Here is a 57671-nt window from a genome sequence, read left to right on the forward strand (position 1 = left end):
CTTTTTGTTTATCTGTCAAAGTCAATAACAAGGCTTTTAAAATTACTTTCACTGCCGCAATTTCATACGCTATATTGACAACTTTTTTTTCCATAAGATCCTCAAAAGAACGACAGTTTATTGCCTTGTGATAAATTGTTTTTTATATTAATTAATTACTTAATAAAATCCAAGAAAAAATTAACTTGATAAAGAATATACGATTTTATCATGTTGTATATTAGAACAGTAAATATGAGGATATTTGAGATTTGAAAAACAGATATTCAGTAAATTTAACTTAGCATTGTATTAATGGGTAGAAAATCACAGAATACCCTATAAAACTAAGGGGTAAATTTTATAGCAATAGTAAATATCATTTTCATTAAGGTTGAGTAAGCTTCTTCACATATTGTTCAGTTAAGTTAATAATTTCATTGAGTTGAGGGTATTTGTTCGATGTATCCTCAAGTACTACAGATATATTGGCCAACATATCTCTTCGTTGTTTATTGCTTAGCGTGGAAAGTAAGGATTTGATAACAATTTTTAGAGCGGCAATTTCGCATTCAATTTCTTTTAAATTTTTATCCATGGTTTACCTGCCAGTATTTAATAGGTGAGTAATATAGGTAATTTTTTTGTTTATCACAATTATAGAAGCATATTATTTAGAGAAGTATCGCACATTATGCCTAGTGTTTTAACCTAATATAAAACATTAAAAATAATTATCAATTAGTAAATTTTATATGTGGCTGTAGATTAAGGCTTTATTGATATCCTCTGACATTATAATGAATAAGATAAATGATTAAAATTGATGTTAAATTTAGTTCTCTTTTAATGGCTTTATTGCTGGTTGTATAGTAAACAATTCTTAGTTGTAATAATAAGAATGTATCTTTTAAAGATAATCTATTTTTGTCTCATATTGCTTAATATTGAAATCAGCAAGGGATATCGTTATTTTTTGTCTATGAAAGATTAAATTTTTTATTTGTCAGCGGGGATATTATAACCCAATAAATTACATTAGCTCTGGTAATAAAAAAAGAGCTTATATTTTTTATATAAAGCTCTTTGGAGTTTGATTAATGATTATTTTGCTTCACAAAAGCAATGTAGGCATCAACCCAGCTTTGTATAAAAGTTGCTGTTTTCTCTGAAAACTTCCCATTCTCAACCATTCCGTCATACCATTTTAGATAACATTCTGGTTGATTTAGTGTTGGCATATTCAAGAAGGCTAACGAATTACGTAAATGCTGTTGAGCTATTGCGGTACTAATATTGCCGGTTGAAACGCCAATAATACCGGCTGGAATTTCATTCCAAGCATTTGTTCCATAAGGGCGAGAGGCTTGGTCAATCGCATTTTTAAGCACACCGGGTATTGAGCGGTTGTATTCCGGTGTGATGAATATGATGCCTTGGCACGCTTTTATTTGCTGTTTAAAATCGATAACAGAGGCGGGGGTATTGCTGTCATCATCTTGGTTATAGAGAGGAAGAGCACTAATATCAATAAACTGACAGGTAAATTCTTGAGGAAATAACTTAATTAAGGCATGTGCTGTTTGTTTATTAAACGAATCTTTTCTTAAACTACCGACAACGATACCAATTTTAAAATGACTCATCTTAGTTCTCCTATTGGAAGGATAAAATAAATATCAACTCTTATAATAGATATTCATTTTTTGATTTTATCTTTGTATTCAAAAACAGCAACAGAATACAAGGATATTTTTACACGTAAGTTGCGTAACTAAATGATAAAAATCGTATTATTATTTTTATTATTATCTGGTATTATCTTATAAATATAAAAACGATTAGTTTATATGACAACGTCTTTACTAAATAAATCCAATATTCAAAAATTGATGTGTTTAGTGTGATGTAAGTAGTGTTTTAAGTAAAAAAATGAAATGCTATGAGAACTCATCGAAACCAAGGGCGCTCGCTTATTTATTTAGTATGCAGCAGGTAATAGAAAATTATAATAAAATGGCTTAAAATGCGACAACTCATATGCTCTTATTTAAGTCTGATCGGAATTAAGGAAAAATGATGTCCTTATTACAAAATAAAAAGAATGTCCTTGCTGTATTTATGGCAACCAGCGTTCTCACATTATCTGGATGTACGTGGACTGATTATTCTCGTCCAGTTGAAACGCCTGCGCCAGCACAAACTACACAGCCAGTAGTACAAACTCAACCAGTGGCAGTGGCACAACCGCTTTCTATGGCACCTTCATCAGAGTCTGTAGATAGTGGTGTAGATGCAGGAAAATTGGGGCTAGCACCTCAAAGTGCTTGTATCAAACAACTTGATTCTTTGAAAACTTTTTCTCCATCTGACTATAAATCTATGATGAGCGCATTTAAAGAAATTAGCGAAATCAATGCGATGTACCGTAGTGTTCAAAGTACAGCAAGTAAAGATAGCTTAGATTTATTAAAAATGAGCATTGAATCAAAAACAGAAGTTTTATGTGCAAAAGTTCGCTATTTGTCGATTATGTCAGTTAATTCGACATTAAAAAAATTAGGTGAATAATTACTATGAAATTAAAGCAGAGTGTTTGTCTCGCTTTTATGCTGTTTCCAACACTATCGTTTGCCAATAATGAGTTTAATTCTGTTATTGAAGATTTTGACCGTTATATTGAAACGCAAGAGCCAATTAAAATTGAGCCTAAAACATCTGCTACAATTCCATCGTCAACGAGAACCGGTCAGGCTAATCGTAGCGTAAACCACAGCACAACAGCGACTCAACAAACAAAACCAGAGCGACAAATTAAACCTTCTACGCCAGCTAAAACAGATAATCAAGCAGTCGAACCTATTAAGACGCCTGATATCAAATTGGCAGAAAATTGCCCTGTGTTACCCGCTAATTATTCAAAATTAGAGAGTGATTACACTCGTTATTTAACTCCGTTGCTTTCATTTGTTCCTATAAAACCACAATTTATACCAGAGGATCTTAATCGTTATAGCTACAGAAATAATGCAACGGTTTATAACCCGTTAGCTCTTTATTCAAAAGAGAGTTATACAAAGCCTCAACGTAATGACAATTTCTTGTTAGATATTATTCCAGGAACATTTTATTCTGTTACGGCTATCCCTTTTCACTTTGCATATCAGTTCAATCGTTCTGTACTCGATCATAAACAACCTCTTTTTAATAAAGAGCTATTAAATCGTTTAGCAGATACGAGAAATAAATACCAATCGTTGTATCAAAAATACACTGAACAGGCAGCTATAACAAAAGAGCATTTAGAAGAACTTCAAAATGCAAATAACCAAATTAAACAACTTGAATTGACGCTGGCTGAAACAGAAGAAAAGTTAGCTACAGCGAACAACCTACTTACTGATGACACGTTAAAACAGGCGATTGCTAAGCTACAAAGTGATTTAGAAACAATACAAAAAGAGCGTGATTTATTAGTTAAACAATTATCTGAAAAAGAGAGCGTATTACAGGCAACAACAGTAAAAAATACAGAGTTAGCAAAACAGCAACAAAATTTTGAAAACCAAGCGGGAATACTTAAAACCTTAGAGGCAAAATATACTCAGCTTGAGCAAGAAAAAGAACAATTACAATCTCAGTATCAGCAGGCTCAAACTCTGTTAAAAGATGATAGCGCGAAAAAAGAGATTGATAAATTACAACGTTCACTTGAGAGTATAAAACTAGAGCAAGAAAAATTAATTAGCCAATTAAATGAAAAGCAGATATTACTCGCTAAAATTGAACAAGAAAAAGAAACGATACAAGCTCAGTATGTTGAATCTCAGCAATTGCTAGTTGGTAATAATAAGCAAAAAGAACAAGAGTTAGCTAATTTAGAAGCAGTAAAAAATAAAGAGATAGCAACATTAGAAAATTCGTTATCAACAATAACAACGGAGCAAGAAAAATTAACTAAACAACTCACAGATGTACAAAATCAATTAGCAATAATAAAGAAAGAGAAAGAAGATGTGCAGACTCAATTTACACAGGCTCAACTATTGCTAAAAGATGACTCTGCGAAAAAAGAAATAGATAAATTGCAAAGTACATTATTGAAGATCACATCAGAACGTGAAGATTTATCTAAAGAACTTGCATTAAAAGTAGCAGAAGCAGAAAAGCAACAAGATGCTAATAGCAAACTTGTTGAGGAACAACGCAAAGAAATAGCACAACTAAAAATACAAGCTGAAAAAAGTAATCAGGAACAAACTCAACTTAATAAATCGCTTTTAGCTGTTCAACAGCAAAAAGAGCAAGTGGATGAGAAATTAAAAGCGATCCCAGAATTAAAATCACAGTTAGATAATAAAGTCACTGAATTAGCTGATTTGAAGAAGAGTTTATCTGCCGGTGAAAAAGCCGTTGATAATTTAATTGCTGATAAAAATAATCTAATAGCCAAGTTAGAGAAAGCGCAAACTGAGCTATCTGAGAAATATCAAACATTAGATACACAATTTAAAGAGAATAATATCGTCTTAGCTCAAGTTACCACGAGCAAAACAGAGAGTGAGAAAGCTTTAGCATTGCTAGAAAAACAACTCACTGAAAAGCAAAATACGACAGATAAATTGAGTGCTCAATTAGCTGAAGCAAAAGTACAATTAGAAAAACAGAATACAGAAAACACACAAAAAATCAGCACATTAAAGCAACAGCAAACAGAATCTATTGCTAAATTAAATGAGCAAATTAAAGCAAAAGATGCTGAATTAGCGAAAGTTAATACAGACACTAATAATATTTTAAAAGAGAATAAAACGCTAAAAGAGCAGCTTGAGAAAATGGCGGGTGAAGGGCAAATGATTGCTGGGCAACTTGCTTATGCTTATTCGATCATTGGAAAAGATAATGCCCAGCGTAATAAATCCATTTTATCTGAGATCCAAAAACAAAATTACGTACAATATGACGATAATACCTATTTTAAAATCTTAAAACAGGGTAAACCAGTGGCTTCAATTACAGGTAAAACAGTTGTATTTACAATGCATGAATCATTGACTGACGGTACTGTAACTCTTAATTATGATAAATCTAAGCCACTTATCTTACCTTACCGTCAACTGCCATTACCACTGAATACCTTTATTGCAAAAGCGGGTATCAATGGTAAAGCCAAAATTTATATAAAACCAAGTGGCGGTTATGGGAAAAATGGTGTGCCTGGGCAAGTACCTCCAGAATCCATGTCTATTGTAACAATTGAGATTTTAGATATTAAATAGAATAATTAAAAGTTAGCATCAGCTCTTTTCTTTTTATTTAGAGAAGAGCTGAAATTTTATTATCGCCATAAATACTCATCGTTCTTTAAGCAAAGTTCTCTTTCTAGCAACCAATCTTTTAAATTTTGACAATTTTCAGGATGTTCTGGAATACTGTTTAAAATCTTCCATAATGGTTTTATTAATTCAGAATTCGGTGTTATTTTTTGGATGTAATCTAAAGTATTATTAATTTCAACATTAAAGACAGGTTCATTTTTCCAATTATCGAGGAGAAGTTGGATATTACTCTGTAATAAGTCATCAATAACAATTAGTCTGGCTTTATCCGCATTAAGTTTAATATTTATATCATTTAAAGATAAAAAAGAATCACTTTTATTTGATAGTTGTTTTTCTTCAAATAACTTAATATTTTCACACTGCTTAATTTGAAGCTCAAGCTCTCTTTTTGTATCATAAAGCGTGAAAAGCTGAGGTGTAATGTGTTGAACCCACCACATAAAAAGTGGTTTTATTACAGCTTGAATTAAGCGCATATGCTCATTGATATTGACCGTTGCTCTTAACGATTTATCCCAATCCACCGGTGTTATTGTTGAATGTGGTTGCTCTGCATGAAAATGATTTGCGAAATCAATAACATCACGTATATCTTCTTTAGATATAACAACAAAGCAGTATTTCTTTCGTAAAAACCAAGTGGACTGTAATAAACTGTCTAAGCTTTCACGGCATAAAACCCGAGCTAGTATTTTTATTTGTTGTTTATTAATATCACATGTAGTAATAGTGTTTTTATTCGAGCGGAAAGAAAACTGTAGATCAAACAAGTTATCTACAGTTTCTTCATTACTTGATGCCATTATCTTTTTTAATAGGGCTAAATAGCCATAATAATGGGCTTTGGTACTATATATATTTTCTTTTATCACGATATACAATTCACGTATAAGAATAGATTTCAAGTATTCTAACTATAAATTGCTTTTAGATATTATGATATTCGGTCGGATTTTTTATAATTTTGATCTGATATTTCTCGCTTTACTTGGCGTCATATTAAAACGACGATGATAGCTTTGTGTAAAGTATGATTGGCTTGAAAAACCTGATTCCATTGAGATATCAACAATACTCATTTCTGTGGTCAGCAGCAGTTGGTGTGCGTAAATAATTCGTCTTTCACAGATCCATGTTCTTGGTGAAGTACCATAAACATGACTAAAAAGCTCTTTAAACGTTGTTAATCCCATTCCAAACTCTCGAGCAAATTGTTTGAGCTTCCAATTTTTTAAATGATTTTTTTCCATAAAAATCTTTAAGCGATCAACTTGACGATGGCTAAGTTGACGAAATAACGCCATTAAGTCAGAACCTTGTTCAGTTGAAAGCAATAGAACTAAAAGCTCTTCAATGCGTAATTGAGTGAAAGTTTCAGGACAAGATTGAGCAGTAAGATATTCAAAGCCATTACTACAAAACTGAATGAGAGGTGAGTTTTGAAAACAAATAAAGGCTCGAGAAAACTCTTCATCTCTTTCTATTTGGCACAAGATATCGTTATGCTTAGACATGAAGTTTCTTAAGAAGTCATCAGAAATAGGGATATAAATAATATCGCTAGGCTCTGCGCCTTGAGTTTTTATTGTATAACTACCTTGTTGTAGAAAAAGAACTTGGTTTTCATTAATTGTCACTGTGTCAGTACAATTTTGTAATATAAGTGCATTCTTTCTTATAAGAAAGATCGCTTTTTGTTCATTTTCTAATATTTGGTATTGTGGATAAAAATAAGATTTTTTTTGAATAGTACAATCATATTGCTCGGTTTTGTCACACTGTATTGTATTCATTTTTCGCCCAAAAAATATTATATAAGTATCACTGCATTTTTATAAAGATAAATATCAGAATATTTATAAAAACACTTCTTTATTATTGAATGTTATTAAAAATAAAAAAGAGACTATTTTCTTTAATTTGATGTGGTTTTTTTTTAGATATTAGGCATTGCATTTTGTTTTTCTAATTTAAGATAAGTCATTTTGTTAATTTAATGACATTCCTTATAAATTGCAAAAAGAAATTAAATACGGATAAATTTTTTCTTTGAGACGCTCAGTAATAGTATGAGTATTAATGTAATTAATAATTTACGCTTTTTATAAATTTAAATAAAACCCATATATAACAATTAGTTGATTTTAATTATTTCTTTACAGTGTAAAAAAATAATAAATGCATTTAAAATGCAAAATTTATTATAAATGCTAATTCGTAGTAATTATGAAAAATAGTTGTTAAATAAATTTTAAAAAAACGAGCAAGAAACATAACTATAAAGAAGAACAAAATTGAAAAAATAAATAATAACATTAAGTTATATTAACTACTGTTACTATGACGTTGTTTCTATATAATATAAAACAAGTCATAAATCATAAAATAGTACACAAAAAATTTATTATTTGTTTATTTTCCTTGTTTTTATCGTTTGTTTTTATTGTTTATGTGATCAATGTCTCGTATTTTTTTGATAAATTTTAGATAGAGTTAATTTGAGATGTTGAATTTTTTTGAATGAATTTTTGTGAAAATATGGATTTAGGTGTTAAATGTTAATTTTTAATGAAAAATATTTATCCAAATAAGCTGATAATTATTACGATTTATTTACATTACACGTAGATTATTAAAATAGTGTGTTTTATCTCTTAATTTAATTAAGCTAAATTTTATTTCGTTCAAAGAACAAATCAAAAAACTAAAAGGTAATAATAGGCTTATTGCCGGCATTATGCTTGCCGTTTGTTTATTAGAATGGTGAATGCATAAGTGTATTTATTGTCAGGGAGGTAAAAGGATATAGCTAATTATGGATAATAAGCGAACACTGCGAAATATTATATTCAGTGGGATATGGATAATTTGGACTCTTGCCTTAATTGCCTTTTGGCGTTATCAGATGGCGGGTGAATTTTTGATTATTTTAATCCTAATTTTTAGCATTATTATTTATTCTATAACGTTGAGGTTAAAAAAGGCCGCTATGTTTAGTCGTAAAACTGAAACACCAAAAGCAGCAGAGCCTGTTGCACCAGTAGTAACAGAAGAGAAAAAACCGATGCCAGAGCAAAAACTATACACGATTATTGCGAAAGGAACAGTATTCCAAGGCGATATTAATGTTGACGGCGATATTCAAATTTGGGGTAAAGTTGCCGGTAATATTAATGTTAAAGATGGCGTTATTCGTGTTATGCATGCGGGGCAAGTTGAAGGTGAATTAACTGCACCTGATATTATTATTGATGGTTTTGTAAAAGGTATCTGCGCTGCAAATAATTTAGATATCTTAGAACATGGCGAGTTACGTGGTACTAGTCGTTGTGGCAGTATGTCTATTAAGCGTGGTGGTATTTTTACTGGGCAATCAGAGCAAGTTGAACATCAAGCAAAATCAGTAGCTCAACAACGCGTTGTTTCAATAAAAGAAAGCTCTAATGCAAATAAAGATAAAATTGTTGCTCCAGTAGAAAATCAACTAAAAGAAAACAAAAAATAAAGTACCATTTTTCTTTTCATTGTTCGTTACTTATCCTATTTTATCGCTATTGTCTTAATTTTATATAAACAGAGAATAACGATGAAGTTAGATACTCCCAGGCTACACCTAAGAGAATGGCGTGAAAGCGATAAAGCGCCATTTTTTTCTGAAATCAACTCTTCACCTGAAGTGATGCGCTATTTTCCTTGCACTTTATCTCGATTAGAAAGTGATAATATGGTTGAGATTATCCGTGAAAAATTTATTCAACAAAATGGATGGGGAATGTGGGCTGTTGAATTAAAAGAGACTCAAGAATTTATTGGTTTTGTTGGGTTAAATATTCCGGTAGCGCCTTTACCATTTAATCCCTGCGTAGAAATTGGTTGGCGAATTGCGAAAAAGTTTTGGCGAAAAGGTTATACCTATGAAGCGGCTTTAGCTGTATTTAAATTTGCTTTTGAGACATTGGGGTTAGAAGAGGTTGTTGCTTTTACTGCAGCTTCAAACCTTCCATCTCAAGGTGTAATGCAGAAACTTGGTATGCATCAATCTGATCATTTCTTTCATCCATCATTAGATAAAACACATCCTCTAGCTGAGCATGTTTTATACCGTTTGAAGAAATCTGATTTTACTTTTCAGTTGAACGAATAGTACGCTTTTTTTCAGGAAGTGGTGGAACAGGTTTTTTATCATCAATAAGGTGACGTATTGCTAAAATTGGATGATAAATTAACATTCGTGGACCAGCCCAACGCATGATTTGTTTCATTGTTTCTCGCTTAGCGGGTTGATAACAATGAATAGGGCATTGTTTACAGGCCGGTTTATCTTCACCATAACGACATTTATCTAACCGATTGTAGGCGTAATCGATTAATTGTTGATAATAATCTGAGTCAGTTTCAGGGTGAGAATGAGCATAAAGGTGAACCATTTTTTGAATAGTTTTTTTCTCACGATTTATTCTTTTTCCTGACATGCCTTTCTCTCTTAGTAATATGTTGTATTTATTATGCATGTTATCATTGAGTCGATAGAGACGCTAAAATATTATGTAATGCATAATGATAAAAATTTTTATCAAAAAGACTTTTCTTTTTTCTTAGAATATACTACTGTATTTATATACAGTTTATTTGCCTTTAAATGGTGAAACCAATGCGTGTGGAAATTTTATTTAATAAACAATCTAAGATAACTGACTCCTTATTTCCGCTCTTAGAACACGAACTGAGAAAAAAGATCATTCCAGAATATCCAGATATGCAGTTTCGTATCGCTTTTAGTAGCATGAACTCGATTCAAGTTACGGGCATAAAAGATGAAACTAAGCATGAACACATAATGGAACTTATTCAAAGTGTTTGGGAAGATGATGGTTGGTTACAAATAGACGATGAATAAAATGTAGTAAATAAAGCAATAACGATTGCCAGAACGAATTGGCTTTTTACTTGTTTATATAAAAAGCCAATGACACAAAAAAGGAAATCACACAAAAAAGGAAATCACTGGCAATCTAACTTTTACACTGTATGTCTATCAATGATGACAAATCTTATTTTCACTTGTTGTAAATCCCCCCTCTGCAGGAATAAATTTACCTTTCCTTTCTAAGAAATCAACTAATTCAGTCGCTGTCATATTTTCAGCTGAGCAAGTATGAAAACGTGAGTCATCGCCGAATTGTTTATGGATAGCATCAATTAGTGATAATTTAGTGAATGTCATTTCTGAAGAAAGGATCATTTGCAAAACTTCATGACCATGTATTGATGACATAGTGAGTGAGCCCTTAAAAAACAAAAGATACATTAATTATGCATCTTTATGATGTGGTATCTTTGTTTTTAATCATAAAAAGCGATGATAATAAATCATCGCTTAAAAAGAGCCTTATTTTTCACTTCGTTGAAGTATTTTTTGCATTTCATCTTTGAGATGAAGTTTTTCTTTTTTTAGTTTGGCAACTTCATCATTATAGCCAGCTCCGTTAGGGCCTTCTAATTTAGCAATTTCTTGGTCGAGTCGATGATGTTTATCGTAGAGAGCTTCAAAGCGGGGATCACTATTTCTTAATTGAGAAACAAGGGATTGTTGATCTGAGAACATATAACCTCCTATGAAAAGAAATTGGGTCTCTATTTCAGTATAATCATAGATAGCTTATCTGCACGGCGATGTATCACAAATTTACATTTCATGAAAAAACGTGATTTTTCTTTTTAAAACATTCAGAATTATCCACTCATAGTACTATTTACTAAGATGTTAGCATTCAAGCACTAAAAATATTAGTATTCAGATAACGAGCAATAAAAACATCTGACTAATTTTATTAACGGCGAAGTGTTCGCTGTAAAAATGGAGAGAGTGATGAACAAAGTAATATTATCTTTAGTAGCAGCAATGTCTTTATCTGCGTGTGCACAAGCTACTGACAGTTTAGATAAAGTTGCGCCTTATCCTAAGGCTCAAGAAAATCAAGTTCGTCATGTTATTGAGTTAGAGAAAAAAGATAATGAAAGCAATTATCAGGTTGAATTAATTATCGGTAAAGAACTTAAAGTAGATTGCAATCATCAGTGGTTTGGTGCGGATTTAGATGAAAAGAATTTAGAAGGCTGGGGTTATAGCTATTATGTTGTTGGTGATTTAAATGGCCCAATGTCTACAATGATGGGATGCGCTGACAATACGAAAAAAGATGCCTTTGTACAGGCTAATATAGGATCAGATGCTTTCATCCGTTATAACAGCAAATTACCTATTGTTGTTTATGCGCCAAAAGATGTTGATGTGAAATATCGTATTTGGTCAGCGGCTGAGACTACTCAAGATTCTGTGAAAAAATAACAGCCAGCCCTATTTAGGATAGATCTTCATTTACTAAAAAGCCCTTTGTTGTTGAGACAAAGGGCTTTGTTGCGATTTAAAAGCTAAATATTAACGTATAACTAAAACTGACATTTTGGCATGGCGTACAATTGATGATGCTGTTGAACCTAATAAATAAGAGGAAACATTAGGTCTATGTGAGGCAATCGCAATTAAATCAGCATCAATGTGGCGGGCATATTCTAAAATTTCATCTTTTGCATTACCAACACCCACATTACATATAATTTGCTCATCAGGAATTTTTGCATCTTTGATCATTTCTTGTAGTGCAACAAAAGCAAGACGAGTACGCTCTGACGAATCTTTGAATTTTTCAGGAATAGCGGCAAATTCGATACCAAAGAAAAGTTCAGCATTAGGTATAACGGTGAGGAAGTGGATCTCAGGTTTACCCACCTTTGCTATTTGTTCAATGTGAGTGATTAGTTCCTGAGAAAGTTCATCTTCTAAAATATCAATGGGAACTAGGATTTTCTTATACATTACAAACCTCACTTAGCGTTAGTTTAAAATAATTACTATTATCTCCTAATAGTAAAAAATAGCTGTGATCTGTGTTTTAAATAAGAGTGAGAATGATTATTTACTACTTTATAGTATTAAGCATTAAAAATTAAAAACAGTCTGAAATAATATTAGAAATATAATCAAAATAAGTTATACACCTTAACTTGTTGACAGGGAAGCAATTAATAATGTCGTATTAAAAACTAAATTTTCTTTTTCTCATTAAAAATAGAAAATGCATAAAAGAATGATTATCAATTATATTATTGTTTTGTATCTATAAGATTTTATTAGTAAAAATAAGAGACAGAAAGATTTAAATATGGCATATTAATAGGTAATGACATCTCAATATGATGTTTGGACAGCAATCTTAGTCCCTAAACTGGATTGTTATTCAGAGTCGTCCTTTATTCTCACCAATGAGTTATGGAACCTGAAATAACCTGTGGAACTCTATTTATCTATGGCAATAGAGTAGGCTATTTAAAACCAAATAAGATTATTATTATGACACATAATCACATTGATGATATTGAGTTGGCTCGGGCTGATAATAAGCAGTCTGAAAAATTTAAGGCAGCTAAAAAAAGTACGTTAGTGAGTGTTTTTGTCAATATCATTTTATCCATTTGGCAAATTACAGTGGGCTTTTTCTCACATTCTCAAGGTTTAATTGCTGATGGTATTCACTCACTTTCTGATCTTATTGCTGACTTTGTTGTTTTAATTGCCAATAAAGGTAGTCAGAAAAAACCTGATGCAGACCACCCTTATGGGCATTTTCGTTATGAAAACGTGGCATCACTTATTCTTGGGGTTATTTTATTAATTGTGGGTTTAGGGATGGTGTTTTCAGCCATTCATAAAATTTTAGATCCATCTACTATTCCAGAAGTTCATAGTGTTGCTTTATATGTGGCTTTACTTGCATTAGCGGCTAAAGAAGGATTATTTCGCTATATGCTTGCTGTTGCAAAGAAAGTCGACTCAAATATGTTAGTCGCAAATGCTTGGCATGCACGTTCTGATGCTGCTTCTTCGTTAGTTGTTGCGATTGGTATTATCGGAAGTTTGGCTGGATTTAAATTTTTTGACCCATTAGCTGCATTAATTGTCGGATTATTTGTTGGTCGTATGGGATGGCGTTTTACTTATCAAGCTCTACAAGATTTAATGGACAGAGGCGCTGATGAAGAAACGCTGGAAGAGATCAAACAGGTACTGGTTTCAACACCGGGTGTACAAGGTGTTCATGATTTAAAGACACGTCGTTCCGGTGATTATTTACTTGTAGATGTACATCTTGAAATCAAAGGTGATCTCACAGTCAATGAAAGTCACGAAATTGTTGTTAATGCACGTAATAATGTTTTGCAAAATAAACAGATCTTAAGTGTAATGGCTCATGTTGATCCAGCTTAAATTAAATTGAACAACTAATAAAAAAGGTAATGAAAATCTATCATTACCTTTTTTATACTTTAAATTACTACTTTAAAAATTGACGCAGTTTTCTTTTACTTGATTACTTAGCGCTGCAATCAGATTATCTACGGCACATTCCGCCATCGCATAGCGAGTCTCTTTTGTTGCAGAGCCGATATGTGGAACAGCCACCACATTCTTCATTGTTAATAAAGGTGAAGATGAAGATAGAGGCTCTTTTTCAAAAACATCCAGTCCAGCACCTGCGATCTCTTTTTGTTCTAATGCACTGATTAGTGCCAATTCGTCCACTACAGCTCCGCGCCCTGCATTAATTAAATAAGCATCAGATTTCATCATCAAAAATTGTTTTTTCCCCATTAAATGATGCGTTTCTGGTGTTAATGGCAACGTGATACAAACGAAATCAGATTGTTGTAATAAGGCCTCTAAAGAGCAATGCTTTGCTGCAAATTTATTGTTTGCTTCTGTATGTTCTGTTCGTGAGTAATAAAGAATATTCATATTAAAACCAAAGTGCGCACGCTGTGCTAAGGCTTTGCCTATTCGCCCCATGCCAATAATACCCATGGTTTTATGATGAACATCAGTGCCGTACCAATCAGGTGTGATACTTTTAACCCATAAACCTTGTTTAACATTATCAGCAAGTTCAGGAATACGTCTTGCTACAGCAAGGACTAACCCCATCATGGTATCTGCAACAGTGTCTGTTAATACAGTTGGAGTATGCATTAGTTTAATATTACGTTTGGTGAGTGCATTAACGTCAACATTATCATAGCCTACAGAAACCGTTGAAACGGCTTTTAAATGAGGTGCTTGGTTAATAAAATTTTCATCGATATTGCCACCTGCACCGAGTAATCCAGAGGCATTAGCAAGTGCTAAACGGAAGTCGTTAGAGTCTAAAGAGAGTGTTTTAAATTGTCTGATATCAGCAAAATCAGATAGTTTGTTGTACAGTTTTTCGGGCAGATCTTGGTAGAGCAAGACAGTCGGTTTCATTATGTTCTCCATACTCGATACTCGTCATACTTCAGCGTTCATTCGCACTAGTCTCACATACTACTGTATGCTCCTAGCGACTCATTTACTTGTCGCCTAGCTACACCTTGAATTATTTAGAGTATATATTCAATGTGTTTATTAACGGTGCTTATTAATGGTGACTATTGCATGTAGTCGTTGACCCGTTTTTCTCCGAATTATTTAAAGGGGAGTGTTCTTACTCCGCTTAAACATATTAGCGGAGAAGTTAATAAGGTATGATAAAACCCATTGAATGTCAGTCTTATCATGTAATTTACTGATTAATTGAAATGTAACCGTTTACTTTAAGTAGGTGTTTATTTTAGAGATAAATAGGTGGGATGTATTATGTATTTTATTAACTTACTGTAATGCAATCCTAAATTAAGATGTTGTATTAAAATTTAAAGCGTATCAAAAGGGTGTAAACGTTTACACTAAATGTCGGTTTGATCACGAAATAATTTTGTTGATCTTGCTAAACTCTGTGTCAGTGAACAGAAACCGTCTTGCGCTTTTCCTTTGAATTGAATCAAAAGAGGTGAATGTGGAAATATTAGTAACGGGTGGTATGGGATATATCGGTAGTCATACTTGCGTACAAATGATCGAAGCGGGAATGACACCGATTGTTTTAGATAACCTTAGCAATGCGAATGAAGAAGTACTTAATCGTGTTGAAGCCTTAACAGGTAAACGCCCTCTGTTTTATAACGGTGATATTCGTGATGGCCAGCTACTAGCATCAATTTTTGCGAAGCATTCTATTCAGTCTGTTATTCATTTCGCGGGATTGAAAGCGGTCGGTGAATCTGTTCAGAAGCCAATTGAGTATTACGATAACAATGTGAATGGCACATTGGTGCTAGTGCGTTGTATGCGTGATGCGGGCGTAAAAAGCATTATTTTTAGCTCATCTGCAACCGTTTATGGTGATCCTCAAACGGTTCCTATTACTGAAGATTCGCCAGTAGGAGGGACGACTAACCCTTATGGCACCAGTAAATATATGGTTGAGCGTATTTTATCTGACTTATTTGTTGCTGATGAAAGTTGGTCTATTAGTTTACTGCGTTATTTTAACCCAGTAGGGGCGCATCCATCAGGTACGATGGGCGAAGATCCTAAAGGTATTCCAAATAACTTAACCCCTTATATTTCTCAAGTGGCAATTGGTCGTCGTGAACAAGTCGCTGTTTTTGGTAATGATTACCCAACAAAAGACGGTACAGGCGTTCGCGATTATATCCACGTTATGGATCTGGCTGATGGTCATATCGCAGCATTAAATGAATTAGGTAAAAAAGCGGGCTTACATATTTATAATTTGGGAACAGGTAATGGTACTAGTGTGATTGAAATGATTGAAGCATTTCGTAAAGCTAGCGGTAAACCTATTCCTTATCAATTACAAGCTCGTCGTCCTGGTGATATTGCAGAATGTTGGTCAAGCCCAGCCAAAGCAGAGAAAGATTTACATTGGAAAGCTATTCGTTCAATTGATGATATGGCTGCGGATGCTTGGCGTTGGCAGTTACAAAACCCAAATGGTTATCTGAAATAAGATTTAAAGTAAGTATTCAGATAATCTTGAATAAATAAGAGAGAAGGTTATGTCGAAACTGATTTTTGATCCTGTTGAACATCCTCATCGTCGTTATAATCCGCTAACGGGTCAGTGGATTTTAGTTTCACCACATAGAGCGAAACGACCTTGGAATGGTAAAGATGAAAAGCCTCAGATTGCGACACTTCCCTCTTATGATCCGCATTGTTATTTGTGTCCAAATAACATCCGTGTTTCCGGTGATAAGAATCCCGATTACACAGGAACGTATGTCTTTAATAATGACCATTCTGCGTTGTTGCAAGATGAATATGATGTTGAGCCTTCATCAAACCCTTTATTTCAAACTCAAGCAGTAAGAGGAATTAGTCGAGTTGTCTGTTTTTCGCCTGATCATGGAAAAACGATCCCTGAATTGCCCGTCAGTAGCTTACGTAAAATTGTTGATACTTGGGATAACCAAATAAAAGAGCTCAGTAAAGAATACCTTTGGGTTCAAGTCTTCGAGAATAAAGGCGAAACGATGGGATGCTCTCAACCTCATCCTCATGGACAGATTTGGGCGAGTGATTTCTTACCTAATGAATTAGCGCGAAAAGATACGCAATTAAAATCTTATTTTGAAAAATATGGACGCAATCTATTAATCGATTATGTTGATGCTGAATGTAAAGATGCAAGTCGTACCGTAGTTGAAACAGAACATTGGCTGGCAGTAGTGCCTTATTGGGCTTCTTGGCCTTATGAAACGATGTTGTTACCTAAAGTGCATATTCGAAGAATGAGTGAATTAAATAGTGCTCAACGAGATGATCTTGCTATTGCAATGAAAAAATTAACCAGCCGTTATGATAATTTATTCCATTGTTCTTTTCCTTATTCAATGGGATGGCATTTTGCGCCTTCTTTTAAAGATGAGAGAAATATCGATCACTGGCAATTACATGCGCTTTACTATCCGCCACTATTACGTTCAGCCACTGTACGTAAATTTATGGTGGGATATGAAATGCTGGCAGAATCACAAAGAGATCTAACGCCAGAACAAGCCGCGAATAATTTACGTCAAGTAAGTGATATTCATTATAAAGAGCAACATTAATGATCTGCGATATGGTAAGGTATTTTAATTAATCTGCTTTTTATTGAGCACGAAATAAATTAAATCAAACATCTCATTATTTACATAATGATGTGATGGGGTTTCTATTACTTAATTTTAAGCTAAGGATTTATTATGCAGGCACTTATTAATAATGTGACTCGTTCATTTTCAACTATTTTTGGTTACGCGCCTACACATTTTATTCAAGCGCCAGGTAGGGTAAATCTTATTGGCGAACATACTGATTATAATGATGGTTTTGTTTTACCTTGTGCAATTAATTATCAAATGGTCGTTGCAGCGGCAAAACGAGAAGATAATACTATCCGTGTCATAGCGGTTGATTACCAAAATGATGTTGATGAATTTAGCCTCGATAATACCATTGAGTTTTTACCTAATAAAATGTGGGCTAATTACGTTCGTGGTGTTATTCATTTTCTACAAAAAGATAACTACTCTTTTCATGGTATGGATATTGCGATATCCGGAAATGTCCCTCAAGGTGCTGGGTTAAGTTCTTCTGCTGCATTAGAAGTTGCCATTGGCCAAACGCTTAAAACACTTTATCAATTACCTATTAGCCAAAAAGAGATTGCATTAAATGGCCAAAAAGCAGAAAACCAATTTGTTGGTTGTAATTGTGGCATTATGGATCAGCTTATTTCGGCTTGTGGTGAAGAAAATCATGCACTATTAATCGATTGTCGCTCATTAGAAACGTCAGCGGTAACAATGCCCGAAAATATGGTTGTGATGATTATCAATACCAATAAAAAGCGTGGTTTAGTGGATAGTGAGTACAATACCCGTCGTCAACAGTGTGAAGAAGCTGCTCGTATTCTAAATGTGGCTGCATTAAGAGATGCCACATTAGATGATTTAGTTGCAAAAAAATCATTAATGAGCGAAGTGGTTTATCGTCGGGCACGTCATGTTATCACTGAAAATGATCGTACATTAGATGCTGCAGAAGCCTTACGCCATGGTGATTTAAGTACATTGAGTAAGTTAATGATGCAATCACATCTCTCAATGCGCGATGATTTTGAAATCACAGTTAAAGAGGTTGATTCATTGGTTGAAATCGTGAAATCGGTGATTGGTGATTGTGGTGGCGTAAGAATGACGGGTGGTGGATTTGGTGGTTGTGTCGTAGCATTAGTGACACCAGATTTAGTTGATAAAGTCGTTGACTCTGTTAAGGCGCAATACGAAGCTAAAACGGGATTAAAAGAAACTATCTATGTCTGCTCTGCAAGCCAAGGAGCGGGCTATTCGGAGGCAAAATAATGGCGACTAATGAGCTTCGCTTTCTTGAACCTGAACAAATGACAGCACAACCTGCATCAGATGGAAAACCTGCACAAGTGGTCGTGCTTAAAAATCGTTTTGGTATGTCTATCTCTTTAATGGATATTGGAGCAACTTGGTTAACCTGTATTGTAGCGGTTAATGGATATCGTCGGGATGTGTTATTAGGCTCTGCGGATATGAATGCCCATAAACAACAAACCGCGTATTTTGGCGCAACGGTTGGACGTTTTGCTAATCGTATTGCAGGGGCCAAGTTTGTATTAGAGGGGCAAGAATATAAAATTAGTGCTAATGAGGGCAAAAATACCTTACATGGCGGTAAGCAAAACTTTAGCCATCTTCGCTGGGGGATCACGGCGCAATCTTCGCAATCTGTCACTTTTTCACTAATTTCTAGTGATGGTGACCAAGGTTTTCCCGGTACGGTAAAAGTAAGTGTGACCTATACACTGACAGATAATAATGAAGTATGTATTGATTATCAGGCGATGAGTGATAAAACTACGCCATTAAGTTTAACTAATCATGCATATTTCAACCTTGCGGGCGAACATACTGAGCGCACCGCGCTTGAGCATGATTTAAAAATTTGTGCGACTCATTATTTAAAAAATGGTAAAGGCAATATTCCTACGGGTGAGTTTGCAAGCGTAGCTGGAACTGGGTTTGATTTTTGTAAATTAAAACGTGTTGGCCTTGATTTTATGGCAGATGAATGTCAAAAAGCCGCAAATGGTTACGATCATGCATTTATTTTAGATAAAAAAGCGATTGAGGATAAAAAGCCCGTTGCGACCGTTATTGCCCCTGAAGGCGAACTTAAAATGGATGTTTTTACAACCATGCCTTCTGTCCAATTCTATACAGGTAACTTTCTGGCAGGAACAAGAGGAAAGAGTCGCCATTACGGTAATTACTCAGGATTGGCATTAGAAACACAATATTTTCCAGATGGCCCTAATCATCCTGAATGGCATGAAAACCAAGGTGTTTTACCTGCCAATACAGCATGGAATAGCCAAACAATCTATAAGTTTTACTCGTAATAACAAAAGGAAAGTGTAAACGCTTTCCTTTTCACTATTTATTTGATCTTTTTACTTTTTAAATTTCACTTCTTCGCTGATAATCAAGCCTCTTAAATTCTATTATTCTCTTTTTTCTTTGTTTGTAGATTAACGGCTCGTTATTTCTTAACCATGAATAAAGGTGATCCATAAGGAGTGGATATGGCGACTATCAAAGATGTAGCGAAAGAAGCGGGTGTTTCTGTCGCGACGGTATCTAGAGTCATAAATAACTCGCCGAAAGCTAGTCAAACATCTATCGAAACCGTTAATGCAGCGATGCAAAAACTGGGCTATCGACCTAATGCGGCAGCAAGGGCGTTGGTTAGTCAAAGTACGCAAACTTTGGGGGTTTTAGTGCATGACGTTTCTGATCCCTTTTTTGGTACACTCGTTAAAGCGGTTGATAACGTTGCAAGACAATCAGGGAAACATATCTTAGTCTGTAATGGTTATCATGATGCTCAAGATGAGCGACAAGCTATTGAGTTATTGATTAATAGCCGCTGCGATGGCCTTGTTATTCATTCAAAAGCCCTCTCTGATAAAGAGTTACTGGCTTATGCGCATGAAGTTAAAAGCATGGTATTGATTAACCGTTTTATTCCTGAAATTGCCGAACGTTGTGTCGCTTTAGATAATTATAAAGGGGCATGGATGGCAACAGAGCATCTTATTCGTCAAGGGCATACTAAAATCGCGTATATTTCATCTACTCATCATATTGAAGATACAACTCAGCGCCTTGCTGGTTATAAAGCTGCATTAGAAGCTAATAATATCTCATTGCCTGAAAGCTATATTGAGTATGGCGAGCCGGAAGGTGAAGGGGGGGAAAAAGCCATGATGCATTTGCTAACAAAATCAATTGATTTTACAGCAGTAGTGACTTACAACGATTTTATGGCCGCTGGGGCTTTATCTGTTCTTGATGAAAATGAAATCCCTGTACCTGAAAAAATCTCAGTTATTGGCTTTGATGATGTCTTAATTGCACGCTATATTCACCCTCGTTTAACCACGGTGCGTTATCCTGTACAAATGATGGCAGAGCAAGCCGCAACACTTGCTATCAGGCTTTCTAAAGGTGAAATCCTCGAACAAAAACAACGTATTTTTTCACCCACATTAGTTCAACGTAATTCTGTTTTTAATCTTAGTCACCTCTCTAAATAACCTTATTTACTTTTTAATCTAGTCTATCCTCTTAATGGTTTTCACATTAAGAGGTCAAACTTAATTAACCTGTGTAATCGTTATCATTTTAAGGCCTTTTTCAACGATTATTTGAGAGTCTGAAATTTATTAAATAAAGCTATCATTGTATTTTAAGCTTAAATTTTGCTTTACTCGCCATGGTAATCGTTTGTTTTCTTATTTTGTGATCCATTTACGTAACATAAGCGATAAATTTGTGAACGGAGTAACGGAAAAAGATTGTGAAAACGTTTACATTTAAAATCTACTCTCTCTATGGGTCTGAAAGGAAAATATTATGCATACAGAAGGTGTTGGATTAAGCACAATAGACTATGCAATTTTTGCCCTCTATGTCGTCATCATTATTAGTCTAGGATTGTGGGTTTCTCGTTCAAAGGATGGTGAGAAAAAAGGAACAAAGGATTATTTCTTAGCAGGTAAAACCCTTCCTTGGTGGGCAATTGGTTCTTCGCTTATTGCCGCGAATATTTCAGCAGAACAATTTATTGGTATGTCAGGTTCTGGTTTCTCCATTGGTCTTGCTATCGCCTCTTATGAATGGATGGCAGCGCTGACATTAATTATTGTTGCTAAATACTTTTTACCTGTCTTTATCGAAAAAGGTATTTATACCATTCCAGAATTTGTCGAGAATCGCTTTAAAAGCCGTAATTTAAAAACCATTCTTGCCGTGTTCTGGTTGGCATTGTTTATCTTTGTTAACTTAACATCGGTACTTTATTTAGGTTCATTGGCATTAGAAACCATCTTAGGTGTACCAATGATGTATGCCATTATTGGTTTAGCATTATTTGCGGTTATCTATTCACTTTATGGTGGACTTTCTGCTGTTGCATGGACAGACGTAGTACAAGTGTTCTTCCTTATCCTTGGTGGTTTATTTACCTCGGTATTAGCGGTCAGCTATATCGGTGGTGATGGTGGGATCATGGAAGGCTTAAGCAAAATGACACAAGCCGCGCCAGATCACTTTAAAATGATCTTAGAAAAAGATAACCCGCAGTTTATGAACTTACCGGGTATCGCTGTGCTAATTGGTGGTTTATGGGTTGCTAACCTTTATTATTGGGGCTTTAACCAATATATTATTCAGCGTGCCTTAGCTGCTAAATCTATCAATGAAGCACAAAAAGGACTCGTGTTTGCTGCATTCTTAAAATTAATTGTTCCTGTTCTTGTGGTTGTTCCGGGAATTGCTGCATTTGTTATTACAACTAACCCTGAATTAATGGCGGGCTTAGGGACAATGGCACAAGCGCATATTCCAACGTTGTCGCAAGCAGATAAAGCCTATCCTTGGTTAACTCAGTTCTTACCAGTAGGTGCAAAAGGTGTTGTTTTTGCTGCACTTGCTGCTGCAATAGTTTCATCTTTGGCCTCTATGCTTAACTCTATCGCGACTATCTTCACGATGGATATTTATAAAGAATATGTCGGGCCTAAAGCTTCTGAAACGCGCTTAGTGAATGTGGGGCGTATCAGTGCGGTTATTGCTCTGATTATTGCTTGTTTTATCGCACCATTATTGGGTGGTATCGATCAGGCATTCCAATATATTCAAGAATATACTGGCTTAGTAAGTCCAGGTATTTTAGCTGTATTCCTATTAGGCTTATTCTGGAAAAAAACAAACGCAAAAGGTGCGATTATTGGTGTGGTCTTATCTATACCGTTTGCTCTATTCCTAAAATTAATGCCTTTAGGTATGCCATTCCTTGATCAAATGATGTACACCTTTATGTTTACAACCGTCGTGATTGGTTTAGTGAGCTTAACCTCAACGAAAACAGATGACAGCGTAGGGGCGATTACATTAACAGATAAAACCTTTAAAACACAAAGCGGATTTAACATCGCTTCCTATGCCATCATGGTCATATTATGTGTGCTTTATGCTGTGTTCTGGTAATAACAGTGTGATGATTTGTTGATCCGTTAAATCTATAAATATCCTACAAAAGAAGAAAGCAGAGGGTTAATACCTTCTGCTTTTTTTATGTTTGAATTGTTTACAAAGAGGTCTAGCGAAAATGGTGATGATTTACTTTGATACAGATTAAAAAAAAACACCAAATATGAAAAGAAAATCATTCTCATGAATATTTGATTAAGTTAATATTAATCATTCTCATTACTATAACTGTTATTAATTCAGGGAACCACTATGAACTTTAAAATGGGTGTTTTAACCGCCTGTATTTTATCTGCCTCTTACCCGCTGTATGCACAAGAAAATAAAGAAGAGAAACTTGTTGTATCAGCATCAGGGTTTGCTCAACAAATTACAGATGCACCAGCAAGTATCACCGTGATTAGCAAAGAACAACTCGCAAAAAAACCGGTTCATGATTTAGCCGATGCCGTAAAAGGTGTTGAAGGTGTTAGCATTAACGGTAATGCCAACAAACAAGAAATCACGATGCGTGGTTTACCGGGTGAATACACACTTATTCTTGTTGATGGTCGCCGTCAAAATAGCCGCGAGTCGCGCCCAAATGGGAGTGGTGGTTATGAAGGTGGCTTTATTCCACCCGCAGATGCGATTGAACGAATAGAAGTGATTCGTGGGCCCATGTCATCTCTGTATGGTTCAGATGCAATGGGTGGTGTTATCAATATCATCACTAAACCAGTAACAAAAGAGTGGCATGGCTCTGTTGCACTTGGCGGTACATTACAACATAACCGTGATGCAGGTGATTCTATTAATGGTGATTTTTATCTTTCGGGGCCTTTAATTGAAGATAAATTAGGCTTACAGCTTTATGGCAGTAGCTACTTACGTGCAGAAGATAAAATCACTTATGGGCAAGGTCGTAATGACAATAAAAATATTACGGCAAAATTGGCATTTACACCGACTGATAATCAAACCATTTTATTAGAAGCAGGTCGTAATACGTTACAACGCACAACGACACCGGGTAAATCCATGAGTGAATTTACCAATCGCGGTGGGCGTCTTGATAAAAACAAGATGTTAGAAACCAATAATGATCGTAACCATTGGGCATTAACTTATAAAAATCAGTTTGATATTCTTCACTCTGAATTAAGTGTTTATCAAGAACAAACTAAACGTATTCAAAAAACCGAAGCCGTTGATAAGGCGACGGGAAATAGCTATAAATATTACGAAGATCGTCGCCCTGAGATCACTAATACCGTTTTTGATGCAAAATTTACCGCGTTTTTACCTTCAAATGTGATGACCTTTGGTGGTCAATATCAATATTCACGTTTAAAAGATGAATCGTCTCTTGGTGGCAAAGATATAAAACAATCGACCATTACGGCTGATCAAAAAGCGTTATTTATTGAAGATGAATATAGCGTTACGGATGATTTAGCATTGACGGGAGGTGTGCGTCTTGATGATCACGAGTATTACGGTAATCACTGGAGCCCAAGAGCCTATGCCGTTTATCATTTAACAGATGAATTGACTTTAAAAGGTGGTGTAGCGAAAGCCTTTAAAGCGCCAAGCCTGCGTGAAATCAGCCCAGAATATGGCACCTCAACCGATAAAGGCCATGCAATTATGTATGGTAATCGTGATTTAAAACCTGAAACTTCAGTTAGCCAAGAAATTGGTATTGGTTATGATAACGGGGATGGCGTTACTGCAAGTGTGACTTTCTTTAATACGGATTTTAAAGATAAGTTAACGAATTACAAAACTGCTGAGAAAGATCCAATCACTGGATTAGATTTATATCAGTATGACAATGTAGGAAAGGCGAATATTAAAGGAATTGAAACCGCGATTGGTTTCCCTATTGCTGAAAGCTGGCATATTAATGCGAACTACACCTATATTGATTCAGAACGTAAAAGTGATGACGAAAAGCTAGCTTCTGGTGAGTCATTAAAAGGATATCCACTAGATATGACGCCTAAACACAGTGCCAACGCACGCGTGGATTGGCAGTTTGATGAAGCGACTAGTTTTTATGCCAATACCGCTTATACGGGCAAACAAATTTGGGCAGCACAACGAAATAGCCATTCAGGTGCACGTTATCGTAGTGGGTACACAACCTTTGATTTAGGGATGACCTACAACTTTAATAAAAATACCATGTTTAACTTCGCAGTATTAAATATTACAGATGAAACAGGGCCTGCTGTAAATGATAAAGGCGGTAACTGGGTAGTTGATGAAGGACGTCGTTATTGGGCGAATATTAAATATAGTTTCTAATTGAGCCTAAATTGAAATAAACCCCGTATTTTATATGGGGTTTATTTTTTATCACTTTCTATTATTTTCAGTTTAACTGTTCACCTTTTTATATTACTGACAGAGTATCTGATTTATGCGAATACTAATGTTATGTGGAATGATTATGTTATCTGCGGTTGCTCAAGCTAGACCTAACCAAGAAGTGCCTAAAATTGAAGAACAAGCACAATCTTATTATCAAATCACACAAAAAGAAGTGGCATATGAAGGAAAGCAATATCGTCTCTTTCTTGCTATTCCTAAAAATACCACTAAGGCAGCGCTCATTTATAGTGTTGATGGAAATGCGCAGTTTCCATTGATGATAAACGAAGCTATAAAGCAGAAAAATAAACCGCTACCTGCAATTATTAGTGTGGGGTATGTGGGTGATAAAGCTTATTTTATTACAGAGAGAACGCATGACTATACGCCGAGTGTAAAAGGAGAGGCATTTAATCAAGGCGGAAATGCAGAGAGTTTTTATCATTTTATCCTAATGCAAGTCAGGCCTTATGCGTTTGAACAACTCGCGAAAGAGAATATTTCAGTTACCCAGCAATCTCTTTTTGGTCACTCTTTTGGCGGTGTATTTACGCTATATGTTTTATTTAATCATCCAGAAACGTTTCAACGTTATATAGCAGCAAGCCCTTCTTTATGGTGGGGAAACGGTGAGTGGGTAAAAAAAGAACAATGGCAAGCTATTCCTGATGATATTTCTATTACAATAACGCTAGGTGAAAAAGAAGAAAAACCAGATTTAAGTAAATTAAGTGAAGAACAACAAAAGAATTATCAAGAGCGCAGTAGTTGGTTAACGCAACGCCAGTTATGCCAATATTTATTGGATGAAGGAAAACAGTGTAAATTTTATCTATTTGAAGGTAAAGGCCATGGTGGTTCAATCCCTGATGCCATAAATATTGCTTTAGAAAAAAGCGCAGAATAAACAAAAGTATCTCTTTATTTTTAGCTATCCTATAGGGCAATAATAGGATAGCTATAAGTATTTCTTATTTTACTGAATACGTATTTATCCGTAATGATTTTAATAAAAAAGGTTTATCTTTTTATTAAAATAAATATTTTAATCAAGCTATTTATTTTTTGTAGGAAAAGACGATAATTGTGAGTGATATAAATAAAATTGTTTGTTGGCATTAGATTTTATAATTTTATTTATGGCAGTTTAAGCGTTATATTCGCGTCTCCTAAATTTAGGGACGCCATCCACTGTTTTCACCTTTGTTTCTTTTATCTTTCCTAGATAAAAGAACCGCCTCTATCTGGCATCGAGAAAACAGCGCATCATCAACCGTTTTGATTGTGGAGACGAGGGTAGTGAAACAGCACACTACTTTGGTACGCAAAGGCGACAGTACATTAGTACCTGTGGCTGGGTTAACGGTATTTGCTATCGCGTCAGGCTATTTAATGAGTTTAATTCCGCTGTCTATGAGCAGTTTTGGAATGGATACACTCTATGCCAGTTGGTTAGCAAGTATTTATTTTATCGGATTATTAATAGGTTCAGTCATGATAGAACCTATTATTGCAAGAATAGGGCATCGTCTTTCTTTCGTTGTATTTTTATTATTACTGGCAGTGACTGTCGGTGTGTTGCCTTTCATGCCTTATTTATCAGCATGGATAATTTTCCGTTTTATTGGTGGTATGGCGGTCGCAGGGATATTTGTTGTTGTCGAGTCATGGCTATTAATTGGCGATAATCCTAAAGAGCGAGCTAAACGCTTAGGTTTTTATATGACCTCGCTTTATGGTGGCACAACATTAGGACAATTGGCAATTGGTGCAATTGGTACGCAAGGTGCTATCCCGTTTATGGCGATATTAGTTTTGTTATTAATCGCCGTATTACCGCCTCTGCTTTTTAAACAAGGGCAACCACAAGGACATGATCATAAAAGTTTGTCACTCAAGCAGATGAGCCGATTAAATAAAGCGGCTTTAGTGGGCTGTATGGTCTCTGGGGTGGTGATGGGCAGTATTTATGGCATGATGCCATTGGCTTTAAATCAAGGGCAATTTACAACAGACCAAATAGGTGTGCTGATGGCAGCGATTATTCTAGGTGGAATGGTGGTTCAGCCTATTATTAGCAAATTGTCTGTGATGATAAGTAAGACACTGTTATTAGCGATGATGTGTTTAGTGGGCGTTTTTGCCATGGGACTGACTTATCTTTCTAGCGATTATATGGTGCTTATTATTGCACTAGCGTTATTGGGAATGTCTTCTTTTGCACTTTATCCTATCGCTATTACATTGGCGTGTGATCATGTTAATGCAAGTTATATTGTCGCAATCACACAAGTAATGTTATTAAGTTATAGCATTGGTTCTGCCATTGGGCCTTTAGGCGCAGGAATGTTTATGGCTCAAGCTGCCAATAATGGCATTATGAACTTCTTCTTTGTGGTGTTATTAGTGACGGCGATTTATATGCTTTTTGCCAGTTTACGACGCAAAAGCCATATTGTGTTGAACTAATTATTTCTCTTAATTAGATCTCTTTCTCTTTCATTTTATTATCAGCCGAGCTAACTGTAAAAAGTCGCTCGGTTTTTTTATGTTATATTTAAAAATTAATTAAGATTCCACTTATATTTTTATACTGTGTTTTATCAGTATAAACAGATCATCCAATCCCTTCTTTAAAGATAATGGATTTAACTTTTCATGGAGATTATATAATGAGAATAATGGTACTCAGCTTTTTGCTTTTATTGATTATTCCTTTTTCAAGTGCCAAAGCAATAACGGCAGAGCAAAATAAAAAGCTGGTGGAATATGCCACTGATTTACCAAGAGCCGTAATTTATGACTCAGATTATCGCAAAATAGATTACCCAAATGGTGATGTTCCTGCTTATAAAGGAGTTTGTAGCGACGTTATTATTCGTAGTTATCGTGGAATTGATATCGATCTACAAAAATTACTGCATGAAGACATTAAAGCACATTTTTCTGCTTACCCAAGTAAAAGAATGTGGGGATTGAATAAGCCTGATACGAACATTGATCACCGTAGAGTTCCCAATTTAGAAGTCTTTTTTACACGAAAAGGAAAAGTAAAGCCGATTACAAAAAATGCAAAAGATTATGTTCCAGGCGATATTGTGAGCTGGCGTTTAGATAATGGACGGCCTCATATTGGCATTGTAGTAAATAAAAAAAGTTGGGATAACCAACGCTATCTCGTTATGCATAATATTGGATTTGGGCAAGTTGCTGAGGATGTCTTATTTTCATGGAAAATAACCGGGCATTTTACTTACTAAATAGGTAAGTGAGGAAAAATTGATATGTTTAGTTTTTTATAAAAAATAGAATAAAAATAACAACAGCAAAAATAAATATAAAAAATAATGCCCATACTGATTTTATGTAAAGTATGGGCATTATTTCTGGGAAAGAATATTTTCATCAGAAATATTCATAATTATTCCTCTAAGCCACCGAGTAACATACTAACGACAGCAGTAGAACAGATAAAAGAAAGGAAAAGGATAAAAAAAGAGCTACTGATCATAATGCCCCCCAAGTTTGTTGCTTTTTTTAAATAAAAAACCTCACTAAATAAGAGTTATTAATTAATTCCTTTATATACTAGGTTATTTAAAAATAAAGTCAAACTAACGTGTTATTTAATAATGCTTTTTTGTTCTATTATTTTATTTTTTATAAAAAATGCATATTGGGTAGTATTAAATGATCAGGAGGGGATTAACCCCTCTGATGTCTTACGCGCTGTGAGGCAATGTGATGTGAGTTAATGGCGGTAAACCATAAGCCGCTCTCGCACGATCGCAAGCTTCATTATGGATGCCATTTACCCAAGATTGTTGGAACTCACGGCAAGGAGAAGGGCGTTGCTCGTAGATAGAGCAGCTTACACACTCTCCCACCTCACCAATCAGTTTGTCACAGCGTGGTTTTTTAGAATTTGTTCCTTTCATGCAAGAGAGAAAAGGCGTTAATGGCTCTGTTAGTTCATCAGGAACCACGCCTCCACCACTTACCATTTCAGCCCAATAGAACGAAACTCTAAAATAGGCGCAACAAGCACCACAATGCATACAGGGGTTATCCTGCATATAAATAAAATCGTTAGAATGTTTGCTCATACCAGATACCATTTTATCTGACGTTAAAGTGACAAAACGCACGTTCTAAGTGTGCGGTAGTTTAAGAGAAGCAAAAAAGACAGAGAAACGATGCTTCTCTTAGAGCAATCATTATGCGCTGAATGAAAAATATTTTTCAAGAGAAATATTTCTATATGTAGAGCTTATTTATTAAAAAACAGACTATTATTTTGGAAAAATTATCTAAATAGACTATATAACTTAATGGTAAGTGATGGTGTTATTTAACCCTCCGTAAAAACCACACTATAAATAGTATTAAAAGTAATCAAAAAGTTAAGTTTTGAATAAAAAAGCCTTATCAGTTTTGATAAGGCGATAATAAAATAAGCGTAGATAATATGCTGAAAAGATGAGCTAACAATATCTATTAATTGGTTTTTCTAAAAAGGACCTTTAAAGATAAATAAAGCACCTGCACCAATTAAAAGAAAACCAATAAAGTGATTTAATGTAAAATTTTCTCCTAAATAAGTGACAGAAAAAATAGCGAAAATAGTTAATGTGATCACTTCTTGTATGGTTTTTAATTCTGCCGCACTGTAATAATTATGACCAATGCGATTTGCGGGTACAGCAAAACAGTATTCAACAAAGGCAATCAACCAGCTTAAAATAATGACAACAATAAGGGGTTTATTGCCATATTTTAGGTGTCCATACCAAGCAAATGTCATAAAAACGTTGGAAATGATGAGAAGAATAATGGGAGTGAATTTGTAGAGCATATTGGTGATACCACTGGTCGTTTTTAGTTAAAAATTGCCAATAAGAATAGTATGAGATTACTGCAAAAAAAGTGGATTTTCTATTGCTATACTAAGAAAAAAAACAGGTTTTAATTTAAAAGGTATTAATAATGTTTTTTTATAATTACTTGATTGAAATTTAAAGTTATCGAGTAATATGCGATATATCATTAAAATGATACTGTTCGCACTAATAGATGTAATATTGGCTATTTTATACATTATGTTGAGCATAAATTTTATTATAAATATCTATAAGGAGTTCGTGTGAAGATAAGTTTATTTATGATCTTCTGTAGCTTACTGACAGTTAGTTTTTTTTCTTTGGCACAAAACAAATACGATCCTTTAGCAAAATGTTATGAAGTGACTGCAAACGAGCCAAGAACAGCAGTGCAAGCTTGTTTATTGGATGAGTTAAAACTGGCAGAACAGCAAATGAATGTCATTTATGACAAAAGTAAGAGTGATCTTGAAGATACTGATTCTGTTGCAGCGAAAAGTGCCATTGATGCATTAACCAGTTCTCAACAGCATTTTATTCAATTTAGAAGCGCTGAATGCCAACGACAATCTGCATTACTAATGGGGGGAACGGGGGCAGGAGATGTTTTACTCGCATGTGAAATAAAATTGAATCAATGGAGAGCAAAAGTTTTATTAAATAATTAATTGGTAAACAATAGAGAAAACCCAAAAGCCATTAACTTATCTTTTGGGTTTGATTTGGGAGTCGATGATTGACTCAGACTGTTAGTTATTTTGTTATCGTTTTAACGTTATTTTATCTTGAATTAGCAATCTTCAATAATTAAATAAGCCGCATGAACAGGGCCATGAACCCCCCACACTTTAATCAACTCAATATCAGCAGTAGAACTTGCACCACCAATTAAATTGATACAAGACGGCATTCTCACACCTTCTTGAGCCATCTTATGTAAACGCTCAGCAATTTGAGCCACACGAGGCAAAATATCACTTTTACGTAGAATAACAATAGATGTTTCAGGTAGTAAGCTAACGGCACGTCCTTTTTCTGGTGAAGAAAATAAGACAATCCCTCCTGATTCAGTTAGGCCCGCTTCAGCAAAGACAATTCCAATTTGAGAGCGTTCAGCATGAATAATATTTTCATGACCAAGTTCTGGGTTCCAAATATAGGTTTCGTATTTTTCACTAATCGCTTTTGTCACACCTAGTGCATCTAGGCGATCATCACCACTTATTACCACTGAGCCTTTACAATCATAACTTTCACAGAGATCAATTAAGCTATTGATAAGCTCTTCTGGTTTACTAACAACACATTTCACCATTTGAGTTTGTGCAAAATCGGTAAATTCTTTGCACAATTCATCTTGAGTTAAATTAGTTAACCGTGTTTTTGCTAAATTATTTACCGGTGTAGGTTGTGGCTGTGGTTTATGAGCGATAGGACGCCCTAATTTTTCAGCAATAGTTTGCAGAAATTCATTACGGTTTTGTTCGTTTAACATATTATTTTTTTCCTTCTGCTTTATGGCGTTTAAACCAACTACGGAAGCTATAACCATCCGGTTCAGGGAGATCGCGTGATTCCATCCAATCGTTAAGAACACTGATTTTGATTGGTGTAGAACCATTTTTGATCATTAATCCCGCCATTTTCGCACCAACATTCATACCCACTTTCCAAAGAGCAGGGTGTGAATTGAGGTAGTTAAACATACCGGTGACTCGACGTTCAGCTTTGGGTGTAAGACCTGTTTCTGCCATCACTCGGCGATGTTTTAAAATGAGTTGTGCTAAAGGAATTTTGACTGGGCAAACCACATTACATGCATTACATAATGAACAAGCGTAAGGGAGATCATGGAAATCTTTATAGCCCCCTAGCAGTGGTGAAATGACCGCACCAATTGGACCTGGATAAATTGAACCATAAGCATGTCCACCAATATTACGATAAGCAGGGCATGTATTAAGACAAGCACCACAACGGATACAGCGTAAAATATCTTTAAATTGTGAGCCTAAAATTTCAGAACGACCATTGTCGACAATCACTAAATGGAATTCTTCAGGACCATCAACATTGCCAGCTTCACGTGGGCCAGTTACCCAAGTGTTATAACTGGTTAAACGAGAACCAACCGCGCTACGGCATAACATAGTAATTAATGGATCAACTTCTTCAAATGTCGGTGCCACACGTTCCATGCCCATGACTGCAATATGGGTTTTAGGTAATGTGGTGGTCATTCTGGCATTACCTTCGTTAGTGACTAAACAGACGGTGCCTGTTTCAGCTACTGCAAAGTTACAACCAGTAACGCCAATATCTGCAGAAAGGAAATCTTGTCTTATACGTTGTCTAATGAAAAGCGTCATATCTTCAGGCGTTTCACTGCCTTCATAATTGAGTTTTTCATTTAAGACTTTGCGAATTTGATAACGATCTTTGTGGATCGCAGGAACCACGATATGAGACGGTGGATCGTTATCTAATTGAAGAATATATTCACCAAGGTCAGTTTCGATGATCTCAATGCCTTCATTCTGTAAGGCTTTATTCATCCCAATTTCTTCGGTGACCATTGATTTAGATTTTACGATCTTCTTCGCGTTTTTCTTTTTGGCAACGTCACAAATGTAACGAGAGGCATCTTCTGCTGTTTTAGCAAAATAAACATGACCTCCGTTTTCTGTTACTTTTTCAGATAATTGATAGAGATAAGCATCTAAGTTTTCAAGAACATGGTTACGGATTTGTTCAGCGCGATCACGCCACTCTTCCCAATCTCCCAGCTCTTTGACCATGATTTGACGGTTAGCCCCAATACGTTCTTGCGCCATAACAACCGCATTACGCATGATTGTGTCTTTCATTTCATGTTCTAGACGAGGTCTGAAATCTATATCACTGGTTTTGATAGACATAAGCAAGCTCCCTTTATTGGCTCATTAAAACTTGTGCAATATGCAACACTTTTACAGGACGCTTTTCACGACTTAAGCGACCTTGAATGTTGATTAAGCAACTTGTATCGGCACCAATGACATAATCAGGGCTCACATCCATGATATGTTTTACTTTTTCGGTCACCATCTCACCTGAAATTTCAGACATCTTCACGGAGAATGTCCCCCCAAAGCCACAGCAGGTTTCTGAGTTTGCAAATGGCAACATTTCAAGACCTTCAACATGTTTTAATAATGTTAAAGGCTCACTTACGACACCTAATTTTCTGGTTAAACTGCAAGATGGGTGATAAACCGCTTTACCAGGAAGGCGAGCGCCAACATCAACAACACCAAGTTTGTTAACAATAAAGCTGGTTAAATCAATCAGGCGATCGGCAACACCTTGTGCCCGTAATGCCCATTGAGGTTCATCAGCAAGGTAAGTTGGATAGCCTTTAATGGCATAAGTACAGGAGCCTGCGGGTGAAATAATGGGATAGTCGTTTACTTCCAATGTTTCAATTAACGATTTCATGGCTGGTTTTGCGTTATTTACATAACCGCTATTAAGCGCTGGCTGACCACAGCAACCTTGGCGTTCTTGAAACAAGACTTCGCAGCCTAATTTTTCAAGTAACAGGACGGTGTCTCGAGCTGAATCTGCTTTCAGCACATCACCAAGACAGGTCGCATAAAAATTAACTTTCATTAATCGAACTCCAAAACATCGCTCAGATGTTGTCATTTTTACTAAAGATAAAATTCTTTTATTGATTTGTTATAAAAGGAGAAGAGGGGGAGTGAACACACTCCCTTCTCCTTATTAATTAGTTCATTAGATGATAAATAATACCGATCTTCGCCCCGAGAATAATGATATAGGCGATACAGTATTTTAAGGTTTCACGCATGATGGCGCTGCTTTGACCATCCATTTTGGTCGCTGAAACAGCAATGGCGATACTTTGTGGTGAAATCATTTTACCGCCCGTAGCACCAGAGGTATTGGCAGCAGCCAGAATAAATGGATCGATATTGAGTTTAGCGGCCGCACTGGTTTGTAACTTACCAAACAGTACGTTAGAGTTGGTGTCACTACCGGTTACGAAGGTTCCCAACGCACCGATTACTGGCGCAATAAAGATAAATCCTGCACCTGTGAAATCAACTAAGGTTTCGGCGATACTGCCAATCATGCCACTGAAATCCATGACAGTTGCCATCGCTACAATTGCTGTGATGGCAATAATAGAGTTTTTCAGTTGGATCGTCGTTTTAACCAGAACAGAGATAAGTGTTGAAACGCTTGCACCTTGAATGGTGCCGCCTACAAAGCTGGCGAGAATAATTAATACACCTGGTGTACTTAACCAAGCAATGGTTTGATATTCCGTTTGTGTCTCACTTAATACAAATGGGATCTTTGTGGATATTGAACCCGCCATGCTTTGAAGTGTAGGGAATAAAGGTGAGCACGCTAAAATAAAAATAAAGGTAAACAAGTAAATAGAACTTGCTACTAACAACTCTTTGCCCGTGTGCTTTTTGATATTTTGTTGTTTATCACCACTGTTTTTCATGCGTTTAGCAAGGAAAATAACCACAATTAAGCTGACTAAGCTACCAGCAAACGCCGGTAATTCAGCACCTAAATTAGCAGCAACGATATATTGAGGGATCAGTGTACTGATACCACACATTAAAGTAATAAATCCGACACCTTTAATTGCTTTAATTCCACCACCAGCAATGGCAACGATGACAAAAGGCAAGACGATATTAAATAATCCCAACTGAATGATAATCGTTTTACTTAGCACTAATACATCAAGCCCAGTGTTTTGTGCCAAAATTGAAACAGGAATGCCGACCGCACCAAAAGCAGTAGGAACCGTATTGGCAACTAAAGAGGCAACAGCTGCTTTAAAAGGATCAAATCCAAGTGCGATTAAAATGCCGATAGGAATAGCAACTGCAGTACCATAACCCGCAACTGCTTCAAGGAAGCCACCAAAACACCATGAGATAAGCAGAACTTGCACGCGCTTATCATCACTTATACCCGCGAGTACATCTTTCAGTACATCCATGCCACCTGTCTTTAGCATTAAGTTATAACTATAAATAGCGGCAAGAATGACGATGATGATTGGCCACAATCCTTTAACTGCACCATAAAGGACCGAGACTGAAGCAAATTGAATGGTGTTGTTCCAATGGAAAATGGCCAGCGCAACCGTTATCACTAAAGACACAAGCACGGCATGGTGAACGGCTGATTTCATTTTTAAGATCATAAAAATCAAAACCGCTAAAGGCACAATACCTAATAAGAATGATAGATAGTCGGACATGATTATTTTTATCCTTAAGTTTGCAATTTTTATCGTTTATAACTGCGTTGGCAAACCTATAAATTGGTCATCATATAATTGTGTAGGGTACTAGGTTTTATTAATGCTCTACTTTGCTGAAACGATAAATCATAAATAAAAAAAGATAGTTACCAGCCTAAACAATGAAAAACATTATCACTCATGAAATTGTTAGGCTAGATTGGTTGGCTATTGTAGGGAATATTTATTGAGATGTAATAGAATAAAATCAATTGTGTGACAAATATAAAAAAATTCCTTTTTTCTCATTATTTGCTTGTTAATTGTCGTGTTTTTTGATGTTCATCAATGTAATTGGATTGCTAATGTTGTTATCAAATTGGTTTTTGATGAAAAAAAGAACGATATTGATGGTTTTAGCTATGTAATAAAAAGATGAATTTAAGTCTAAAATGCTATTTTTTAGGATAGAAATGATTATCTATGCCTTGATTAATCATAAATTAAATTAATGTATTTGTGGGAGGGGTATTTTATTAACAAATAGGCTGAAAATTATTTATTTCAATTTTTAATTATTATAATTTTTTATTTTTTATTATTTAAATTATCGTTGGTTTTATTTTCCTAATAATATGTTTTATTGTTAAATTTATTTTTCTTTTGATTTTTTATGTTTATTTTTATTTTTTGTTTTTATATTAATTTTTTCTTTATGTTGTTTTTTTATTGTTTTTTTATTTATAATGAACGGTATTTTTTTATTATGATTATAGATGTTTTTATTTTAGTCTAAGAATATAATTTATTATTATTGATTTCTTTTTATTTTTTTTAATATAACAATGTTAATTATACAAAATTAATATTTTTATATTAATTTTTTAAGTGGATGTTAATATAATTTTCTCATCAATGATTGACTTCTTTTTGTCTCTTAATGGGCACAATGACTCGCTTTGGCACTAGATTTAATTGTAATACAAATCAGGGAGATAATGGATGTGTAATATGTAAAATAAATATAAAATGAGAATGGTTATTCTTAATGATTTTCAGTTAAAGACATAATTTAAGTGATCTTGATCGTATTTTTAAAAGTAAAAAAATTTATTTTTTCTTATTTTCATAAATGAAAAAGCATAGAATAAACCCTATGTAATAAGAGGAAAATATTTATTTAATGGTTTTTATATACCTTATTTAAAGTGTTTAAGTTAACTGTTATAGAGCAAAAATAAGATATGAAATGTTCTTGAAGTAATAGTTTCATTTTTAGATAAGATATTTGTTTTACCTAAAAATTGTCATACAAATATTGAAAGTAAAAAAATGATTGAAAAATGAGTTTGTAGATAATTATTTTTGTTTTAACTATGTAATAATTTCTCGCGAACTATTTTCTTTAGCGCGAGAGAGGGGGAAGGATATTTTTTAGCGCGATAAGCTTCAGTTACAATAAGTGATATTACGTTGAGATTATTATGGAAGTATTAATAGTGAAAAGATTATTTTCATCATTAAATAGCCCTGTTTTGATAACAGAAATCAGCGATTATGTTAGCGATGTTTTAGGATTTAACATTTGACACTATCCATTACCGTTGAAATTATTTTGCAAATACAAACAGTTTGTCTGATATTGGTAAATTTGTTTACATTTCATTGGCGATGTTGTTACACATAAAAAAAGAACAAAAGTGTGAACTAGGTTGCTTTTTTTCATTGGGATAAATGCGCGTTAATGTATAAATAGAATGCCATTGTAAAAGCTATTGTAATGACACTCGTGACAAAGTAGGGATTATTTGTTCACTACTTTGATTGAGAAGTTTTACTTAGAGACAAGGGTTAATCACCATTTCTTTGAGGTAGATCCAGTTGCTTAAATGGAAAATACTTTTGCTTAAATGGAAATAATTGGAATGAAGAATGAGATAAGAATTGTGTTAGAGTAATTTGAGTTTATTAATCAATGTACTTAACAATCTCATAGCCGAGCGATAGGATTTTATATGAACAATATCAGATTAATAGCCACTATTGTGGCAAAAGAAAATTATGAGAGTGATGTTTTGTCTGCTTGTCTGGCGATGATAAAGCCAAGTCATCAAGACGAAGGTTGTATCCAGTATGAACTTCATAAGGATACCACTCAACCAAGAACTTTTATTTTCTTTGAAATATGGGAGAACCAAAGTGCCATTGATAAACATAATGAAACGGCACATATGAAAGCATTTATTGAAAATTTAAAAGATAAAACTGATTCACTAGAGATTAAATTTATTGAGAAATTAGCTTAATGTTATTTTTTCCACAGTGAGTTAAGCAGGTATCTCATTAAGGATTACCTGCTTATTTTTTTTATATATACATTACTTATAGTGGATTATGACTAGTAACTCACTATATCTCTCTATTATTAACTTAATTGCAATAATGAAAAGATACTCGTATTCTTAAATTTCAGTGCGTTACTTAATGCTACCGAGGTTTATGATATGAAAGCAACATCAGAAGAAGCGAGAGTATTTGTTGAAGTCGTTGAACATAAAAGTTTTACAAAAGCTGCAGATAAACTGAATCTCGCTAATTCAGCGGTAAGTCGTACTGTAAAAAAATTAGAAGATAAATTAGGTGTTAATTTACTGAATAGAACAACCCGCCAAATAGCTCTTACTTCAGAAGGTGAACTTTATTTTCAGCGGATGAAAGTGATATTGCAAGAGATGCAAGCCGCTGAAAATGAGTTACATGGTACACAACGTTCCCCTAAAGGCTTATTGCGTATTGACGCTGCTACACCTGTGGTATTGCATCTTTTGATCCCTTTTATTTCTGTTTTTCGTCAACAATATCCTGATATTATTTTGTCATTAGTCTCTTCTGAAACCTTTGTTAATTTAATTGAACGTAAAGTGGATGTGGCTATACGAGTTGGTCATTTAACCGATTCAAGTTTACGTGCTCGTCCTTTATTTAATAGCCATCGCAAAATTATTGCTTCGCCAAAATATATTGAGCGAAAAGGATTTCCGACAACAGCGCAAATGTTGAGCGAACATACTTGTTTAACATTTACTGAGCCTGTTTCATTAAATACATGGCCTTTAGAAATCGAAAAAAATGTATTCATTACGGTAACGGAAGGGATATCTGCAAACAATGGCGAAACATTAAGGCAACTATGTATGAGTGGTGAAGGAATAGCTTGTTTATCTGATTTTGTGGTGAATAAAGATATTCAAGAAGGCAAACTAGTTGAACTATTTAGCGATAAAATACAATCTATGCCATTACCTTTTCATGCTGTTTATTATAGTGATCGTGTGGTGAGCCAGCGCATTCGCGTTTTTATTGATAGTTTAACTCAATATCTATCAGATACATTAAAGCTGTAACTTTTAGCACATTGATGTGCTTTATTTCTTACAATTTATCTCAATGTGATAGTAATACAATCCTATCTGGCTAGAAGGTGCTCCTATTAATGTTATAACAGCCAGTCATTAAAAAAATAGTCTAAGAAACAATAGACTTTTACCTAAAAAGCAATAATCGCTATTATTAATATACGTAATCGTAAAAGTGATTATTTCTGGTTTTTTGTTTTTAAAACTGATTTTTTTAGTCAAAATAAAGATTATAATTCTGTTTTTTGTTTGTTTTGTGATTTTATTGTCGTGTGCGAACTTATTTATTTCCTGTTAAATTAACTCCATTAGACACATCGCAAGAAAAAATTTAGGAGTTAGCATGAATATTTTACTGATTAATGGTGGTCAAAAATTTGGTCATTCTGCTGGTCGATTAAACCGCACATTGCATGATGTTGCGACTGAACATTTAGTCACATTAGGTCATGGTGTTAAAGAGACTCAAATAGAAGAAGGCTATGATATTGATGATGAAATAGAAAAATTTCTATGGGCAGACACCATTATTTATCAAATGCCTGGCTGGTGGATGATGATGCCATGGAAAGTAAAAAAATATATGGATGATGTGTATACATTTGGTCATGGAAAGTTATATGAGAATGATGGACGTACTCGTCGTGATCCTAAAAAGCAATACGGTACAGGGGGACTATTACAAGGTAAAAAATACATGCTCTCTGTAACGTGGAATGCTCCCGTTGAAGCCTTTAATGAATTTGGCAATTTTTTTGATGGCAGAGGTGTTGATGGTGTTTATTTTGCTTTTCACAAATCACAACAATTTTTAGGATTATCTCAATTACCAACTTTTATGGTCAATGACGTTATTAAAGAGCCAAAAATTGATAATGATATTGCTGAATATAAAGCACATTTAACTCACGTTTTTGGTTGATATAAAAGGTTATTCTTTCATCTAAATATGATTTCAAGGTCACGACAGTTTCCACTGAGTGACCTTGAACAACACTATCTAATACAATAACGAATTAGATGCACTTAATCTGAAAGTAATTAACGAGTTTGGTTAGATTTAAGGCTTGGTCGTTGAGAGAATTTGCGGCTGCGACAGATTCTTCAACTAATCCTGCATTTTGTTGAGTTGTCGAATCAAGCTGACTTATAGCATTGTTTATTTGTGATATACCAGCGCTTTGCTCATTACTTGCTTGCCCAATTTCTCGTAATAATGCGCTGATCTCTTCAACATCGGTGATCATTTTTTTGATTTGAGAGCCTGCTTGCTCAACTAATTCCATCCCTTCCTGTGTTTGAGTTGATGAGTTATCGATAAGAGTGCGTATATTATTAGCGGAATCTGCACTTTTTTGTGCCAGTAGTCTGACTTCACCAGCAACAACTGCAAAACCTTTACCATGTTCACCTGCTCTAGCGGCTTCAACAGCAGCATTTAGTGCAAGAATATTAGTTTGGAATGCAATGGCATCAATTAAGTTAATAATATCTGTCATTTGAGATGATGAGCTATTAATTGCTCTCATTTTTTCAGTTAGCTGAAGCATCATTTTGCCATTGTGATGTACGGCGACTTCAGTTTTTTCAGCAACATTAATTGCATTATGAGTATGATCCGTTGTGTTTTTAACGGTTGACGTCATTTGCTCCATTGAGCTTGCCGTTTCTTCTACTGATGTTGCTTGTTCTTCTGTTCTTGCTGCTAAATTTTGGCTACCAGCAGTAATTTGCTCTGCTGCCGATGAAATATTTTCAGCGCCATTTTGTACATTTTGCACAACCTCTAATAGGCGCTTTTTCATTTCAGCGAGGGCCCGTAATAATATCCCTACTTCATCATGATAATCAGTATTCACTTCTTGTGTTAAATCACCATTTGCAATGGCTTTTGCAAAGTTTATTGCCTTCTCTAATGGGAGAGTAATGCCTTTAGTTATAAACCATCCTAAAATACTGCCCACAATAATACTGACAAGAGTTAATAAAATTAAAAATGTTCTTTTCTCAATGAAATTACGTTCAACAGCGTCACCTACCTCCTCCATTTTTTGATTTTGTAATTCGATAAACTCTAATATTTTATCGCGATATTTTAATTGGATAGCGGAGGTTTTTGTGATCAGTTCATTGACTGCGGCGTGTCTGTTATTTTCATTAAATGCCTTTATTACAAAGTTTTGAGAGGTTATATATTGCTGACGAATGTCATAAACTTCTGCTAAGATTTTTTTTGACTCAGCATCGTGTGTAGTTTCATCTAACTCTTTCAGCAATTGTGCAACTTTAGCTGTGATCTCTGCTTTTTTGTTCTCTTGTTCAATTGCTAAACTTTCTTGCTCATCAAGCATCGTGATTTGCTGAAATATAATAAACTCATTGAAATTATTAATCAGTAAATTGGCTTTGACCGTGGTTGGATAGATATCATCAACGACATCATGAATATCTTGATTCGCACTATTTAAACCCATTAATGCGAAACTAGAACCCAACATAATTAACATCACAAAAGTTGTAAATGCGATGGTTAACTTTGTACGAATTTTAAAGTTTTTAAAGAACATGCTTAACCCTGGATAAATAAAAATTAATAAGTATTGGTAACTTATTTAAGAACAAACAGTATCGGTAAGTAGTGGCAGAACTTTAGTCATTAAACTAAGTAAAGGGAGATAAAAAGGCTTGCATTGATTTTTAACACATTGTTTTTATTTTAAAAAAGAGATTTCCTCCCTTTTTTATCTAAGAGTGCTGAGTATTTAAGTTTAATCCAATTTTATAAACTTGGACGTAAAGTAATAAAAAATTAAAGATATTCTTTATTTTTCATTAACAATTGTTTGTTCGATTTTAATATTTGTTAATTAATTTTGGGGTGTTTAGAAGATAGAATAAAGGTCAATAAATTATAAGAGTGGCTAAATGTACGTTATCTAAGACTCGCTCACCGCTAAAATACTTTGGTCTATGATAGACTGAATGACATCAAATAGGTGAGTTTATGGTTAATATTAGGTATGTTTTAATTTTCTATATTTCTTATACTTAATTGACTTAAAGGCAACGCTGTATGCGCAGTGTATTTATATTTTTGAGCATATTTATTTTAGGATTTAGTCATATGGCGTACTCCGATCAAACACTTGTCTTTATAAGGCATGGTGAAAAACCTGATAATGATAGTGGGCAATTGACCTGTAAGGGATTAAATAGAGCATTAGCCCTACCTGATGTACTTATAAATCAATTTGGCAAACCTGATGCATTATTTGCCGCTGCACCTAAACAGAGTAAATTAGGCAATTCATTGCGTTCACTCCAAACAATTTCTCCTATTGCTATTAAAACCTCGTTGCCTATTCATCTTCAATTTCATGCTAAAGAAGTAAAAGAATTGCGTGAAGCCCTGTTAAGTAAGAAATATGAAAATGCAGTTATTTTTATTGCATGGGAGCATGACAATTTAGTTAAAGTGGCACGAGATATTATGAAGCGAGTGGGGGGCGATCCTAAATTAATCCCTAAATGGAAAAGTAATGATTTTGATAGTATTTATATCTTAAAAATTATCCGAGAAGGTGATAATAAAAGTGTCACATTTGAACAAAGACAGCAAGGCTTAGATAACGTGTCAGAAGTTTGTCCTAATTAGTGAGAATTTTATCTACTACTTAAAAAAATATATTTAAAGTGGAGTAATACAAGATAGATCTAGACAATTCTATTTTTTTACACACAAGTTTAATGCGATTTGAAGTAATACGGAAAATATATGCAGAATGAAGCTATACGCTCAGTAGAGCACGAGATCAAAGTATACCTTGTAAACTCATTTACTCGGAATAATACAGGGGGGAATCCTGCTGGCGTAGTACTAAATCCCCCTCAATTAAGTGATGAACAGAAAATAGCTATCGCTAAAGAAGTCGGCTTTTCTGAAACAGCTTTTGTCTATCGAGGTGACGAGACTGATTTTGAAGTTAATTTTTTCACTCCTGAAGGAGAAGTCGATTTTTGTGGTCATGCTACATTAGCGGTATTTTTCACTTTATCTTCACTCAATTTATTGGCTTCTGGCCATTACACACAAAAAACGAAGGCAGGTATTTTAAGCGTAGTAATTGATACTGAAAATGTTGTTATGGAGCAAACACTGCCTGTTTCACGACAAGCTCCAAAGATCGATGCAGTGGCTGCTGCATTGGGAGTAAATTGCGAAGTTATTTCAGAAACAGGCTTACCTATTGAGATATTTTCAACAGGATTATCTGATATTTTGATCCCCGTACAATTTGGGCAATTAGATACGCTAAAACCGAATTTTGATGCGATTGCAGACTTAAGTCGTGAATTTAATACTATTGGCTTTCATGTTTTTGAGCTTAGCCAAGATAAAGAAATTACAGCTCATTGCCGTAACTTTGCACCTTTATATGGCATCAATGAAGAGTCTGCTACAGGGAGTTCTAGTGGCGCTTTAGGCTGCTATCTTGTTAAGCATGTTTTCCCTCATAAAACGCATTTTCTATTAGAGCAGGGGCGTGCAATGCAATGTTCTTCTCTTATTCACGTTATTATTGATTCAACAGAAAATACAATTAGTCGAGTGAGAGTGGGAGGAAAAGCAACAATGATAGGCTCGAAGATTATTACTTTTTAAATAACTGCAGTATTTTATATAAAGTTATTCTTAATAGGCTCCAGCATGAAAGCTAGAGGCTTTTTAGTCTTCTTTGGACGTCATTAGAAGGTAATTTGGTGGGCTGGCGGAGTGTGAATTAAGATTGTAACCTATTGATCTTAAACTAATGAAATCCAATTCAACTTTTAATTTTGGCCTAAAGTTTATTTTGCTGTTTTTGTGATGTGGACTAAAAAGTAATTTGCTATTCTAACATGGTTGATTGGTGAAACGAGCATCCATTCCAGTATCCCCTAATACTTTTCCTTGCTCATCTTTCATCCGCAGCGTTAGTTCAAGAGCGCCAAAGTCCGTGTGGTCTAATAAATACCATATGGTTACCGCCATTATCTAGGGTAAATGAGTAACCACAGTAACCTTGGTTAATAAAATTTGAACTTGTATGCGTGATGCTTGCATAACGCTGTTGCTCTTCAGCAAAGCTAAATGCACTGACGGCTAATAAACTCATCGCAAATATACTTTTTATCTTATTCATTACGTTACCTTTAGTTATCTTTTATCGTCCTCGCTACCGTAAATCACAGTAGCGAGAATATAGATTTATTGTTGATTGGTTTGCAATCCACCTTTAGTGTGGTCTTTTTCTTTCCAGCAAGGTCGGTTCTTGCCTGAGAACTCTTTTTGTATACTCCAATATCCAATGGGGTAACGGGCTACAAGTGCCCGTATCGCGTTGTTGTCAGTTTCTGTCAGTTCTTGCCACGATATAAAAATCACCAAATGCACAACCTGACGCGGATTTATGATTCAGTACAGCAATATAATGTTTGGTTGAGTCCATAATTCGACAACTATTGTTTTGGCTTCCACACACTTGCCATAAGGTTTTACCGCCATCGCCTTTATATTCCCAAATGGTATTTTTAGGGGGCTGGCTGGTGGCAAAGACAGTGATAACTAACTGGCTTAAACGCGTTCGCTACAGCTATTTGCTTTTGTCGCAGATTCGCAGCTTGTTGAGGCGATGGGTGGCAACACTCAACATGCCATTTACGACAAGGTTCTATCTTGTCCGCCTGATTCAGAACAAATAGGAAGTGAGAATGCTGATGCATATTATTCCTTGAAATAAAACAAATTTAAGGTTATTCACGGAGATAATATATATCTGAGATTTTTTGAAATAATGTGGAGCTTTTAACAAGGAGGAACTATAACGGTCAATTCTGGCTAACAGCTAGCACTAAATGGCTGAATGAGCTTAGGTTAACTCTCGTAGCTCAATGATTCATAGATATTATCCAAAGTAACATTCGAAGTAGTTCGGTCATTACTTTTTGGCTCCTGAATGTGATATTAACCAGTTGCATTCTTTGAAATGCTTGGAAGGTAATTCCATGATTTTGTAGAAGCTAACACTACACCCATTCAGGGCTAATATTATGCTTTTGTAATTCGGTATTATTTATTATTGTTTATATGAAGGGCTCATGAGCTCTAGCGCTTGTTCAATGAACAGTGGTGATCTATGTGTATTTTCAGTGAGGTGACGCACTTTGCAGGACTGAAACTCTGTATCTAAAGTAGATTTGAAATCTCTATAAAAATCAAAGCGTCACTTTTTGTTTTTCGCGCCTGGCATTCTGAAATACAAAATACTACTCCCGTTGTTTTCATACCAACAAAAAATATCGGTATATTTCGCGTTGCGTTCAAGCAATGCCTGATATCAGTTATTACACTGGTCATTATCGAGAGTTTTCATCTACAAAAAAACAACAAATAACTGTTGTGATTGGATAATTAGTATCAAGTCTTTTAGCTTTACTTGAAGAACGGAAGAAATAAGATCCCCCATTGAAATACGTTTAACTCCCAGTATATCTAATCTTTCAAATATCGGCAGAGTAATTCTATGGATTAGGTTTAGTAGTAGCTTATTTGGTTGAGGAATAGTCACAATATCATGTTATGTGCTACCATCACACTTCTCGCTTCCCAAACATTCTCAATCAGTAGCGGTTTATGATGATGAAGCTCAACGAAATTCATTATTATCATTCGGTTAGAATGAATATAAATCTATAATATTCGACATTTCCTCAAAAACAAAAATTGGACAACCATTTTTGTATGCTATCTATACCTTCCGATCTTCCGCCTTCATATTATATCTAACTTTATTTGTTCAATACGTTAATGTTTTTATAGGATGCTTTTTATCGTTTTCTGAGCGCAAATTATTATTTGCATTAGCTAGCAATAATTTTAGCTGTTTTTACTCCACCGTGATTTTCATCCACATTTTGCTTGTCTGCTCAGGTTCCAGTAATTGCAGAAGGCCATAATTGGTATTGTTGTGGTCATTCACTGCATGAGATTGCGGTTCTAAACAAATAAAACGTTCTTGGTGAGGGCTTTCGTCTTGATCAGCAAATTTAAATATTTGTAAAATAGGACAATCACTATTCAATAACACTTTTATCCCATTATGATGTTGTAATTCTACGTTACCATCCCACTCCGTATAACCATTATTTATCCATATTTCAGGAATTTTTCTTAATTGGTGACAGGCGAAATTATCTGGAACCGGAGAAACATGTTGTGTTGGTAAATGGTGACTGTCTTCTAACCAAAGTCCTTTTGCGTTAAATCGAATTTCTGAATTAGGTAATGTTGTAAAAAATGGGTGTAAACCTAGGCCAAATGGAAAAATGCGATTCATTTTATTAGTAATAGATAACTCGACTAACAAGGCATTATCAATTAATTGGTAATTAATTGTCGCTAAGTAAGTACAAATATTCTTAATGGATGAATTAAGTTCGAATTCGAGTTGTAGAGGTGTCTGACGCGTATTACACCATTCTTCTATCCACCCATTACCATGCAGAAAAAAGTGGTCATCCAAGGGGTGATTGGGCCAAACAATCAGTTCATTTTCCCATATAAACTGGTTGTTTTTTATACGATTGGCAAATGGCAGCAGTGGGAACATCGCACTTTTTCCCGCGTTAAAATTGGGCTGTAAGTCGACACGGCGTAATACCGGAAATTGTTCATTGATCGTGAATAATTCAATAATGGATGCTCCTAAATCGCTAACAGTTAAGGTAAGATAATTATTCGCTATTGAGTAATTTTTCATTTTTGTTATACCTGTATTTCAATCTATCCGTATTATTTCACTCTTTTCTTCGTGCAAACTAAGACGTGTATATGTTAAAAATAATTAATTCTGTTGGGTTAAATGTAAAACAGGTGCGCTTGCATAATCGCAAGGTCATCATGACTCTGTTATATAAAAATAAAGCTATGAGCAAATCACAACTTGCGAGTGCTACGAAACTAACTATTACGGCTATCAGTAAAATTATTCGTGAGTTACTCAGTGAAGGCCTTATTGCACAACACCCAAATGAGCAACCTACGCGGGGTAATTCTGATGGGTTTTATACTATTGCTGATAAGCCTTATGACATTCTCTGTTTAAGCGTTACTCCAACCCGACTTGCGGGGGTTGTTGTCGATAGCCATATAAACCAAAAGCATCCCCCATCTTATAGAATCATCACTCCCTCAATCGGCACAGAGTTGATCGAGGAGATTATTTTTTTTTACCAACAACAGCATAAGATAAATCAACATCGTCAACTCAAGCTTGTTATGGGCATCCATGGACAAGTCGATACGCATACCGGAACTTCTCTTCATATGCCTCAAGCGCCTTGGCGCGAACCCATTGAACTTAAATATTTACTGGAAAGTCGCCTAAATACAGAAGTTAGTTTAGATAATGATTGTGTTATGTTAGCGTTAGCTGAAAAATGGCTTTCTTTACAGGCTACTAATGACTTTTGTGTGATTAACATAGACTATGGTATTGGTTCATCATTTATCATTAATGATGAGATATACCGCGGAAAGCAATTTGGTAGCGGTCAAATAGGTCACACAATCGTCACCTCCGATGGTAAAAAATGTGGTTGTGGTCGCTACGGCTGCTTAGAAACTATCGCCTCTTCTGAAGCTATACTGTCCGATATTCGTTCGCTCTTAAAACATTCTGTTAACCAATACCAAGAGATTAACCTTGATTCACTCTCCTTTAATGATTGCGTTCAGCTTTATCAACAACAAGATAGCCGAGCAGTCAATGTTGCAGAGCGTGCGGCTCGTGTGCTTGGGATTAGTCTATATAATTTCTTACTTACCTTAAATATTAACCAAATTATTATTTATGGTAATACCACTCAGCTCGGCCCTATGTGGCTCAATAAAATAACGGAGCAAATGTGCCTCAACCCTTTTGAAAACCCAAATAATCTTCATAATCAACGTATGTTAGTTAAATTCGGTCAGTTAACTGAATTAGAAAGGTTGATGGGCATTGGTTTTTTACATGTCGAGCAAGAGCTGGAAATGGGTTAATCCATTAACCCAAAAATTACATTATTTCTGTGCCAGCAATCGTCTTTCGAGTTCTTCTAATGAGACTCCTTTGGTTTCTGGAATGCGTTTGAACACAAATACAAACCCAAATAAACAAATCACACCGTACAGTAAGAAACTACCTGATGCACCTAAGTTTGCATTTAACAATGGGAAAGAATAGGTTAATGCAAAGGAAGCGACCCACAAAGCGAAAGTCGCTACTGACATCGCCATACCACGGATACGGTTAGGAAAAATTTCGGATAATAAAACCCAAGTGACAGGGGCTAATGTCACTGCATAAACAGAAATTGCAGCCAATACGAGAACTAATACGGGTAAACCTAAAGTACCTGTTGTATAAGCAATTGCAATTAAGACATATATAACACATAAACCAGCCGAACCAATTAGCATCAGTTTTCTTCGGCCTAATTTATCCACTAAAGGCAGTGCTAACACGGTGAAAATCAAGTTAATCAGGCCTGTGGCCACAATCGATTTTAATGTGTCGTTAATATTAAAGCCTGCGGACGCAAAAATTTCTTGAGCGTAGTTAAAAATAACGTTGATCCCACTCCATTGTTGGAAAATTGCTAGTACAATACCAATGATCATCACAGGCCTAACATCTGCCGAAAAAAGTGATGAAAAAGGTGCTTTAACCGACTCTTCTCCCATAGATTTTTTAATTGCGGTGACTGTTTTTTCTGCATATTGGTTATCACCTATTTTTAATAATGTTTCACGTGCTTTTTCTTCTTTGCCTGCCTTAATTAACCAGCGCGGGGATTCTGGCATAAAAAGCATTAATAAGAAAAAAGCTACAGAAGGAATTATTTGCGCTGCAAACATATAGCGCCATCCTAACTGGCCATTCCACGTTGTGGCGATTTCAGCTAAAGTGCTTCCAGTGACGACGGGTTCTGCAATTAATAAGTTCACCACTTGTGCCGCGAGCACCCCAATAACAATTGTTAATTGGTTTACGGCAACAAAACGTCCACGTTGCTCCGTTGGGCTAATCTCAGCAATATAAATAGGAGATAATCCTGAAGCGATACCGATTGCTATTCCCCCTAGAACACGAAACCAAATAAAATACTCAAATGTTGCCGTCAATGCAGTTCCTAATGCAGACACGCCAAAAAAAATAGCGGCAATAATAAGTGGTAACTTTCGACCATAACGGTCAGATAATGTTCCAGAAATGACCGCGCCAAAAATACATCCCACTAAAGCAGAGCTCATAGCCCAACCAATTAAAGCAGGATCAGTAATATTAAAATACGCTTCATAAAAAGGTTTTGCGCCGCCAATAACGACCCAGTCGTAGCCAAATAATAGCCCACCACAGGCAGCAACTAGACACATCACCCATATATTTCTCATTTTAAGCAATTGGGCCGAAGAATTTGTCATGATAAATCCTCACTGTTTTTGTTATTGCCATCGTTTGTAACAGGCTTAATGGCATTTAAAGGGATATCAGTCTAGCTAAAAAACTATCCATCTTTTGACAAACATATCACGCACAAAACTAAACAGTGATTACTTTTTAGTCCTTTAATAATTTAATGTAATAAATAAAATAGTTATTTATCAGAATATTATTGGTATGGTGCTTTTTAAAATAACGTGAGAAATAAAATTAATTAAACATTGTTTACTTTGTGGGGTGAATAGGCTCACAGTTCCATCATTCGGTTTATCGCTATACTTTTATCAAATTATTGCTTTCTACCCGAAAGTTAGCAGCACTTTATTTATCTAGAAGGTATATCTGATTATGAGTCATCGCGTTCTCAATAAAAAAATTATTGTCACTGGCGCTGCGCAAGGTATTGGGGCTGCAATCGCAAAGTTATATGCCGAGCAAGGTGCCGATGTCCTGCTAGCGGATATCCAGTTCAGTAAAGCACAGATGCTTGCAAATACGTTAACACAAAACACCAGACGTCAATGTATTGCCGTTAAAGTAGATGTCAGCGAACAACAAGATATTGACCGAATGGTCGAAACAGCCTTAATGACGTTCGGTCGCATCGATGTATTAATCAATAATGCGGGGATCAATGTCTTTAACGATCCAGTAAAACTTTCAGCGCAAGAGTGGAAACGCTGTTTTTCTGTTGATTTAGACGGAGTATGGAACTGCTGCCAAGCCGTTTTACCCCATATGCTAAAACATCAATATGGCAATATTGTGAATATTGCCTCTGTACATGGTCACAAAATTATCGCCAATTCTTTTCCCTATCCTGTCGTCAAGCATGGGCTGATTGGTTTAACAAAAGCATTGGGGATCCAATATGCTTCTCAAGGCATTCGTGTCAATTCCATTTCCCCTGGCTTAATCAAAACACCGATTGCAGAAGCGTATTTTAATAGCTGCGAAGACCCCGCAGCCGAAGAGCGCCGCCAAGTTGAAATATTACCCTGCAAACGCATTGGTCGTCCTGAGGAAGTTGCCTATACAGCTCTATTTTTAGGCTCAGATGAAGCGGCATTTATTAATGCCACCGATATTTTAGTCGACGGTGGTCGTTCACAAGTGTATTGCGACTAAGCAAAAGGAGGCATAATGGCTGCAACTGTTGATGTTGTCGATACTCACAGCTATACCTTAGGTGAAAGCCCTGTTTGGTGCGAACAAAATCAGCGGCTCTATTTTCTCGATATTTTGGCGAAATTACTGCTGATTTATCACCCTGAAAGTGGCCAAACCGATCGCCAACAATTGCCACATTTAACCAGCGCCATCACCCTAACAACCGATAATACCAAGCTCATTTTAGTGACGATTGATGGCATCTATTTATATAACATTATAAAAAAAAATATTGACGCTAAATTAGCTAACTACCCTGATGTACCTGATGCAACACGCCCAAATGAAGCTGCCGTTTCCCCGCTAGGAGAGCTATATTTTGGCACGATGTGTTATTTAGATCCCAAAGCAGTTGGCCATTGGTATCACTTAGGTCATGGACAACAAAACGCGACACGCTGTGGGCAGCCTGTGAATATATCCAATACCCTTTGTTGGTCTGGTGACACGCTTTACTTTGCAGATTCCAAGACCGGCACTATCTATCAAAGCCGCGATGGAATGAAAACTCAACAACCATTTTCACAGGCAGAACGAGGCTCCCCCGACGGCTCGACATTATGCCGTAATAAAAGGTTATGGAATGCCCGTTGGGGGGCTTCTGAGTTGGCGGTTTATGACCTTGAAAAACCTGACCAGCCGCCGGAATATATCCCTCTTCCAGCGATTAATCCAACCAGTTGCTGCTTTGGGGGGCGTGATTTAACCACACTTTTTATCACCACAGCAGCTTTAGATTTAACAGCCAATGACCCATGGCAAGGGCGTTTACTCGCCATACCAAATGCAGGTAAAGGCAATCTCACTCATCGATTTAAATTGCCTTAAAACGCAGAAGATAAAGGAATGGAAAAATGACTGCTAAATTTATCGCCATTGATTGGGGCTCAACAAATTTTCGCGCCTACCGCGTTGAAAATACTCATACAACTGATGTCATCTCACTGCCCATAGGTATCACACAACTAGAGAGCCCTAATTTTGATCAATTACTCTACGATGCAATTTCACCGTGGTATTCATGGATTGCAAGCGAACGAATTCCTGTTTTACTGGCAGGAATGATTGGCAGTGATAGAGGCTGGGTAGATAGCGGCTATCAGATGTTACCTCTTCCCCTCACCGATATTAAGCGTGGTTATATCAAAATCGACAGTTCATTACCTACAGAGGTGTTTATTCACTCAGGCTTAGCAATGGATAGTCCAAACTTTCCCAATGTTATGCGTGGCGAAGAGGTCCAATTGCTGGGGGCTATTTCACTAAAAAAAACAGATTGTTACTTATTTCCGGGGACTCACTCTAAATGGGTCGCTCCTATCAATAATCAGATAACGTCTTTCAATACTATTATGACAGGTGAGCTATATCACATCTTGATGCAATACAGTTTACTAGGCCTTTCTGTACCTAAAGATGTTTCCCCTGAAGGTTTCTCCTTAGGCTTGCAAGAAGGTACACAAGCGGGTAGCGACATTATTACTAAGCTATTTGTTGCCCGTGCAGGGCGAGTTTTACAACAGATACCAACACAGCAGGTTGCGGGGTGGCTCTCTGGTTTATTAATTGGTCATGAAGTCGCAACACAATTAACCCATTTTAAAACAGCCCAATCATTTTCAATTATTGCTGCGCCAACACTCGCGAAATTGTACCAACAGGCATTTCAATTACATCAACTTAACGCCACTGTTATCGCCCCTGAACAAGGGTTATTGCAGGGCTTTCGGAGCATTTATAATGAACTTTATCCCTAAAATTCCCTTGATTGCTATTTTACGCGGTATCACCCCAGAAGAAGTTCTTGCGCATGCCAAAGTGTTGGTAGAGGCTGGATTTGAGATGATTGAAGTGCCGACTAATTCGCCAAACTGGCTCGATAGCATTCAATTATTACAAAAAACATGGGGAGATAAAATACTGATTGGCGCAGGTACGGTGACACAGCAAGCGTACCTTGATGCACTAATTAATTGCAAAGGCAAATTAATGGTAACACCAAATACTAATCCTGATTTAATTCGCCAAGCAAAAAAGGCGGGCTTGCAAACGTATATTGGCGCTTTTACCCCATCTGAAATTTATCAGGCTATTGATGCTGGAGCTGATGTAATTAAAATTTTCCCTTGTGTAGGGATTGATTTGGCTTATATCAAAGCTATTCGAGCGATTGTTCCTCATGCACAACAAATTTATGCCGTCGGTGGCGTGACAAGCCAAAACTTACATCAATTTATCGCATTAGGGTGTCAAGGTGCAGGCTTAGGCTCGGAGCTCTACCGTGCAGGGCAATCAGTTGAAGCGACAAAGCAATCTGCTGAAGGTTTTGTTAGAGCTTGGAATGAGATCAATTAAATGAAAATTACTGCACTAACGCTTTATCACGTTGCTCCGAGATGGCAATTTTTAGCCATCGATACCGACGAAGGAATAACAGGCTGGGGTGAGCCCGTACTTGAAGGGCAGGCTGAGACTGTCGCAGCTGCAGTTAAATCAGCTGCCTCTTGGCTCATCGGACAAAATCCTCTCAATATTAATGCGATTTGGCAAATATTATATGCAGGCGGTTTTTATCGTGGGGGACCGATATTAATGTCTGCATTATCCGGTATTGATCAAGCCCTTTGGGATATTAAAGGTAAATATTTATCTCAGCCAGTCTATGAACTTCTTGGTGGTAAAGTTCGCGAAAAAATGAAAACCTATACTTGGGTAGGGGGAGATGACCCTGCCGATGAAATAAGCCAAATGGAAATCTTAGTGGATGCTGGCTGGGATACGTTTAAATTAAATGGCTGTGGCAAGCTTAAATTTTTGGATTCCCACCGTAATATAGATCGCGTTCTCCAGAGAATTAGCGATATACGTCAACATTTTGGTAACTGTGTGGACTTTGGTCTTGATTTCCATGGGCGAGTTTCCATGCCAATGGCGAAAGTTCTGCTTCATGAATTGGAGCATCTGCGCCCATTGTTTGTTGAAGAACCCGTATTGCCTGAATTCTCAGCTCACTACGCCACACTCGCTCAGGGTACTTCGATTCCATTGGCAGCAGGGGAAAGAAGCTTTCGACGACATGATATAAGGCCTATATTAGAAGCCGGTGGCCTTTCTATTTTACAACCTGATATTTCTCATGCAGGGGGAATAACTGAAAGTATTAAGATAGCTAGTATGGCAGATTGTTATAACGTAGGGCTTGCTCCCCATTGCCCATTAGGGCCTATTGCTTTATCTGCTTGTTTAACTGTGGATTTTATTTCTCCTAATGCGGTTTTACAAGAGCAATCAATGGGTATCCATTACAACAAAGGCGCTGATCTGTTAGATTATGTTGTTAATAAAGACGACTTTACTATTACAGATGGTTATATCCAGCCATTAGATAAGCCAGGCCTTGGTGTTATCATTGATAAAGAGCGTGTGATGGATGCCGCTCGCACTCCCCCTAATTGGAAAAACCCAATTTGGTACCATGATGATGGTAGCTTCGCAGAGTGGTAGACAGCATTCTATCGCCGTATTGAGTGAAAAAGCACAAGGCCCTCCTCTAAGTGATTGGGGGGTATTTTAGCAATTGATGATTAAAACGCTAAATGGGAATTGGCTCTAACAACCATAATTCCCATTCGGCCCGCAAAGGTAAATCTGCCAAAAATAAATTTGGGGTGATAAGAGCAATAGCCTATCGAAGATGTTATTCTAAAAGTCAAGGTGTTATTTGGATACTATTGAACTGTCGGTTCTGATTACGTAGCGGCGTGTAAACCTCACAAGAGAGATAACGCTTAAGGCAACGTAGTATTTCTATTTTCGAATGACTTTCTGCCACTTATTTTGCGACATATGTCTGTGTTCTTTTGCCTGTGTGTGATCGACCAAAAGCAATAATGTGTAAAGCGGTATTGGCTGCACGATCACCTCCAAGGTTGAGCATGCGATGATTTTTTACCCGAAAAAGCATGAACTGGACTGATACCACACAGCGCGCTAAACCAGATTCAGGGTTCAAGCGCTGAGGACTATCGCTTATTTGCCACAATGATATTTTCAGTACCTACCATTTCACCTCTATTCAGGTGGCCAAATTTATTAAACCACTACAAGCAGTGTTCTTGCTTCAAGGCGATAGCTACGTGCATCAGCAAGGCTGACGGCAGGGTAAGAGCCTAGGCTCTTTTTAGCTCGTTTTTTAGTGAGAGGTCGAATGTAGCGAAATGACCACAGCTTGCTGCCATTGGATTTAACCAATAGCTCTAATCCATCGCCATCATAGAGGACATAATCACTCTGTTTTGGTTTTGCTGCGTCGATCTCTTTTGCGGATAAGGGTTTGGTTTGTCTTGCCATTTTTGATGTTCCATTGTTTTTAGGCACCTCAAAAACTATAAAGGTTAACGAGGTGCCTATCAAGGTGCCTAAGATGATTGGATTTAATTAGGTGACATCAGACTGCGCAGGACATAAAAAAGCCCGCAACTCATTGAGTTAGCGGGCTTTTCAGTCTTCTTTGGACGTCCTTAGAAGATAATTTGGTGGAGCTGGCGGGAGTTGAACCCGCGTCCGAAATTTCTACATCCGCGGCACTACATGCTTAGTCTAGTCTTTGATTTCACTTACCCACTGCGGACAGACACGCCATGAATAAGCTAGCTTGATTAAATTTAACGCTTCAACCCCAAGCTAGGCATCCACGCGATCTCTTTTGGGTTTGACCTCTCTTGATCCCCGTCTTAAGAGCGGAAGCTAGGGAGAGAGGGCTCTGAGCAGGTTATTAAGCTGCTAGTGCTAGTTTGTTTTCGTCGTTTGCGACTATTTTTTTGCGGCTTTTTACGAGGCCAACCGCCCCTCGGCATGCACCTTGGGTTTCGCAAATCCCGTCGAATCCAGAATCAGCCCCAAGTTGTTAAAAGCGAGTATATCAGAAAAATACTTGTAATAGCTAGTACTTAACGCAATTTAGCGGTTAGCATTTTTCATAATACGTGCTTTGTCTAATTTCCATTCACGATCTTTAATCGTTTCACGTTTATCGTGATCTTTCTTACCCTTTGCAACGCCAATTTTGATTTTGCACCAAGCGTTTTTCCAATAAAGGGAGAGAGCAACAACGGTGTAACCATCACGGTTAATTTGACCATAAAGGTTATCAAGTTCACGCTGTTTTAATAATAATTTACGAGTACGTGTCGGATCACAAACCACATGAGTTGATGCAACATTTAAAGGCGTAATGGTTGCACCAAAAAGATAAGCTTCACCGTCACGCATGACAACGTAGCTATCACTGATGTTGGCTTTTCCTGCACGCAGTGATTTAACTTCCCAGCCTTGGAGCTCCAAGCCCGCTTCTATCTCATCTTCAATGAAATATTCATGGCGAGCGCGTTTGTTTAACGCAATGGTCGCAGAACCAGGTTTGTGTGATTTTTTCTTTGTCATAATTTCCACATTATACTGTATGAGCAATAGAAAGAAATCATTTAACCGACTGTTTTCTTTTCAATTGCATAAAACTTAAGCTATATTCCATTAGATTTTTAATTAGTCACTGTTCAATGATATGATCCACACAGTGTTGTCGTACAGGAATAACTATGCCTCAGATTAGTCGATCTGCTCTCGTCCCTTTTAGTACAGAGCAAATGTTTAAACTGGTTAATGATGTTCTTACTTATCCTGATTTTCTACCAGGATGCGTTGGAAGTAAACTGATCAAAAGCACACCAGAAGAAATGATTGCATCAATAAATGTTTCAAAAGCGGGAATTAGTAAAACATTTACTACCCATAACTTTTTAAAGACTAATGAACGTGTTGATATGCGTCTTGTTGATGGTCCCTTTCGTAAATTGACTGGGGGATGGGTGTTTACCGCACTTGATGATAATGCGTGTAAGATAGAATTTCAGCTAGACTTTGAGTTCACTAATAAATTAATTGAGTTGGCTTTTGGGCGTATTTTTAAGGATTTAACGAACAATATGGTTCAAGCATTTACTCACCGAGCGAAAGAGATTTATCGTGACTAAAATATGGGTAGAAGTAACCTATGCGTTGCCCGACAAACAGTATCTTATCCCTGTTGAACTAACATTAGGGGATACTGTTGAACAAGCTATTATTGCTTCAAATATCTTAACGATTTGTAATGATATTGATTTAACTAAGAATAAAGTAGGTATTTATAGTCGACCAGCAAAATTAAGCGATAATGTGCGAGATGGTGATAGAGTTGAAATTTATCGACCTTTAATTGCTGATCCTAAAGAAATGCGCCGTAAGCGTGCTGAAAAAGCGCGACAAAAAGCGGACTAATATTATGTTTGCCCAATAATAAAAGGGGCGTCACATACTGCGTTGATAGGCCATTTGGTTACAGTCAGATACAATAAAAAGACAACACTGTTATAAAGCAATTCCTCTTTATAAAAACACACCCCAACGTCAAATTTAACGTATGGGGTGCAATTCGTTTTTGCCAATCTTATACAAAACTAAGCCTTCTTAGCACAGTAATCGTATTACGATTTTGTTTCAGGTGCTGCGAAGTTAGGCATATTGCCTTGCTTATCAATCTTAGTCAGTATGCCATTGCTATCAAAAGTCAAGGTGAGCGTCTCTTGACGTACTTTCTGATGACCAGGTTCTTCACGGAAAACATAATACCAAGTCTGGCTTCCGAAAGGATCTTTAAGCATTGGCGTACCAAGGGCAAATTGAACTTGCTGCTGTGTCATTCCTTGCTGAACTTTTGCGACTTCGGCTGGTGTTAAATAATTTCCCTGATTGATATCTGGGTGATAAACCAGTCTCTCGAACATAGAGCAACCTGAAGTCATTACGACTAAAGATAAGGCGGCAACTTTTAACAGTTTAAAACGCATGGTTATTACATTCCTTTTAGGGTCATAGTGACGATGATAATCGACAACGCAGCAATTGAAAACCTTTCACGCTCTGCCTATGACCTTAAATATCAATAAAAGTTTGTTAATCGTTATGCAGCCAACAAATCTTTCGCATTTGCTAAGGTATTTTTGGTGACTTCACTTCCTGCTAATAAACGGGCAAGCTCTTGTAATCGTTCTTTTTTCGATAATAGTTTCATTGTGGTTTCTGTCTCTTCACCATTGGTTTCTTTATTAACG

55 protein-coding genes, 1 other RNA gene and 2 pseudogenes (2 of these 58 running past the window's edge) are annotated in these 57671 nt (G+C 35.9%); 31 read left to right on the forward strand and 27 right to left on the reverse strand.

Annotation, left to right across the window (positions count from 1 at the left end; translation table 11 throughout):
• From DK861_RS08225 to DK861_RS08235, 3 genes are all read right to left on the reverse strand, one after another.
• Nucleotides 1-94, reverse strand: partial view of a hypothetical protein gene (locus DK861_RS08225; RefSeq protein ID WP_109399798.1) — the 5' portion only. Its footprint begins 110 nt before the window's first position; the window shows 94 of its 204 coding nt (coding positions 1-94); it begins with the start codon at nucleotides 92-94; its stop codon lies off the left edge, out of view.
• 273 nt (nucleotides 95-367) lie between these two features.
• Entirely contained in the window at nucleotides 368-577 is a 210-nt protein-coding gene (locus DK861_RS08230) for a sigma-S stabilization anti-adapter protein IraP (RefSeq protein ID WP_109399799.1), read from the reverse strand.
• A gap of 499 nt (nucleotides 578-1076) precedes the next feature.
• The gene (locus DK861_RS08235) at nucleotides 1077-1625 is read right to left on the reverse strand and encodes an NAD(P)H-dependent oxidoreductase (protein ID WP_109399800.1); all 549 of its coding nucleotides are present in this window, start codon (nucleotides 1623-1625) and stop codon (nucleotides 1077-1079) included.
• Between the two features lie 433 nt (nucleotides 1626-2058).
• On the opposite strand from DK861_RS08235, the gene DK861_RS08240 reads away from it, so the two are divergent.
• Nucleotides 2059-2550, forward strand: coding sequence for a hypothetical protein (locus DK861_RS08240; protein ID WP_239452151.1), 492 nt, complete (start codon nucleotides 2059-2061; stop codon nucleotides 2548-2550).
• A 5-nt stretch (nucleotides 2551-2555) separates the two neighbouring features.
• Nucleotides 2556-5258, forward strand: coding sequence for a sugar transporter (locus DK861_RS08245; protein ID WP_109399802.1), 2703 nt, complete (start codon nucleotides 2556-2558; stop codon nucleotides 5256-5258).
• Between the two features lie 59 nt (nucleotides 5259-5317).
• Here DK861_RS08245 and DK861_RS08250 read toward each other — a convergent pair whose 3' ends face one another.
• Entirely contained in the window at nucleotides 5318-6193 is an 876-nt protein-coding gene (locus tag DK861_RS08250) for a T3SS regulon anti-activator ExsD domain-containing protein (RefSeq protein ID WP_109399803.1), read from the reverse strand.
• An 84-nt stretch (nucleotides 6194-6277) separates the two neighbouring features.
• Nucleotides 6278-7114 (reverse strand): AraC family transcriptional regulator, encoded by an 837-nt coding sequence (locus DK861_RS08255; protein WP_109399804.1) that lies wholly within the window; start codon nucleotides 7112-7114, stop codon nucleotides 6278-6280.
• 1196 nt (nucleotides 7115-8310) lie between these two features.
• On the opposite strand from DK861_RS08255, the gene DK861_RS08260 reads away from it, so the two are divergent.
• Together DK861_RS08260 and DK861_RS08265 are read left to right on the forward strand one after the other, a co-directional pair.
• Nucleotides 8311-8826: a polymer-forming cytoskeletal protein gene (locus DK861_RS08260; protein ID WP_239452152.1), complete on the forward strand. Its 516-nt coding sequence runs from the start codon at nucleotides 8311-8313 to the stop codon at nucleotides 8824-8826.
• Nucleotides 8827-8907: 81 nt separating this feature from the next.
• Nucleotides 8908-9465 carry a GNAT family N-acetyltransferase gene (locus tag DK861_RS08265; RefSeq protein WP_109399806.1) on the forward strand — a complete coding sequence of 186 codons (558 nt, stop codon included), beginning with the start codon at nucleotides 8908-8910 and terminating at the stop codon, nucleotides 9463-9465.
• Here the strand turns inward: DK861_RS08265 and DK861_RS08270 are convergent.
• Entirely contained in the window at nucleotides 9443-9793 is a 351-nt protein-coding gene (locus tag DK861_RS08270; protein WP_109399807.1) for a nitrous oxide-stimulated promoter family protein, read from the reverse strand. The genes DK861_RS08265 and DK861_RS08270 overlap by 23 nt on opposite strands.
• A gap of 179 nt (nucleotides 9794-9972) precedes the next feature.
• On the opposite strand from DK861_RS08270, the gene DK861_RS08275 reads away from it, so the two are divergent.
• Nucleotides 9973-10218 carry a DinI-like family protein gene (locus DK861_RS08275; protein ID WP_162556772.1) on the forward strand — a complete coding sequence of 82 codons (246 nt, stop codon included), beginning with the start codon at nucleotides 9973-9975 and terminating at the stop codon, nucleotides 10216-10218.
• Between the two features lie 138 nt (nucleotides 10219-10356).
• On the opposite strand, the gene DK861_RS08280 is transcribed toward DK861_RS08275, so the two are convergent.
• The gene (locus tag DK861_RS08280) at nucleotides 10357-10596 is read right to left on the reverse strand and encodes a YecH family metal-binding protein (RefSeq protein WP_006533650.1); all 240 of its coding nucleotides are present in this window, start codon (nucleotides 10594-10596) and stop codon (nucleotides 10357-10359) included.
• Nucleotides 10597-10710: 114 nt separating this feature from the next.
• On the reverse strand, nucleotides 10711-10926 hold the full coding sequence (locus tag DK861_RS08285) for a DUF465 domain-containing protein (RefSeq protein ID WP_006533649.1): 216 nt from the start codon (nucleotides 10924-10926) through the stop codon (nucleotides 10711-10713).
• 252 nt (nucleotides 10927-11178) lie between these two features.
• On the opposite strand from DK861_RS08285, the gene eco reads away from it, so the two are divergent.
• Complete coding sequence (gene eco / locus DK861_RS08290; protein WP_255311068.1) at nucleotides 11179-11670, forward strand: serine protease inhibitor ecotin; 492 nt, start codon at nucleotides 11179-11181, stop codon at nucleotides 11668-11670.
• 90 nt (nucleotides 11671-11760) lie between these two features.
• Here the strand turns inward: eco and DK861_RS08295 are convergent, their stop codons facing one another.
• Entirely contained in the window at nucleotides 11761-12198 is a 438-nt protein-coding gene (locus DK861_RS08295) for a universal stress protein (RefSeq protein ID WP_006533647.1), read from the reverse strand.
• A gap of 534 nt (nucleotides 12199-12732) precedes the next feature.
• Between DK861_RS08295 and DK861_RS08300 the strand changes: the two genes are divergently transcribed.
• Nucleotides 12733-13647 carry a cation diffusion facilitator family transporter gene (locus tag DK861_RS08300; protein WP_109399915.1) on the forward strand — a complete coding sequence of 305 codons (915 nt, stop codon included), beginning with the start codon at nucleotides 12733-12735 and terminating at the stop codon, nucleotides 13645-13647.
• 72 nt (nucleotides 13648-13719) lie between these two features.
• On the opposite strand, the gene ghrB is transcribed toward DK861_RS08300, so the two are convergent.
• Nucleotides 13720-14679 carry a glyoxylate/hydroxypyruvate reductase GhrB gene (ghrB, locus tag DK861_RS08305; RefSeq protein ID WP_109399809.1) on the reverse strand — a complete coding sequence of 320 codons (960 nt, stop codon included), beginning with the start codon at nucleotides 14677-14679 and terminating at the stop codon, nucleotides 13720-13722.
• Nucleotides 14680-15250: 571 nt separating this feature from the next.
• Between ghrB and galE the strand changes: the two genes are divergently transcribed.
• From galE to DK861_RS08355, 10 genes are all read left to right on the forward strand, one after another.
• Complete coding sequence (galE, locus tag DK861_RS08310) at nucleotides 15251-16267, forward strand: UDP-glucose 4-epimerase GalE (protein ID WP_072063327.1); 1017 nt, start codon at nucleotides 15251-15253, stop codon at nucleotides 16265-16267.
• A gap of 49 nt (nucleotides 16268-16316) precedes the next feature.
• Nucleotides 16317-17372 carry a UDP-glucose--hexose-1-phosphate uridylyltransferase gene (locus DK861_RS08315; RefSeq protein WP_072063326.1) on the forward strand — a complete coding sequence of 352 codons (1056 nt, stop codon included), beginning with the start codon at nucleotides 16317-16319 and terminating at the stop codon, nucleotides 17370-17372.
• 135 nt (nucleotides 17373-17507) lie between these two features.
• Nucleotides 17508-18668 carry a galactokinase gene (galK, locus tag DK861_RS08320; RefSeq protein WP_109399810.1) on the forward strand — a complete coding sequence of 387 codons (1161 nt, stop codon included), beginning with the start codon at nucleotides 17508-17510 and terminating at the stop codon, nucleotides 18666-18668.
• Complete coding sequence (gene galM, locus DK861_RS08325) at nucleotides 18668-19738, forward strand: galactose-1-epimerase (RefSeq protein WP_109399811.1); 1071 nt, start codon at nucleotides 18668-18670, stop codon at nucleotides 19736-19738. The genes galK and galM overlap by 1 nt, the downstream gene beginning before the upstream one ends.
• Before the next feature lie 183 nt (nucleotides 19739-19921).
• Nucleotides 19922-20935 (forward strand): substrate-binding domain-containing protein, encoded by a 1014-nt coding sequence (locus DK861_RS08330; RefSeq protein ID WP_109399812.1) that lies wholly within the window; start codon nucleotides 19922-19924, stop codon nucleotides 20933-20935.
• Nucleotides 20936-21254: 319 nt separating this feature from the next.
• Entirely contained in the window at nucleotides 21255-22889 is a 1635-nt protein-coding gene (locus DK861_RS08335) for a sodium/sugar symporter (protein ID WP_072063323.1), read from the forward strand.
• Nucleotides 22890-23144: 255 nt separating this feature from the next.
• On the forward strand, nucleotides 23145-25184 hold the full coding sequence (locus DK861_RS08340) for an IreA family TonB-dependent siderophore receptor (RefSeq protein WP_072063322.1): 2040 nt from the start codon (nucleotides 23145-23147) through the stop codon (nucleotides 25182-25184).
• A 115-nt stretch (nucleotides 25185-25299) separates the two neighbouring features.
• Entirely contained in the window at nucleotides 25300-26157 is an 858-nt protein-coding gene (locus DK861_RS08345; protein WP_229096483.1) for an alpha/beta hydrolase-fold protein, read from the forward strand.
• Nucleotides 26158-26549: 392 nt separating this feature from the next.
• Nucleotides 26550-27719 (forward strand): MFS transporter, encoded by a 1170-nt coding sequence (locus DK861_RS08350; protein ID WP_109399814.1) that lies wholly within the window; start codon nucleotides 26550-26552, stop codon nucleotides 27717-27719.
• 173 nt (nucleotides 27720-27892) lie between these two features.
• The gene (locus DK861_RS08355) at nucleotides 27893-28510 is read left to right on the forward strand and encodes a DUF1287 domain-containing protein (RefSeq protein WP_109399815.1); all 618 of its coding nucleotides are present in this window, start codon (nucleotides 27893-27895) and stop codon (nucleotides 28508-28510) included.
• A gap of 462 nt (nucleotides 28511-28972) precedes the next feature.
• Here DK861_RS08355 and DK861_RS08360 read toward each other — a convergent pair whose 3' ends face one another.
• Both DK861_RS08360 and DK861_RS08365 read right to left on the reverse strand, forming a co-directional pair.
• Nucleotides 28973-29356 carry a YkgJ family cysteine cluster protein gene (locus DK861_RS08360; protein ID WP_072063318.1) on the reverse strand — a complete coding sequence of 128 codons (384 nt, stop codon included), beginning with the start codon at nucleotides 29354-29356 and terminating at the stop codon, nucleotides 28973-28975.
• A 404-nt stretch (nucleotides 29357-29760) separates the two neighbouring features.
• Complete coding sequence (locus tag DK861_RS08365) at nucleotides 29761-30105, reverse strand: DMT family protein (RefSeq protein WP_006533623.1); 345 nt, start codon at nucleotides 30103-30105, stop codon at nucleotides 29761-29763.
• A 288-nt stretch (nucleotides 30106-30393) separates the two neighbouring features.
• On the opposite strand from DK861_RS08365, the gene DK861_RS08370 reads away from it, so the two are divergent.
• The gene (locus tag DK861_RS08370; RefSeq protein ID WP_109399816.1) at nucleotides 30394-30798 is read left to right on the forward strand and encodes a lysozyme inhibitor LprI family protein; all 405 of its coding nucleotides are present in this window, start codon (nucleotides 30394-30396) and stop codon (nucleotides 30796-30798) included.
• A gap of 122 nt (nucleotides 30799-30920) precedes the next feature.
• Here DK861_RS08370 and DK861_RS08375 read toward each other — a convergent pair whose 3' ends face one another.
• The 4 genes from DK861_RS08375 to DK861_RS08390 form a co-directional block, all read right to left on the reverse strand.
• A complete protein-coding gene (locus tag DK861_RS08375) occupies nucleotides 30921-31625 on the reverse strand; it encodes a lactate utilization protein C (protein WP_109399817.1) in 705 nt (234 codons plus the stop codon).
• A 1-nt stretch (nucleotide 31626) separates the two neighbouring features.
• Entirely contained in the window at nucleotides 31627-33048 is a 1422-nt protein-coding gene (locus DK861_RS08380) for a LutB/LldF family L-lactate oxidation iron-sulfur protein (RefSeq protein WP_072063315.1), read from the reverse strand.
• A 13-nt stretch (nucleotides 33049-33061) separates the two neighbouring features.
• A complete protein-coding gene (locus tag DK861_RS08385; protein ID WP_072063314.1) occupies nucleotides 33062-33781 on the reverse strand; it encodes a (Fe-S)-binding protein in 720 nt (239 codons plus the stop codon).
• 118 nt (nucleotides 33782-33899) lie between these two features.
• On the reverse strand, nucleotides 33900-35426 hold the full coding sequence (locus tag DK861_RS08390) for an L-lactate permease (protein WP_006533616.1): 1527 nt from the start codon (nucleotides 35424-35426) through the stop codon (nucleotides 33900-33902).
• 1997 nt (nucleotides 35427-37423) lie between these two features.
• Between DK861_RS08390 and DK861_RS08395 the strand changes: the two genes are divergently transcribed.
• The 3 genes from DK861_RS08395 (at nucleotide 37424) to DK861_RS08405 (ending at nucleotide 39746) form a co-directional block, all read left to right on the forward strand.
• Nucleotides 37424-37714 carry a putative quinol monooxygenase gene (locus DK861_RS08395; protein WP_109399818.1) on the forward strand — a complete coding sequence of 97 codons (291 nt, stop codon included), beginning with the start codon at nucleotides 37424-37426 and terminating at the stop codon, nucleotides 37712-37714.
• A gap of 198 nt (nucleotides 37715-37912) precedes the next feature.
• Complete coding sequence (locus DK861_RS08400; RefSeq protein WP_072063311.1) at nucleotides 37913-38812, forward strand: LysR substrate-binding domain-containing protein; 900 nt, start codon at nucleotides 37913-37915, stop codon at nucleotides 38810-38812.
• Between the two features lie 355 nt (nucleotides 38813-39167).
• Complete coding sequence (locus DK861_RS08405) at nucleotides 39168-39746, forward strand: NAD(P)H-dependent oxidoreductase (RefSeq protein WP_109399819.1); 579 nt, start codon at nucleotides 39168-39170, stop codon at nucleotides 39744-39746.
• A 94-nt stretch (nucleotides 39747-39840) separates the two neighbouring features.
• Here DK861_RS08405 and DK861_RS08410 read toward each other — a convergent pair whose 3' ends face one another.
• On the reverse strand, nucleotides 39841-41391 hold the full coding sequence (locus DK861_RS08410; protein WP_109399820.1) for a methyl-accepting chemotaxis protein: 1551 nt from the start codon (nucleotides 41389-41391) through the stop codon (nucleotides 39841-39843).
• Between the two features lie 506 nt (nucleotides 41392-41897).
• On the opposite strand from DK861_RS08410, the gene DK861_RS08415 reads away from it, so the two are divergent.
• Together DK861_RS08415 and DK861_RS08420 are read left to right on the forward strand one after the other, a co-directional pair.
• Nucleotides 41898-42479, forward strand: a complete 582-nt coding sequence (locus tag DK861_RS08415) for a histidine phosphatase family protein (protein WP_109399821.1) — start codon at nucleotides 41898-41900, stop codon at nucleotides 42477-42479.
• Nucleotides 42480-42599: 120 nt separating this feature from the next.
• Nucleotides 42600-43487: a PhzF family phenazine biosynthesis protein gene (locus tag DK861_RS08420; RefSeq protein ID WP_109399822.1), complete on the forward strand. Its 888-nt coding sequence runs from the start codon at nucleotides 42600-42602 to the stop codon at nucleotides 43485-43487.
• A 316-nt stretch (nucleotides 43488-43803) separates the two neighbouring features.
• Here DK861_RS08420 and DK861_RS08425 read toward each other — a convergent pair whose 3' ends face one another.
• The 3 genes from DK861_RS08425 to DK861_RS08440 all read right to left on the reverse strand — a co-directional run bounded on the left by DK861_RS08425 (nucleotide 43804) and on the right by DK861_RS08440 (nucleotide 46623).
• On the reverse strand, nucleotides 43804-44007 hold the full coding sequence (locus DK861_RS08425; RefSeq protein WP_239452153.1) for a hypothetical protein: 204 nt from the start codon (nucleotides 44005-44007) through the stop codon (nucleotides 43804-43806).
• 65 nt (nucleotides 44008-44072) lie between these two features.
• Nucleotides 44073-44249 carry a hypothetical protein gene (locus tag DK861_RS18430; protein ID WP_239452154.1) on the reverse strand — a complete coding sequence of 59 codons (177 nt, stop codon included), beginning with the start codon at nucleotides 44247-44249 and terminating at the stop codon, nucleotides 44073-44075.
• A gap of 1501 nt (nucleotides 44250-45750) precedes the next feature.
• Nucleotides 45751-46623 carry an aldose 1-epimerase gene (locus tag DK861_RS08440; RefSeq protein ID WP_109399823.1) on the reverse strand — a complete coding sequence of 291 codons (873 nt, stop codon included), beginning with the start codon at nucleotides 46621-46623 and terminating at the stop codon, nucleotides 45751-45753.
• Between the two features lie 71 nt (nucleotides 46624-46694).
• Here DK861_RS08440 and DK861_RS08445 point away from each other — a divergent pair, with 71 nt between their 5' ends.
• Nucleotides 46695-47906: an ROK family transcriptional regulator gene (locus tag DK861_RS08445; protein ID WP_109399824.1), complete on the forward strand. Its 1212-nt coding sequence runs from the start codon at nucleotides 46695-46697 to the stop codon at nucleotides 47904-47906.
• A 21-nt stretch (nucleotides 47907-47927) separates the two neighbouring features.
• Here DK861_RS08445 and DK861_RS08450 read toward each other — a convergent pair whose 3' ends face one another.
• On the reverse strand, nucleotides 47928-49331 hold the full coding sequence (locus DK861_RS08450) for a sugar porter family MFS transporter (RefSeq protein WP_109399825.1): 1404 nt from the start codon (nucleotides 49329-49331) through the stop codon (nucleotides 47928-47930).
• Between the two features lie 367 nt (nucleotides 49332-49698).
• Here DK861_RS08450 and DK861_RS08455 point away from each other — a divergent pair, with 367 nt between their 5' ends.
• The 5 genes from DK861_RS08455 to dgoD are packed head-to-tail and all read left to right on the forward strand — an operon-like array spanning nucleotide 49699 to nucleotide 54024.
• Entirely contained in the window at nucleotides 49699-50478 is a 780-nt protein-coding gene (locus tag DK861_RS08455) for an SDR family oxidoreductase (RefSeq protein ID WP_109399826.1), read from the forward strand.
• Between the two features lie 15 nt (nucleotides 50479-50493).
• Nucleotides 50494-51348, forward strand: coding sequence for an SMP-30/gluconolactonase/LRE family protein (locus DK861_RS08460; protein WP_109399827.1), 855 nt, complete (start codon nucleotides 50494-50496; stop codon nucleotides 51346-51348).
• A gap of 26 nt (nucleotides 51349-51374) precedes the next feature.
• Entirely contained in the window at nucleotides 51375-52277 is a 903-nt protein-coding gene (locus DK861_RS08465) for a 2-dehydro-3-deoxygalactonokinase (protein ID WP_109399828.1), read from the forward strand.
• Nucleotides 52261-52875, forward strand: coding sequence for a 2-dehydro-3-deoxy-6-phosphogalactonate aldolase (locus tag DK861_RS08470; protein WP_109399829.1), 615 nt, complete (start codon nucleotides 52261-52263; stop codon nucleotides 52873-52875). Before DK861_RS08465 ends, DK861_RS08470 begins: the two co-directional genes overlap by 17 nt.
• Nucleotides 52876-54024 (forward strand): galactonate dehydratase, encoded by a 1149-nt coding sequence (gene dgoD, locus DK861_RS08475; protein ID WP_109399830.1) that lies wholly within the window; start codon nucleotides 52876-52878, stop codon nucleotides 54022-54024.
• Between the two features lie 205 nt (nucleotides 54025-54229).
• On the opposite strand, the pseudogene DK861_RS18440 reads toward dgoD, so the two are convergent.
• The 4 genes and pseudogenes from DK861_RS18440 to smpB all read right to left on the reverse strand — a co-directional run.
• A pseudogene (locus DK861_RS18440) lies at nucleotides 54230-54515 on the reverse strand (transposase); the annotation flags it as partial.
• Between the two features lie 109 nt (nucleotides 54516-54624).
• Nucleotides 54625-54870 (reverse strand): annotated as a pseudogene (locus DK861_RS08485) (integrase arm-type DNA-binding domain-containing protein); the annotation flags it as partial.
• Nucleotides 54871-55053: 183 nt separating this feature from the next.
• Nucleotides 55054-55420: a transfer-messenger RNA gene (gene ssrA, locus DK861_RS08490) on the reverse strand.
• Between the two features lie 59 nt (nucleotides 55421-55479).
• Nucleotides 55480-55962 (reverse strand): SsrA-binding protein SmpB, encoded by a 483-nt coding sequence (gene smpB, locus DK861_RS08495; RefSeq protein WP_109399833.1) that lies wholly within the window; start codon nucleotides 55960-55962, stop codon nucleotides 55480-55482.
• 155 nt (nucleotides 55963-56117) lie between these two features.
• Here smpB and DK861_RS08500 point away from each other — a divergent pair, with 155 nt between their 5' ends.
• On the forward strand, nucleotides 56118-56552 hold the full coding sequence (locus tag DK861_RS08500) for an SRPBCC family protein (RefSeq protein WP_006533588.1): 435 nt from the start codon (nucleotides 56118-56120) through the stop codon (nucleotides 56550-56552).
• Nucleotides 56545-56838: an RnfH family protein gene (locus tag DK861_RS08505; protein ID WP_006533587.1), complete on the forward strand. Its 294-nt coding sequence runs from the start codon at nucleotides 56545-56547 to the stop codon at nucleotides 56836-56838. The genes DK861_RS08500 and DK861_RS08505 overlap by 8 nt, the downstream gene beginning before the upstream one ends.
• 206 nt (nucleotides 56839-57044) lie before the next feature.
• On the opposite strand, the gene bamE is transcribed toward DK861_RS08505, so the two are convergent.
• Together bamE and recN are read right to left on the reverse strand one after the other, a co-directional pair.
• On the reverse strand, nucleotides 57045-57407 hold the full coding sequence (gene bamE / locus DK861_RS08510; protein WP_006533585.1) for an outer membrane protein assembly factor BamE: 363 nt from the start codon (nucleotides 57405-57407) through the stop codon (nucleotides 57045-57047).
• Nucleotides 57408-57520: 113 nt separating this feature from the next.
• Nucleotides 57521-57671, reverse strand: the 3' portion of a protein-coding gene (recN, locus tag DK861_RS08515) for a DNA repair protein RecN (protein WP_109399834.1). It continues 1511 nt past the right edge of the window; 151 of the gene's 1662 nt are visible here — the last part of the coding sequence; its start codon lies off the right edge, out of view — the gene reads right to left on this strand; it ends in the stop codon at nucleotides 57521-57523.

The sequence above is a fragment of the Proteus sp. TJ1640 genome (genome assembly GCF_003144445.1).
GTDB lineage: Bacteria > Pseudomonadota > Gammaproteobacteria > Enterobacterales > Enterobacteriaceae > Proteus > Proteus penneri.

Excerpts from the sequence above, each read along its gene's own strand:
- DK861_RS08230 (WP_109399799.1), bottom strand. The coding sequence starts at position 577 with ATGGATAAAAATTTAAAAGAAATTGAATGCGAAATTGCCGCTCTAAAA.
- DK861_RS08235 (WP_109399800.1), bottom strand. The coding sequence starts at position 1,625 with ATGAGTCATTTTAAAATTGGTATCGTTGTCGGTAGTTTAAGAAAAGAT.
- DK861_RS08240 (WP_239452151.1), top strand. The coding sequence starts at position 2,059 with ATGTCCTTATTACAAAATAAAAAGAATGTCCTTGCTGTATTTATGGCA.
- DK861_RS08245 (WP_109399802.1), top strand. The coding sequence starts at position 2,556 with ATGAAATTAAAGCAGAGTGTTTGTCTCGCTTTTATGCTGTTTCCAACA.
- DK861_RS08255 (WP_109399804.1), bottom strand. The coding sequence starts at position 7,114 with ATGAATACAATACAGTGTGACAAAACCGAGCAATATGATTGTACTATT.
- DK861_RS08260 (WP_239452152.1), top strand. The coding sequence starts at position 8,311 with ATGTTTAGTCGTAAAACTGAAACACCAAAAGCAGCAGAGCCTGTTGCA.
- DK861_RS08265 (WP_109399806.1), top strand. The coding sequence starts at position 8,908 with ATGAAGTTAGATACTCCCAGGCTACACCTAAGAGAATGGCGTGAAAGC.
- DK861_RS08270 (WP_109399807.1), bottom strand. The coding sequence starts at position 9,793 with ATGTCAGGAAAAAGAATAAATCGTGAGAAAAAAACTATTCAAAAAATG.
- DK861_RS08275 (WP_162556772.1), top strand. The coding sequence starts at position 9,973 with ATGCGTGTGGAAATTTTATTTAATAAACAATCTAAGATAACTGACTCC.
- DK861_RS08280 (WP_006533650.1), bottom strand. The coding sequence starts at position 10,596 with ATGTCATCAATACATGGTCATGAAGTTTTGCAAATGATCCTTTCTTCA.
- DK861_RS08285 (WP_006533649.1), bottom strand. The coding sequence starts at position 10,926 with ATGTTCTCAGATCAACAATCCCTTGTTTCTCAATTAAGAAATAGTGAT.
- eco (WP_255311068.1), top strand. The coding sequence starts at position 11,179 with ATGGAGAGAGTGATGAACAAAGTAATATTATCTTTAGTAGCAGCAATG.
- DK861_RS08295 (WP_006533647.1), bottom strand. The coding sequence starts at position 12,198 with ATGTATAAGAAAATCCTAGTTCCCATTGATATTTTAGAAGATGAACTT.
- DK861_RS08300 (WP_109399915.1), top strand. The coding sequence starts at position 12,733 with ATGACACATAATCACATTGATGATATTGAGTTGGCTCGGGCTGATAAT.
- ghrB (WP_109399809.1), bottom strand. The coding sequence starts at position 14,679 with ATGAAACCGACTGTCTTGCTCTACCAAGATCTGCCCGAAAAACTGTAC.
- DK861_RS08315 (WP_072063326.1), top strand. The coding sequence starts at position 16,317 with ATGTCGAAACTGATTTTTGATCCTGTTGAACATCCTCATCGTCGTTAT.
- galK (WP_109399810.1), top strand. The coding sequence starts at position 17,508 with ATGCAGGCACTTATTAATAATGTGACTCGTTCATTTTCAACTATTTTT.
- galM (WP_109399811.1), top strand. The coding sequence starts at position 18,668 with ATGGCGACTAATGAGCTTCGCTTTCTTGAACCTGAACAAATGACAGCA.
- DK861_RS08330 (WP_109399812.1), top strand. The coding sequence starts at position 19,922 with ATGGCGACTATCAAAGATGTAGCGAAAGAAGCGGGTGTTTCTGTCGCG.
- DK861_RS08335 (WP_072063323.1), top strand. The coding sequence starts at position 21,255 with ATGCATACAGAAGGTGTTGGATTAAGCACAATAGACTATGCAATTTTT.
- DK861_RS08340 (WP_072063322.1), top strand. The coding sequence starts at position 23,145 with ATGAACTTTAAAATGGGTGTTTTAACCGCCTGTATTTTATCTGCCTCT.
- DK861_RS08345 (WP_229096483.1), top strand. The coding sequence starts at position 25,300 with ATGCGAATACTAATGTTATGTGGAATGATTATGTTATCTGCGGTTGCT.
- DK861_RS08355 (WP_109399815.1), top strand. The coding sequence starts at position 27,893 with ATGGATTTAACTTTTCATGGAGATTATATAATGAGAATAATGGTACTC.
- DK861_RS08360 (WP_072063318.1), bottom strand. The coding sequence starts at position 29,356 with ATGAGCAAACATTCTAACGATTTTATTTATATGCAGGATAACCCCTGT.
- DK861_RS08365 (WP_006533623.1), bottom strand. The coding sequence starts at position 30,105 with ATGCTCTACAAATTCACTCCCATTATTCTTCTCATCATTTCCAACGTT.
- DK861_RS08375 (WP_109399817.1), bottom strand. The coding sequence starts at position 31,625 with ATGTTAAACGAACAAAACCGTAATGAATTTCTGCAAACTATTGCTGAA.
- DK861_RS08380 (WP_072063315.1), bottom strand. The coding sequence starts at position 33,048 with ATGTCTATCAAAACCAGTGATATAGATTTCAGACCTCGTCTAGAACAT.
- DK861_RS08385 (WP_072063314.1), bottom strand. The coding sequence starts at position 33,781 with ATGAAAGTTAATTTTTATGCGACCTGTCTTGGTGATGTGCTGAAAGCA.
- DK861_RS08390 (WP_006533616.1), bottom strand. The coding sequence starts at position 35,426 with ATGTCCGACTATCTATCATTCTTATTAGGTATTGTGCCTTTAGCGGTT.
- DK861_RS08395 (WP_109399818.1), top strand. The coding sequence starts at position 37,424 with ATGAACAATATCAGATTAATAGCCACTATTGTGGCAAAAGAAAATTAT.
- DK861_RS08400 (WP_072063311.1), top strand. The coding sequence starts at position 37,913 with ATGAAAGCAACATCAGAAGAAGCGAGAGTATTTGTTGAAGTCGTTGAA.
- DK861_RS08405 (WP_109399819.1), top strand. The coding sequence starts at position 39,168 with ATGAATATTTTACTGATTAATGGTGGTCAAAAATTTGGTCATTCTGCT.
- DK861_RS08410 (WP_109399820.1), bottom strand. The coding sequence starts at position 41,391 with ATGTTCTTTAAAAACTTTAAAATTCGTACAAAGTTAACCATCGCATTT.
- DK861_RS08415 (WP_109399821.1), top strand. The coding sequence starts at position 41,898 with ATGCGCAGTGTATTTATATTTTTGAGCATATTTATTTTAGGATTTAGT.
- DK861_RS08420 (WP_109399822.1), top strand. The coding sequence starts at position 42,600 with ATGCAGAATGAAGCTATACGCTCAGTAGAGCACGAGATCAAAGTATAC.
- DK861_RS08425 (WP_239452153.1), bottom strand. The coding sequence starts at position 44,007 with ATGAATAAGATAAAAAGTATATTTGCGATGAGTTTATTAGCCGTCAGT.
- DK861_RS08440 (WP_109399823.1), bottom strand. The coding sequence starts at position 46,623 with ATGAAAAATTACTCAATAGCGAATAATTATCTTACCTTAACTGTTAGC.
- DK861_RS08445 (WP_109399824.1), top strand. The coding sequence starts at position 46,695 with ATGTTAAAAATAATTAATTCTGTTGGGTTAAATGTAAAACAGGTGCGC.
- DK861_RS08450 (WP_109399825.1), bottom strand. The coding sequence starts at position 49,331 with ATGACAAATTCTTCGGCCCAATTGCTTAAAATGAGAAATATATGGGTG.
- DK861_RS08455 (WP_109399826.1), top strand. The coding sequence starts at position 49,699 with ATGAGTCATCGCGTTCTCAATAAAAAAATTATTGTCACTGGCGCTGCG.
- DK861_RS08460 (WP_109399827.1), top strand. The coding sequence starts at position 50,494 with ATGGCTGCAACTGTTGATGTTGTCGATACTCACAGCTATACCTTAGGT.
- DK861_RS08465 (WP_109399828.1), top strand. The coding sequence starts at position 51,375 with ATGACTGCTAAATTTATCGCCATTGATTGGGGCTCAACAAATTTTCGC.
- DK861_RS08470 (WP_109399829.1), top strand. The coding sequence starts at position 52,261 with ATGAACTTTATCCCTAAAATTCCCTTGATTGCTATTTTACGCGGTATC.
- dgoD (WP_109399830.1), top strand. The coding sequence starts at position 52,876 with ATGAAAATTACTGCACTAACGCTTTATCACGTTGCTCCGAGATGGCAA.
- smpB (WP_109399833.1), bottom strand. The coding sequence starts at position 55,962 with ATGACAAAGAAAAAATCACACAAACCTGGTTCTGCGACCATTGCGTTA.
- DK861_RS08500 (WP_006533588.1), top strand. The coding sequence starts at position 56,118 with ATGCCTCAGATTAGTCGATCTGCTCTCGTCCCTTTTAGTACAGAGCAA.
- bamE (WP_006533585.1), bottom strand. The coding sequence starts at position 57,407 with ATGCGTTTTAAACTGTTAAAAGTTGCCGCCTTATCTTTAGTCGTAATG.